General features: G+C 59.4%; 47 protein-coding genes and 1 tRNA gene (1 of these 48 running past the window's edge). 18 read left to right on the top strand and 30 right to left on the bottom strand.

The features are described from left to right. The first annotated feature begins 46 nt into the window (after positions 1–46). The 10 genes from bioF (at position 47) to PMI37_RS22100 (ending at position 13,638) form a co-directional block, all read left to right on the top strand. Positions 47–1,225, top strand: coding sequence for an 8-amino-7-oxononanoate synthase (gene bioF, locus PMI37_RS22055; RefSeq protein WP_008085141.1), 1,179 nt, complete (start codon positions 47–49; stop codon positions 1,223–1,225). Next, the gene (locus PMI37_RS22060) at positions 1,218–1,949 is read left to right on the top strand and encodes an alpha/beta fold hydrolase (protein WP_008085143.1); all 732 of its coding nucleotides are present in this window, start codon (positions 1,218–1,220) and stop codon (positions 1,947–1,949) included. The genes bioF and PMI37_RS22060 overlap by 8 nt, the downstream gene beginning before the upstream one ends. After that, positions 1,942–2,751: a malonyl-ACP O-methyltransferase BioC gene (gene bioC, locus PMI37_RS22065; RefSeq protein WP_045123237.1), complete on the top strand. Its 810-nt coding sequence runs from the start codon at positions 1,942–1,944 to the stop codon at positions 2,749–2,751. The genes PMI37_RS22060 and bioC overlap by 8 nt, the downstream gene beginning before the upstream one ends. Beyond that, positions 2,748–3,428: a dethiobiotin synthase gene (gene bioD / locus PMI37_RS22070; protein ID WP_008085147.1), complete on the top strand. Its 681-nt coding sequence runs from the start codon at positions 2,748–2,750 to the stop codon at positions 3,426–3,428. Before bioC ends, bioD begins: the two co-directional genes overlap by 4 nt. A gap of 108 nt (positions 3,429–3,536) precedes the next feature. Next, the gene (locus PMI37_RS22075) at positions 3,537–3,833 is read left to right on the top strand and encodes a hypothetical protein (RefSeq protein WP_008085149.1); all 297 of its coding nucleotides are present in this window, start codon (positions 3,537–3,539) and stop codon (positions 3,831–3,833) included. Positions 3,834–4,108: 275 nt separating this feature from the next. Next, positions 4,109–5,914 carry a phenylacyl-CoA dehydrogenase gene (locus PMI37_RS22080; RefSeq protein WP_008085151.1) on the top strand — a complete coding sequence of 602 codons (1,806 nt, stop codon included), beginning with the start codon at positions 4,109–4,111 and terminating at the stop codon, positions 5,912–5,914. Between the two features lie 272 nt (positions 5,915–6,186). Continuing rightward, complete coding sequence (locus tag PMI37_RS22085) at positions 6,187–8,289, top strand: cytochrome-c peroxidase (protein WP_008085154.1); 2,103 nt, start codon at positions 6,187–6,189, stop codon at positions 8,287–8,289. Between the two features lie 197 nt (positions 8,290–8,486). Beyond that, a complete protein-coding gene (locus PMI37_RS22090; protein ID WP_008085156.1) occupies positions 8,487–9,776 on the top strand; it encodes a GGDEF domain-containing protein in 1,290 nt (429 codons plus the stop codon). A gap of 89 nt (positions 9,777–9,865) precedes the next feature. Next, on the top strand, positions 9,866–11,662 hold the full coding sequence (locus tag PMI37_RS22095; RefSeq protein WP_008085158.1) for an acyl-CoA dehydrogenase C-terminal domain-containing protein: 1,797 nt from the start codon (positions 9,866–9,868) through the stop codon (positions 11,660–11,662). A 197-nt stretch (positions 11,663–11,859) separates the two neighbouring features. Beyond that, on the top strand, positions 11,860–13,638 hold the full coding sequence (locus tag PMI37_RS22100) for an acyl-CoA dehydrogenase C-terminal domain-containing protein (protein WP_008085160.1): 1,779 nt from the start codon (positions 11,860–11,862) through the stop codon (positions 13,636–13,638). Positions 13,639–13,865: 227 nt separating this feature from the next. Here PMI37_RS22100 and PMI37_RS22105 read toward each other — a convergent pair whose 3' ends face one another. Then, positions 13,866–14,780 carry a LysR family transcriptional regulator gene (locus PMI37_RS22105; protein WP_008085162.1) on the bottom strand — a complete coding sequence of 305 codons (915 nt, stop codon included), beginning with the start codon at positions 14,778–14,780 and terminating at the stop codon, positions 13,866–13,868. A gap of 169 nt (positions 14,781–14,949) precedes the next feature. Between PMI37_RS22105 and PMI37_RS22110 the strand changes: the two genes are divergently transcribed. Both PMI37_RS22110 and PMI37_RS31450 read left to right on the top strand, forming a co-directional pair. Further along, complete coding sequence (locus PMI37_RS22110) at positions 14,950–16,233, top strand: aspartate aminotransferase family protein (protein WP_008085164.1); 1,284 nt, start codon at positions 14,950–14,952, stop codon at positions 16,231–16,233. Positions 16,234–16,428: 195 nt separating this feature from the next. After that, the gene (locus PMI37_RS31450) at positions 16,429–16,587 is read left to right on the top strand and encodes a YqaE/Pmp3 family membrane protein (protein ID WP_003228885.1); all 159 of its coding nucleotides are present in this window, start codon (positions 16,429–16,431) and stop codon (positions 16,585–16,587) included. 111 nt (positions 16,588–16,698) lie between these two features. Here PMI37_RS31450 and PMI37_RS22120 read toward each other — a convergent pair whose 3' ends face one another. The 16 genes from PMI37_RS22120 to rpsU form a co-directional block, all read right to left on the bottom strand. Beyond that, positions 16,699–18,510: a S9 family peptidase gene (locus PMI37_RS22120; RefSeq protein WP_045123238.1), complete on the bottom strand. Its 1,812-nt coding sequence runs from the start codon at positions 18,508–18,510 to the stop codon at positions 16,699–16,701. Continuing rightward, positions 18,476–19,615 carry a pyrroloquinoline quinone biosynthesis protein PqqE gene (gene pqqE, locus PMI37_RS22125; protein WP_238552722.1) on the bottom strand — a complete coding sequence of 380 codons (1,140 nt, stop codon included), beginning with the start codon at positions 19,613–19,615 and terminating at the stop codon, positions 18,476–18,478. The genes PMI37_RS22120 and pqqE overlap by 35 nt, the downstream gene beginning before the upstream one ends. Continuing rightward, positions 19,608–19,883 (bottom strand): pyrroloquinoline quinone biosynthesis peptide chaperone PqqD, encoded by a 276-nt coding sequence (gene pqqD, locus PMI37_RS22130; protein WP_008085169.1) that lies wholly within the window; start codon positions 19,881–19,883, stop codon positions 19,608–19,610. Before pqqD ends, pqqE begins: the two co-directional genes overlap by 8 nt. Then, entirely contained in the window at positions 19,880–20,632 is a 753-nt protein-coding gene (gene pqqC, locus PMI37_RS22135) for a pyrroloquinoline-quinone synthase PqqC (protein ID WP_008085171.1), read from the bottom strand. Before pqqC ends, pqqD begins: the two co-directional genes overlap by 4 nt. 134 nt (positions 20,633–20,766) lie before the next feature. Next, positions 20,767–21,678: a pyrroloquinoline quinone biosynthesis protein PqqB gene (gene pqqB / locus PMI37_RS22140; RefSeq protein WP_008085173.1), complete on the bottom strand. Its 912-nt coding sequence runs from the start codon at positions 21,676–21,678 to the stop codon at positions 20,767–20,769. 81 nt (positions 21,679–21,759) lie between these two features. Next, the gene (gene pqqA / locus PMI37_RS31455) at positions 21,760–21,834 is read right to left on the bottom strand and encodes a pyrroloquinoline quinone precursor peptide PqqA (RefSeq protein ID WP_003422658.1); all 75 of its coding nucleotides are present in this window, start codon (positions 21,832–21,834) and stop codon (positions 21,760–21,762) included. 156 nt (positions 21,835–21,990) lie between these two features. Then, positions 21,991–24,405 (bottom strand): pyrroloquinoline quinone biosynthesis protein PqqF, encoded by a 2,415-nt coding sequence (pqqF, locus tag PMI37_RS22145; protein WP_008085175.1) that lies wholly within the window; start codon positions 24,403–24,405, stop codon positions 21,991–21,993. A 38-nt stretch (positions 24,406–24,443) separates the two neighbouring features. Beyond that, a complete protein-coding gene (locus PMI37_RS22150; protein ID WP_008085176.1) occupies positions 24,444–25,238 on the bottom strand; it encodes a carbon-nitrogen hydrolase family protein in 795 nt (264 codons plus the stop codon). 12 nt (positions 25,239–25,250) lie between these two features. Continuing rightward, positions 25,251–26,933: a flavin monoamine oxidase family protein gene (locus PMI37_RS22155; protein WP_008085177.1), complete on the bottom strand. Its 1,683-nt coding sequence runs from the start codon at positions 26,931–26,933 to the stop codon at positions 25,251–25,253. A 221-nt stretch (positions 26,934–27,154) separates the two neighbouring features. Next, complete coding sequence (locus PMI37_RS22160) at positions 27,155–27,616, bottom strand: Lrp/AsnC family transcriptional regulator (protein ID WP_008085178.1); 462 nt, start codon at positions 27,614–27,616, stop codon at positions 27,155–27,157. Positions 27,617–27,912: 296 nt separating this feature from the next. Then, positions 27,913–28,479 carry a PBECR2 nuclease fold domain-containing protein gene (locus tag PMI37_RS22165; protein WP_008085179.1) on the bottom strand — a complete coding sequence of 189 codons (567 nt, stop codon included), beginning with the start codon at positions 28,477–28,479 and terminating at the stop codon, positions 27,913–27,915. Between the two features lie 462 nt (positions 28,480–28,941). Continuing rightward, a tRNA-Ile gene (locus PMI37_RS22170) sits at positions 28,942–29,018 on the bottom strand. A 15-nt stretch (positions 29,019–29,033) separates the two neighbouring features. After that, positions 29,034–32,780: a bifunctional diguanylate cyclase/phosphodiesterase gene (locus PMI37_RS22175; protein ID WP_008085180.1), complete on the bottom strand. Its 3,747-nt coding sequence runs from the start codon at positions 32,778–32,780 to the stop codon at positions 29,034–29,036. A gap of 126 nt (positions 32,781–32,906) precedes the next feature. Then, positions 32,907–34,751, bottom strand: coding sequence for an RNA polymerase sigma factor RpoD (rpoD, locus tag PMI37_RS22180; RefSeq protein ID WP_008085181.1), 1,845 nt, complete (start codon positions 34,749–34,751; stop codon positions 32,907–32,909). 67 nt (positions 34,752–34,818) lie between these two features. After that, positions 34,819–36,783, bottom strand: coding sequence for a DNA primase (gene dnaG, locus PMI37_RS22185; protein ID WP_008085182.1), 1,965 nt, complete (start codon positions 36,781–36,783; stop codon positions 34,819–34,821). A gap of 486 nt (positions 36,784–37,269) precedes the next feature. Beyond that, a complete protein-coding gene (gene rpsU / locus PMI37_RS22190; protein ID WP_002551877.1) occupies positions 37,270–37,485 on the bottom strand; it encodes a 30S ribosomal protein S21 in 216 nt (71 codons plus the stop codon). A 199-nt stretch (positions 37,486–37,684) separates the two neighbouring features. Between rpsU and tsaD the strand changes: the two genes are divergently transcribed. Next, positions 37,685–38,710, top strand: a complete 1,026-nt coding sequence (gene tsaD / locus PMI37_RS22195) for a tRNA (adenosine(37)-N6)-threonylcarbamoyltransferase complex transferase subunit TsaD (RefSeq protein ID WP_008085183.1) — start codon at positions 37,685–37,687, stop codon at positions 38,708–38,710. Between the two features lie 23 nt (positions 38,711–38,733). Here the strand turns inward: tsaD and plsY are convergent, their stop codons facing one another. Continuing rightward, positions 38,734–39,303, bottom strand: a complete 570-nt coding sequence (plsY, locus tag PMI37_RS22200; protein WP_008085184.1) for a glycerol-3-phosphate 1-O-acyltransferase PlsY — start codon at positions 39,301–39,303, stop codon at positions 38,734–38,736. A 74-nt stretch (positions 39,304–39,377) separates the two neighbouring features. Between plsY and folB the strand changes: the two genes are divergently transcribed. Beyond that, positions 39,378–39,734, top strand: a complete 357-nt coding sequence (folB, locus tag PMI37_RS22205) for a dihydroneopterin aldolase (protein ID WP_008085185.1) — start codon at positions 39,378–39,380, stop codon at positions 39,732–39,734. Then, a complete protein-coding gene (gene folK, locus PMI37_RS22210; RefSeq protein ID WP_008085186.1) occupies positions 39,725–40,240 on the top strand; it encodes a 2-amino-4-hydroxy-6-hydroxymethyldihydropteridine diphosphokinase in 516 nt (171 codons plus the stop codon). Before folB ends, folK begins: the two co-directional genes overlap by 10 nt. A 105-nt stretch (positions 40,241–40,345) precedes the next feature. On the opposite strand, the gene PMI37_RS22215 is transcribed toward folK, so the two are convergent. From PMI37_RS22215 to PMI37_RS22265, 11 genes are all read right to left on the bottom strand, one after another. Beyond that, positions 40,346–41,569 carry a multifunctional CCA addition/repair protein gene (locus PMI37_RS22215; RefSeq protein ID WP_008085188.1) on the bottom strand — a complete coding sequence of 408 codons (1,224 nt, stop codon included), beginning with the start codon at positions 41,567–41,569 and terminating at the stop codon, positions 40,346–40,348. Positions 41,570–41,632: 63 nt separating this feature from the next. Further along, a complete protein-coding gene (locus tag PMI37_RS22220; RefSeq protein ID WP_008085190.1) occupies positions 41,633–43,195 on the bottom strand; it encodes a SpoVR family protein in 1,563 nt (520 codons plus the stop codon). Further along, a complete protein-coding gene (locus tag PMI37_RS22225) occupies positions 43,192–44,463 on the bottom strand; it encodes a YeaH/YhbH family protein (protein WP_008085192.1) in 1,272 nt (423 codons plus the stop codon). Before PMI37_RS22225 ends, PMI37_RS22220 begins: the two co-directional genes overlap by 4 nt. A 121-nt stretch (positions 44,464–44,584) precedes the next feature. Further along, complete coding sequence (locus PMI37_RS22230; protein WP_007910115.1) at positions 44,585–46,507, bottom strand: PrkA family serine protein kinase; 1,923 nt, start codon at positions 46,505–46,507, stop codon at positions 44,585–44,587. Between the two features lie 297 nt (positions 46,508–46,804). After that, entirely contained in the window at positions 46,805–47,134 is a 330-nt protein-coding gene (glpE, locus tag PMI37_RS22235; RefSeq protein WP_008085194.1) for a thiosulfate sulfurtransferase GlpE, read from the bottom strand. A 33-nt stretch (positions 47,135–47,167) separates the two neighbouring features. After that, positions 47,168–48,049 (bottom strand): symmetrical bis(5'-nucleosyl)-tetraphosphatase, encoded by an 882-nt coding sequence (locus PMI37_RS22240; protein WP_008085196.1) that lies wholly within the window; start codon positions 48,047–48,049, stop codon positions 47,168–47,170. Continuing rightward, complete coding sequence (apaG, locus tag PMI37_RS22245) at positions 48,049–48,429, bottom strand: Co2+/Mg2+ efflux protein ApaG (protein ID WP_008085199.1); 381 nt, start codon at positions 48,427–48,429, stop codon at positions 48,049–48,051. Before apaG ends, PMI37_RS22240 begins: the two co-directional genes overlap by 1 nt. Positions 48,430–48,542: 113 nt before the next feature. Further along, positions 48,543–49,361, bottom strand: coding sequence for a 16S rRNA (adenine(1518)-N(6)/adenine(1519)-N(6))-dimethyltransferase RsmA (gene rsmA / locus PMI37_RS22250; RefSeq protein WP_008085201.1), 819 nt, complete (start codon positions 49,359–49,361; stop codon positions 48,543–48,545). Beyond that, entirely contained in the window at positions 49,358–50,347 is a 990-nt protein-coding gene (gene pdxA, locus PMI37_RS22255; protein WP_008085203.1) for a 4-hydroxythreonine-4-phosphate dehydrogenase PdxA, read from the bottom strand. The genes rsmA and pdxA overlap by 4 nt, the downstream gene beginning before the upstream one ends. Beyond that, positions 50,344–51,660 carry a peptidylprolyl isomerase SurA gene (surA, locus tag PMI37_RS22260; protein ID WP_008085205.1) on the bottom strand — a complete coding sequence of 439 codons (1,317 nt, stop codon included), beginning with the start codon at positions 51,658–51,660 and terminating at the stop codon, positions 50,344–50,346. Before surA ends, pdxA begins: the two co-directional genes overlap by 4 nt. Then, a complete protein-coding gene (locus tag PMI37_RS22265; protein ID WP_008085207.1) occupies positions 51,641–54,439 on the bottom strand; it encodes an LPS-assembly protein LptD in 2,799 nt (932 codons plus the stop codon). Before PMI37_RS22265 ends, surA begins: the two co-directional genes overlap by 20 nt. A gap of 130 nt (positions 54,440–54,569) precedes the next feature. Between PMI37_RS22265 and PMI37_RS22270 the strand changes: the two genes are divergently transcribed. Genes PMI37_RS22270 through PMI37_RS22280 form a run of 3 tightly spaced genes read left to right on the top strand, consistent with a single transcriptional unit; the run spans position 54,570 to position 57,026 of the window. After that, positions 54,570–55,589 carry an aminoglycoside phosphotransferase family protein gene (locus PMI37_RS22270; RefSeq protein WP_008085210.1) on the top strand — a complete coding sequence of 340 codons (1,020 nt, stop codon included), beginning with the start codon at positions 54,570–54,572 and terminating at the stop codon, positions 55,587–55,589. Beyond that, positions 55,586–56,257, top strand: coding sequence for an N-acetylmuramate alpha-1-phosphate uridylyltransferase MurU (murU, locus tag PMI37_RS22275; protein WP_008085211.1), 672 nt, complete (start codon positions 55,586–55,588; stop codon positions 56,255–56,257). Before PMI37_RS22270 ends, murU begins: the two co-directional genes overlap by 4 nt. Position 56,258: 1 nt before the next feature. Beyond that, entirely contained in the window at positions 56,259–57,026 is a 768-nt protein-coding gene (locus PMI37_RS22280) for a DnaJ domain-containing protein (protein ID WP_008085213.1), read from the top strand. 100 nt (positions 57,027–57,126) lie between these two features. Here the strand turns inward: PMI37_RS22280 and PMI37_RS22285 are convergent, their stop codons facing one another. Then, positions 57,127–57,671 carry the 3' portion of an alpha/beta hydrolase family protein gene (locus PMI37_RS22285; protein WP_008085214.1) on the bottom strand. It continues 445 nt past the right edge of the window, so 545 of the gene's 990 nt are visible here — the last part of the coding sequence; its start codon lies beyond the right edge, outside the window; it ends in the stop codon at positions 57,127–57,129.

Genomic DNA, 57,671 nt, shown 5'->3' on the forward strand with positions numbered 1-57,671 from the left:
GCCTTCGGCAGCTCCTACAGAGTTGTTTTTTACTGTCGAGGCCTGCATGTCTTTCGATCTCGCCGCACGCCTTGCTGCCCGTCGTGCCGAAAATCTCTATCGCCAGCGCCCGCTGCTTGAATCCCCGCAGGGGCCTGAAGTGGTGGTCGACGGCAAACCGTTGCTCGCCTTCTGCAACAACGATTACCTCGGCCTGGCCAATCACCCTCAAGTGATCGAAGCCTGGCGCGCCGGCGCTGAGCGTTGGGGTGTCGGTGGCGGCGCTTCGCACTTGGTCATCGGCCACAGCGGCCCGCACCATGCACTCGAAGAAGCCTTGGCCGACCTCACCGGTCGCCCGCGTGCGCTGCTGTTTACCACCGGTTACATGGCCAACCTCGGTGCGGTCACCGCGCTGGTCGGGCAGGGCGATACGGTGCTGGAAGACCGCCTCAATCATGCTTCGCTGCTGGATGCCGGTTTGTTGTCCGGTGCGCGTTTCAATCGCTATTTGCACAACGATGCGCAAAGTCTGGCCAAGCGCCTGGAGAAAGCCAGCGGCAACACGCTGGTGGTCACCGACGGCGTGTTCAGCATGGACGGCGACCTGGCCGACTTGCCGGCACTCGCCCGCGCAGCCAAGGCCAAAGGCGCGTGGCTGATGGTCGATGACGCGCACGGTTTCGGCCCGCTCGGCGCGAATGGCGGCGGCATCGTCGAGCATTTCGGACTGAGTCAGGAGGACGTGCCGGTGTTGGTCGGCACCCTCGGCAAAGCCTTCGGCACGGCTGGCGCTTTCGTCGCGGGCAGCGAGGAGCTGATCGAAAGCCTGATCCAGTTCGCCCGCCCATACATTTACACCACCAGCCAGCCCCCCGCGTTGGCCTGCGCGACGCTGAAAAGTCTGGAGCTACTGTGCACCGAGCATTGGCGCCGGGCGCATCTGCAAACGCTGATCCGTCAGTTCCGCCAAGGCGCCGAGCAGATCGGCCTGGAGTTGATGGACAGCTTCACGCCGATTCAGCCGATCATGATTGGCGACGCCGGGCGTGCGATGCGCTTGTCGCAGATGTTGCGCGAGCGCGGGCTGATGGTTACTGCGATTCGTCCGCCCACCGTGCCCGCCGGCAGTGCGCGTTTGCGCGTGACCCTGACCGCTGCCCACAGTGAAGCGCAGGTGCAGCTATTGTTAGCAGGACTGGCCGATTGCTTTGCCCAACTTTCGTCGGAGCCAAGCCATGCGTGATCGCCTGATTCTGCTGCCCGGTTGGGGCCTCGGCGTGTCGCCGATGGAGCCTCTGGCCGCTGCGTTGCAAGGCCTCGATGAACATCTGAAAGTCGACATCGAGCCGTTACCCGAGCTGGATTCCCGCGATCTGCAAGACTGGCTCGACGAACTTGATGAGCGCATTCCTCAGGACGTGTGGCTCGGTGGCTGGTCGTTGGGTGGGATGCTCGCCTGCGAATTGGCGGCGCGGCGTGGCGAGCGTTGCTGCGGATTGCTGACGCTGGCGAGCAATCCTTGTTTTGTTGCCCATGAGCAATGGCCGAGTGCAATGGCGGGCGAGACGTTCGACGCGTTTCTCGCCGGTTGCCAGGTCGATCCGCGCGCGACCCTCAAACGTTTCTCTTTGCTCTGTGTACAAGGCGCGCAAGACCCGCGCGGCTTGTCGCGTTTGCTGCTCGGCGGCGCGCCGAATACAGCGCCAACGGCATTGATGGCCGGGCTGGAATTGCTTGCGCAAATGGATACTCGCGATGCGCTGCAGGCGTTTCGCGGGCCGCAGTTGCATCTGTTCGCCGGGCAGGACGGTTTGGTGCCGGCGGAAGCAGCGGGGGCGTTGTTCGCCTTGTTGCCGGATATCGAAATTGGTCTGATCGAACAGGCCAGTCATGCGTTTCTTCTGGAAGACCCCCACGGACTGGCGGGTGCAATCCAGGCTTTTTTACATGAGTGCGGTGATGACTGATTTGTCTCTTGTGCTGCCTGGCGGCTTGCCTGACAAGCGTCAGGTCGCGGCCTCTTTTTCTCGCGCGGCGGCCAGTTACGACAGCGTCGCCGAGTTGCAACGTGATGTCGGTACACAGTTGATTCAGCGCTTGCCGACGGAGTTTGTACCGGCGCGCTGGCTGGATCTCGGTTGTGGCACGGGATACTTCACCCGCGCGTTGGCTTCGCGGTTTGCCGAGAGCCACGGTGTGGCGCTGGATATTGCCGAGGGCATGCTTGAGCACGCACGTCCGTTGGGTGGTGCGCAGCATTTTATTGCTGGCGATGCCGAGCGGCTGCCGTTGCAGGATTCGACCTGCGACCTGATCTTCTCCAGCCTCGCGGTGCAGTGGTGTGCGGATTTCGAAGCAGTGCTCAGCGAGGCCTTTCGCGTACTGAAACCGGGCGGAATTTTTGCGTTTGCTAGTCTTTGTGTAGGGACGCTGTTTGAGTTGCGCGACAGCTGGCGGCAGGTCGACGGGCTGGTGCACGTCAACCGCTTCCGCGAGTTCGCTCGCTATGAGCAAATGTCCGCGGCCAGCGGTTTACGCACGTTGAGTCTGGAGAAACAGGCGCACGTGCTGCATTACCCGGATGTGCGCAGCCTGACCCATGAATTGAAAGCCCTGGGCGCGCACAATCTGAATCCGGGACGGCCGGGCGGTTTGACCGGGCGCGCGCGGATTCTCGGCTTGGTTGAAGCTTACGAGCAGTTCCGTGAGGCGTCGGGGTTGCCGGCGACTTATCAGGTGGTCTACGCCGTGTTGGAGAAACCCGTATGAGCGCAGCCTATTTCATCACCGGAACCGACACCGATGTCGGCAAGACCACGGTTGCCGCGGGGTTGCTGCACGCGGCGCGGTCGGCAGGCTTGAGCACGGCGGCAGGCAAACCGGTGGCGTCCGGGTGCGATGTCACGCCCAAGGGTTTGCGTAATTCGGATGCGCTAGCGCTGCTGGCCGAGTGTTCGGTGCCGCTGACTTATCAACAGGTCAATCCGGTGGCGTTCGAGCCGGCCATCGCGCCGCATCTGGCGGCGCGTGAAGCGGGTGTGGCGCTGACCGTGCAATCGTTGTTGGCGCCGATGCGCGAGATTCTGGCGATGAACGCCGATTTCACCTTGATTGAAGGCGCGGGTGGCTGGCGCGTGCCGTTGGCGGATCAGGATAATTTGTCGGATTTGGCGATTGCGTTGAAGCTGCCGGTGATTCTGGTCGTCGGTGTGCGACTGGGTTGCATCAGTCATGCGCTGCTGACAGCTGAGGCAATCGCCCGTGATGGCCTGCAGTTAGCGGGGTGGGTGGCGAATATCATTGATCCAAAGACCTCGCGGCTAGAGGAAAATCTGGCGACATTGGCTGAGCGCATCCCCGCGCCGTGTTTGGGACGCGTGCCTAAACTCAAGGCCTTGAGTGCCGAGGCCGTGGCGGATCATTTGCAACTGGATCTGCTCGACTAAGTTTTTCTCTATGGGCAGGCACTGTGCCATTAGTGTTTTTGACGGGTGTTTTTCTGACACCTCTGCTTCAATGGCAGCCATTGATCCTTCCCAAGGATGAGAACCGTTATGGAAATCTCCGGTAACACAGCTTTTTATGCCGGTCTGAGCTCGATTCAGAGTGGACAGAACCGCGTCGATCAGGCTGCCAGCCAGATTGCCAATAATACGATTGAACGCTCGGTGACCAGCCAGTCGTCCGAAGTACAGGTCGATCGTCTGCGTGGCGTGGATCGTGCTCAGCAATCTGATCTGGCCAGCAATATGGTCGAGATGTCTCAGGGCAAGCTCCAGGCGGAGCTGGGCGTGAAAGTCGCCAAGGCATCCGATGAAATGCTCGGGACGATCATCGATACATTTGCCTGATTTTTTTGCCTTCAGTTTCCTGAGCGCCGCGCCTTGTCGCGGCGTTTTTCGTTGTAAGTCCTTCTCCCTCAACTAATCTTTTTTCAGCGCCGATGACTCGCTTGAGCCAATGGCGGTTTGCTGTGCCCAGCGTTTGCCGGACGTGATGACGAACGGCAAAAGATCGATGCTTGACAAGATTTCGGCGTAAACGTATGTTTCAAACAACTGTTTGACCGTCACAACAAATCAACGCGGTCGTTCATTCCCGGTTACATCAGCAGAGGTTTATCGCTATGCCTGACTACAAGGCCCCCTTGCGTGATATTCGCTTCGTTCGTGACGAGCTGCTCGGCTACGAAGCGCACTATCAGAGCCTTCCGGCTTGCGCAGACGCAACTCCGGACATGGTTGACGCCATTCTCGAAGAAGGCGCCAAGTTTTGTGAGCAGGTACTGGCACCGCTGAACCGCGTGGGCGACCTCGAAGGTTGCACCTGGAGCGAGTCCGGCGTGAAAACCCCGACGGGCTTCAAAGAGGCTTACAAGCAATTCGTTGAAGGCGGCTGGCCAAGCCTGGCGCACGACGTCGAGCACGGCGGCCAAGGCCTGCCGGAGTCGCTGGGTCTGGCCGTAAGCGAAATGGTTGGCGAAGCCAACTGGTCGTGGGGCATGTACCCAGGCCTGTCGCACGGCGCGATGAACACCATCTCCGAGCACGGCACGCCAGAGCAGCAAGAAGCCTATCTGACCAAACTGGTCTCCGGCGAATGGACCGGCACCATGTGCCTGACCGAACCGCACTGCGGCACCGACCTGGGCATGTTGCGCACCAAGGCCGAACCTCAGGCCGACGGTTCCTATAAGGTTTCCGGCACCAAGATCTTCATCTCGGCCGGTGAACACGACATGGCCGATAACATCGTCCACATCGTGCTGGCCCGCCTGCCGGACGCACCGGCTGGCACCAAAGGCATCTCGCTGTTTATCGTTCCAAAGTTCATGCCGAACGCTGATGGCACCGTCGGTGAGCGCAACGCAGTGACCTGCGGTTCGCTGGAACACAAGATGGGCATCCACGGCAACGCCACTTGCGTGATGAACTTCGACGGCGCTACCGGTTACCTGATCGGCCCGGCGAACAAAGGCCTGAACTGCATGTTCACCTTTATGAACACCGCACGTCTGGGTACCGCGCTGCAAGGTCTGGCCCACGCCGAAATCGGTTTCCAGGGCGGCCTGAAATACGCTCGCGATCGTCTGCAAATGCGTTCGCTGACTGGCCCGAAAGCGCCGGAAAAAGCCGCTGACCCGATCATCGTTCACCCTGACGTACGCCGCATGCTGTTGACCATGAAGGCGTTCGCCGAAGGCAACCGTGCGATGGTGTACTTCACCGCCAAACAGGTCGACATCGTCAAATACGGCGTCGATGAAGAAGAAAAGAAGAAAGCCGACGCACTGCTGGCTTTCATGACCCCGATCGCTAAAGCGTTCATGACCGAAGTCGGTTTCGAATCCGCCAACCACGGCGTTCAGATCTACGGCGGCCACGGCTTCATCGCCGAGTGGGGCATGGAGCAGAACGTTCGCGACAGCCGCATTTCGATGCTGTACGAAGGCACCACCGGTATCCAGGCACTCGACCTGCTCGGCCGTAAAGTGCTGATGACGCAAGGCGAAGCTCTGAAAGGCTTCACCAAGATCGTCCACAAGTTCTGCCAGAACAACGAAGGCAACGAAGCCGTTGCAGAATTCGTCGCACCGCTGGCGGCAATCAACAAGGAATGGGGCGAGCTGACCATGAAGGTCGGTATGGCCGCCATGAAAGATCGCGAAGAAGTCGGCGCGGCTTCCGTGGACTACCTGATGTACTCCGGTTATGCCTGCCTGGCTTACTTCTGGGCCGACATGGCGCGTCTGGCCGCTGAAAAGCTGGCAGAAGGCACCGGCGACGCAGCGTTCTACACCGCCAAGCTGCAAACTGCGCGCTTCTACTTCCAGCGCATCCTGCCGCGTACCCGTACCCACGTGGCGACCATGCTGTCGGGTGCCAACAACCTGATGGACATGAAAGAAGAAGACTTCGCACTGGGCTACTAAGCCTTAACGCAGTCTCTTGAAAAACCGCTGCTCCTACGGGGGCAGCGGTTTTTTTTTGCGCTGGATTTGCCCCCAACACTGGGGACATTCCCCAGCAGAAACGGTGGCTGCCAGCGCGCTGTCCCCGCGTTTATTGATTCAAAATGTTTCCAAGCAGGATGGCCAATTAATTGCACTGCCCGGATTAACCGGCGCTCACGAGAAATCCTGTGCTGTTCCACGACACCTCTCGCCCGGCAAAACGCATAACAACAACCGTCAGGGTGAAGCACATGAACATCAGTCGACTTGTCTGGCTACCCCTCGCACTCGCAGCCTCCGGCGCAATGGCCGCAACGCCCGCCGAAGTGGATCCGCCAGTACCGGAAGTGCCGAGCCTGCAATCGCTGCGTGGCATGCTGCCGCCCGATCCGTCGGGGACAGAAGGCGGGCGCAAGGTCGACTTGATGACTGACTACGTGCTCAACCGCTCCGCCGCGATTCTGCTCGGCAAAGCGCTGTTCTGGGACATGGAAGTCGGCAGCGATGGCGCCACCGCGTGCGCCTCCTGCCACTATCACGCCGGCGTCGACCACCGCATCACCAACCAGCTCAACCCCGGCCAGGCACACACCAACGCTAACGTCGCCTCGATCTTCAACAAGCCCTTCGTGGCCTCCGACATACCCGGTGACGTGGCGTCCTACGCGACCTTGTCCGGCGGCAAGGGCGGGCCGAACTACACGCTGAAGAAAACGGACTTCCCGACCCATGTGCTGAGCAATCCACTGGAGCGCAACTCGCCGATCGTCTATTCGAGCGACGACGTGGTCGGCTCCCAGGGCGTGTTCGACGCTAATTTCGTCAAACCCAACCAGCCGCGCTTCGACAAATGCACCCAGCAGCCCGACGGTATTTTCCAGGTCGGCGGTATCAACGTGCGTCGCAGCACCGGGCGTAACGCGCCGTCGGTGATCAACGCGGCGTTCAACGTGCGCAATTTCTGGGATGGCCGCGCGAATAACGTGTTCAACGGCTTCTCGCCGTTCGGCAACCGCGATCCCGATGCAGGGATTTACGTAACCGCCGAGCGCAGCACCGTGGCCAGCAAAGTCCGACTGGCGCTTAACGACGCTTCCGCCGCATCGCAAGCAGTAGGCCCGCCCGGTAGCGCGGTGGAGATGTCCTGCGGCGGCCGTACTTTCGCCGACATCGGCCGGCGCATGCTCGATCAGTTGATGCTCAAGCAACAACGGATTTCCTCCAACGATTCCGTGCTCGCCTCAGTGTCCGGCGCGCGGCGCCCGACCTATCGCGAACTGATCAAGAACGCCTTCCAGCCACGCCTGTGGAACGCCACGCAAAACGTGCTGGTGGGTGGTGCGCCGTATACGCAGATGGAAGCCAATTTTCCGTTGTTCTTCGGTCTGGCGATTCAGATGTACGAATCCACGTTGATCTCCGATCAGGCGCCCATCGATGCTTACCTGCAAGGCGATTCAACCGCCATGAACGCGCAGCAGGTCCAAGGCATGAACCTGTTTCTCGGCAAGGGTAAATGTGTGAACTGCCATGGCGGCGCGGAGCTGACCAATGCCGCCAGCCGCTTGTTGATGCACCCGCGTGAGCGTATCGAGCGCATGGTCATGGCCGACAACCTCACCACGCTCTACGACAACGGTTTCTACAACACCGGCGTGCGCCCGACTTCCGAAGACCTCGCGCTTGGCGGGTCAGATGCCTGGGGCAATCCGTGGTCGTTCAGCCGTCAATACAACAAGCTGTTGCAGGGCGCCAGCATTGCCGATCCGCTGGATGTCGATGTCTGCACCTTCGAAGCACCGCTGAGCGCAGCGATTCCGTGCGACGCCACGCTCAAACCCAACGTCAACTTCCGCGATTCGGTCGATGGCGCCTTCAAGACGCCGACCCTGCGCAACATCGCGCTGACCGGGCCGTACTTTCACAACGGCAGCCGCGCGACGCTCAAGCAAGTCATGGAGTTTTATAACCGCGGCGGTGATCGCCGTGGCGAGGACGCCAACAACACCAGCGGTTTCGAGCATCCTTCGGCGAATCAGCACAACACCTCGAACCTCGATCCGGACATGACCAACCTCAACCTGACCCCGGACGAGATCGATGCACTGGTGAAATTCATGGAAGTCGGCCTGACCGATCCGCGAGTGGCCTGGGAACGGGCGCCGTTCGATCATCCGTCACTGGTGATTCCGCAGGGCCATGTCGGCGATGAAAATGCCGTGACTCAGCGTCCGGCCAGTCCGAAGGTGACGACGCGGCAAGCGGCGGATGCTTCGCTCAATCTCAAACCCTACGGTGCCGAGGGACGGAGCCCGGCGGAGGGGCCATTACTGCCGTTCTATAACGATCTGTAAGGATTTTTTCCAAGGCTGGCCATCAGCCATGGTGGCCAGCAGACCGCGCAGGGCAAAAAACTTGGCAAAACGCTCAGATAGTCGGGTTTTCTGCCGTTAAAGAGACTGCCTGTGATCTGGATCACATTGTGTGCTTAACTGGCCACATTGCAGGCACAATGCCATCTTTTTTGCCATGACGGGTCGGAGCTTTACCCTTGCCGCGTTCTTCCGCTGTACGTTTCAGTCATTTTTTACCTTCGCTGCTGTTGTTACTCGCGGGGTTGGCGGCTGCGTACGTCAAAGACCTCAACGTGTTCTTCACTTCGCTGTTCAACGTGTTGCCGACTTTGGTGCTGTTGCTGGGCGGAGCTTACTGCGCGGTATACCGACGTCAGCGCGAACTGTTTCTGATGCTCACGGTGTACATCGCCTACTTTCTGCTCGATACCCAGACCGACTATTACCGCGACAACGGCAAAGTGCGCGAAGACGCCGCCGTGGTCTTCCATCTGGTCTGTCTGCTCTTGCCGCTGCTGTTTGGCCTGTTTGCCGCGTGGCAGGAGCGCACGCACCTGTTTCAGGACATGGTCGCGCGCTTCGCCGTTTTACTCGCGTTTGGCAGCGTGGCGTTGGGGCTTGAGCAAAGTTATCCCCAGGCGCTGTTGATGTGGCTCTCGGAAATCCGCTGGCCGGCGCTGCACGGCGCTTGGATGAGCCTGATCCAGCTGTCCTATCCGGTATTTATCTCGGCGTTCCTGCTCTTGGCCTGGCAGTACTGGCGCAACCCGCGCCCGCTGCACGCGGCGCAACTGGTCGGCCTGCTCGGCGTGTTCTGGATGCTGCCGAAAACCTTCATCCTGCCGTTTACCCTGAACATCATGTGCAGCCAGGTGATGTTGATGATCGCCGCCGCCGTTGCGCACGAGGCTTATCAAATGGCCTTCCGCGACGAGCTCACCGGTCTGCCGGGGCGTCGCGCACTCAACGAACGCATGCAGCGCCTCGGCCGCAACTATGTGCTGGCGATGAGCGACGTCGACCACTTCAAGAAATTCAACGACACCCACGGCCACGATGTTGGTGACCAAGTGCTGCGTCTGGTCGCCAGCAAGCTGTCGAAAATCAGCGGTGGCGGTAGGGCATATCGCTATGGCGGTGAGGAATTCGCCCTGGTGTTTGCAGGTAAAACCCTTGAAGAGTGCATGCCGCACCTGGAAGTGATCCGCGAGTCGATTGCGTCCTACAACATTCAACTGCGCAATCAGGAAAACCGCCCGAACGACGACCAACAAGGACGTCAGCGTCGCGCCGGCTCGGGTGCTTCGAGCGTGTCGGTGACGGTGAGTATCGGCGTCGCCGAGCGCGTTGAGCAGCGCAACCCCGAGCAAGTCCTGAAATCAGCCGACGAGGCGCTCTACAGCGCCAAAGGCGCAGGGCGAAACTGCGTCGTCGCGTTCGGCCAGAACCGCCGTGGCGCGGTGCGCATGGGCACGGCCGCAGGTTGAGTGATGACGGCGCATTCAGCGTCTGCACAATGATTGTCGGGCGTGGTGGCCGGCAGTAGGTTGAGGAATCTGCTGACGGAGAAGCCACCATGCCTGAGTACAAAGCCCCGCTGCGCGACATGCGCTTTCTGATCGATCACGTCTTCGACTTCCACGCCAACTACGCCGCCCTCGGCGCGGATGACGCGAGCCCGGACATGATCAACGCGATCCTCGAAGAGGGCGCGAAGTTCTGCGAGAACGTTCTGGCGCCGCTCAATCGCAGCGGTGACGAGGAGGGCTGCCAGTTCGACAACGGTGTGGTGACAACGCCTACAGGCTTCAAGCAGGCTTTCGCACAATATGTCGAAGGTGGCTGGCATGGTCTGGCGGCAGATCCGACCTACGGCGGCCAGGGTCTGCCGAGTTCGCTGGGGTTGGTGATCAGCGAAATGGTCGGCTCCAGCAACACCTCGTGGGGCATGTACCCGGGCCTGACCCACGGCGCGATGTCGGCGATCCACGCCCACGGCAGCGCCGAGCAGAAAGAAACCTATCTGAGCAAACTCACCGCCGGGCAATGGACCGGCACCATGTGCCTGACCGAAGCCCACTGCGGCACCGATCTGGGCATCATCAAGACCCGCGCCGTGCCTCAGGCTGACGGCAGTTATGCGGTCACCGGCAGCAAGATTTTCATCTCCGCCGGCGAGCACGACATGAGCGACAACATCATCCATCTGGTGTTGGCGAAACTGCCGGACGCGCCAGCCGGGACCAAGGGCATCTCGCTGTTTATCGTGCCGAAGTTCTTGCCGGACACGGCGGGCGAAGCGGGCGAACGCAACGGTGTTTCCTGTGGTTCGATCGAACACAAGATGGGCATCAAGGCTTCGGCCACCTGCGTGCTCAATTTCGATGGCGCCAAGGGCTACCTGATCGGCGAGCCGAACAAGGGCCTCAACTGCATGTTCACCATGATGAACCACGCGCGGCTCGGCACCGGCATGCAGGGCTTGTGTCTGGGCGAGGCAAGCTTTCAGGGCGCGATCAAATATGCCAACGACCGCTTGCAGATGCGCTCACTGACCGGCGCCAAAGCCCCGGACAAAGTCGCCGACCCAATCATCGTCCACCCCGACGTGCGGCGCATGTTGCTGACCATGAAAGCCTTCAACGAAGGCAACCGCGCACTGACCTACTTCACCGCGCAGTTGCTCGATACCGCACATCTGAACAGCGACGCCGACGCGCGCCAGGAGGCTGAAGACCTGCTGGCGTTCCTCACGCCGATCTGCAAAGCGTTCATGACCGACAGCGGGCTGGAAGTGACCAACCTCGGCATGCAGATATTTGGCGGTCACGGTTTTATTCGCGAGTGGGGCATGGAGCAACTGGTGCGCGATTGCCGGATTGCACCGATTTACGAAGGCACTAACGGCATTCAGGCGCTGGATCTGCTCGGGCGCAAGGTGCTGGGCAGTCAGGGCAAATTGCTGCGTGGGTTTACCAAAATCGTCCACAAGTTCTGCGCGACCAATGTTGACCATCCGCAGTTGGGCAGTTTTGTTGCGCAGCTCAACGAGCTGAATCAGCAGTGGGGCGACCTGACCATGAAGGTCGGCATGGCGGCCATGAAGAACCCTGATGAAGTGGGCGCGGCGTCGGTGGATTATCTGATGTACAGCGGTTACATCATTCTCGGTTATCTGTGGTTGCGCATGGCGTGGGTGGCGCAGGCGCAATTGGAGGCGGGCGAGGGCGAGGCGGATTATCTGCGCGGGAAATTGGCGACGTGCGAGTTTTACTTCAAGCGCTTGTTGCCACGTACGGCGGCGCATCGGGCGGCGATTGAGGCGGGGAGTGATTGTTTGATGAAGTTGCCGGCGGAGTTGTTTGCGCTTTAAAGAAGATCAAAAGATCGCAGCCTTCGGCAGCTCCTACAGGGAATTTGGGGTTGGCGGGGCTGCGATTTTTTGTGGTGACTAAAAATAACAAATCAGTCACCGGTTGACCCTATGTGTCGCAAAAGTTGTTGAGGTACACTCGGGCTCAACGAAAACATCATTCCACGAATCACCGTTTAGATCTTGCGAGGTTTGCCATGGCTGACTACAAAGCGCCGCTGCGCGATATGCGCTTCGTCCTCAATGAAGTGTTCGAGGTCGCCAAACTCTGGGCCGAACTGCCGGCACTGGCCGAGACCGTCGACGCCGAAACCGTTGAAGCCATTCTCGAAGAGGCCGGCAAGGTCACCAGCAAAAGCATCGCGCCTTTGAGCCGTGCCGCTGACGAAGAAGGCTGCCATTGGGCCGACGGCGCCGTCACCACCCCGGCCGGTTTCCCACAGGCTTATCAGACTTACGCCGAAGGCGGTTGGGTCGGCGTGGGCGGTGATCCCGAGTACGGCGGCATGGGCATGCCCAAAGCCGTGTCGGCGCAAGTTGAAGAAATGGTCAACTCCGCCAGCCTGTCCTTCGGTCTGTACCCGATGTTGACCGCCGGTGCCTGCCTGTCGATCAATGCCCACGCCAGCGAAGAGCTGAAGGCCGCGTACCTGCCGAACATGTACGCCGGCGTCTGGGCCGGTTCGATGTGCCTGACCGAGCCGCACGCCGGCACCGACCTGGGGATTATTCGTACCAAGGCTGAGCCTCAGGCCGACGGTTCCTACAAGGTCAGCGGTACCAAGATCTTCATCACCGGTGGCGAACACGACCTCACCGAAAACATCATTCACCTGGTGCTGGCGAAACTGCCGGACGCCCCGGCGGGCCCGAAAGGCATCTCGCTGTTCCTCGTGCCGAAGTTCATGGTCAACGCCGACGGCAGCCTCGGCGCGCGCAACCCGGCGAACTGCGGTTCGATCGAACACAAAATGGGCATCCAGGCCTCCGCGACCTGCGTGATGAACTTCGACGAAGCCGTGGGTTATCTGGTCGGCGAGCCGAACAAAGGCCTCAACGCGATGTTCACCATGATGAACTACGAGCGTCTGGGCGTCGGCATCCAAGGCCTGGCGACCGGCGAGCGCTCTTATCAGAACGCCGTTGAATACGCGCGCGACCGTCTGCAAAGCCGTTCACCGACGGGCGCGCAAAACAAAGACAAAGTCGCTGACCCGATCATCGTCCACCCGGACGTGCGGCGCATGCTGCTGACCATGAAAGCCTCGAACGAAGGCGGCCGTGCGTTCTCCACTTACGTGGCGATGCAACTCGACACCGCCAAGTTCAGCGAAGACGCCGCGACCCGCAAGCGTGCCGAAGATCTGGTCGCGTTGCTGACGCCGGTGGCCAAAGCGTTCCTCACCGATCTCGGTCTGGAAACCACCGTGCACGGCCAACAGATTTTCGGCGGTCACGGCTACATCCGTGAGTGGGGCCAGGAACAACTGGTGCGTGATGTGCGCATCACCCAGATCTACGAAGGCACCAACGGCATTCAGGCGCTGGATCTGGTCGGTCGCAAGATCGTCGGCAGCGGCGGCGCGTTCTACAAGCTGTTCGCTGACGAGATCCGCCACTTCACCGCGACTGCCAGCGCCGATCTGGGCGAATTCACCAAGCCGCTGAACGATGCCGTCGACACCCTCGACGAACTGACCTCGTGGGTACTGGATCGGGCGAAAAACAACCCGAACGAAATCGGCGCGGCCTCGGTCGAATATCTGCAAGCGTTCGGCTACGTTTCCTACGCTTACATGTGGGCACTGATGGCTAAAGCTGCGCTGGGCAAAGAAGCGCAGGACGATTTCTACGCCAGCAAGCTCGGCACCGCACGTTTCTACTTCGCCCGTCTGTTGCCGCGCATTCACTCGTTGAGCGCGTCGGTGAAGGCTGGCAGCGAGTCGCTGTTCCTGCTGGATGCGGCGCAATTCTGATGATGTAACGTCATGTAAGCATTCTCTTACATGACGTGCTGCTGTTCTCCCATAGTCGGAAATTGGATCCAGAGCTAATCTACATTTCATGGACGTCGCGCAGGAAGCGCAAAGCAACAACACGGACACGTAGGATTCTGCCAGGGTGGCGGAGTGAAATGGATGTCAGGGAAACAGTCTGCAAAGCCCCGCTTCGGCGGGGTTTTCTTTTGCCTGCAGAAAAGTAGTCAGGCCAGCGGATCAAGCGTTGGCTTCATCTCGCGTTCCATCACTTCTTCCAGCAATGTCCGCAAAAGAGCCAAAGAGGCCTGCTGGCGTTGCACATCGCGACACACCAGACCCACCTTCAGCGGCACCCGTGGCTCGCTCAGCGGTTTCCATAGCAGATCCTGATCGTCGTATTCCTTCTGCGAACGCCCAGGCAGCACCGTCGCCAATTTGGTGTGCGGCAGACTGTCGAGAATCCCCACCATATTGTTCAGCTCGGCCTGTACTTGCGGGCGCCGTCCCAAGGCTGTGAGTTGCGCCTGCCAGATCTGGCGGATCTGGAACTCCTCGCCCAACAGCAGCATGGGCAATTCGGCGGCCTGGCGCATCGAGACTTTCTTGAATTCGCGCAACGGATGATCCGCCGGGATCACCAGCGTCAGTTCGTCTTCATAGAGCATCACGCCATGCAGGCCCGGTTGGCGCGGCGGCAGATAACTGATGCCAATGTCCAGCGACCCGTTGAGCAGGCGCCGCTCGATCTCAAGTCCAGTCAATTCATAAATCTGCACTACCAGATGCGGTTGCGCCTTGCGCACCCGCTCAAGCATTTGCGGCACCAGACTGGTGTGAACCGTTTGCAGTACGCCGATGGCCAGCGTGCGCAAGGCCTGTCCCTTGAAGTTGCCCAACGCCTCGCGTGCCCGTTGCAAACCATCGAGCAGCGGCAAGGCATGGTTGTACAAAGTGTGTGCGGCGAGGGTCGGCAGCAGACGTTTGCTGCTGCGCTCGAACAGGGTGACGTCGAGGTTCTGCTCAAGTTGGCGGATCTGCTGCGACAACGCTGGCTGCGAGATCGACAGACGTTCCGCTGCCCGGCCGACATGGCCTTCTTCGTAGACCGCGACGAAATAACGCAGTTGTTTGAAATCCATAAGTAATGCTTATCGAAAATGCTGGAAAAACGAAATGGCCCGAAGCCGTCAGTGAGCCTAGTCTAACCGCATTCACAAGGCTTACAGGGCCAGAAAGCGCGATGAATAGCGTTCGCTTCCACAGTGTTTACATAGGCAGTTCAAAACACCTCAATCGAGGTGTTTTCCAATGAATCTGTTCAGTTTGCGGCGCCAGACGCCGAGTCTTGATGACCTCTCGTTCGAGGCCAATTTCTCTGAAAACACTGAAAGTCTTAGCGCCGAGCGGCTGATGCCCAGTGTCGAACGGCCGCAGCAGGTATTCGTTCGTGGTCAGGGTTCGTGGCTATGGGACAGTAACGACCGCGCGTATCTCGACTTTTCTCAGGCCGGCGGCGCCAACAGCCTCGGCCACAGCCCGTCGGCGCTGGTCAAAGCCATCAGCAGTCAGGCGCAGGCGCTGATCAATCCCGGTTTCAACCTGCACAATCGCGGCATGCTCAGCCTCGCCGAGCGGCTGTGCGCCGCTACCGCCAGCGATCAGGCTTACCTGCTCAACAGCGGCAGCGAAGCCTGTGAAGCGGCGATCAAACTGGCACGCAAGTGGGGCCAACTGCATCGCGGCGGCGCCTCGCGGATTATTGTTGCGAAGCAAGGCTGCCATGGCCGCAGCCTGGCAACGATTTCTGCTTCGGACAGCTGCAATCTGCACAATCGTTTCGCGCCGTTGCTGCCGGGGTTCGATCCGGTGCCGTTCAACGACTTGCCAGCGCTGCACGCGGCGGTCGATGCGCAAACCGTGGCGATCATGCTTGAACCGACCCAGAGCGATGCCGGCGTTGTTCCGGCCACCGAGCATTACCTCAAAGGTGTCGAACGACTGTGCCGTGAGTTGGGCATTCTGCTGATCCTCGACGAAGTGCAAACCGGCATTGGTCGCTGTGGCACCTTGCTCGCGGAACAGTCCTGCGGCGTGCGCGCCGATATCGTCGTGCTCGGCAAAGGGCTTGGCGGCGGTGTGCCGTTGGCGGCGCTGCTGGCACGGGGCAAGGCCTGCTGTTTCGAGGCGGGCGAACTCGGCGGCACGCATCACGGCAACGCGCTGATGACAGCGGCCGGGCTGGTGGTGCTCGACAGTGTGCACGATCGCAGCTTTCTCCAGCAGGTCAACGACAACGGCCAGCACCTGCGCGAAGGCCTGGCCCGCTTGGCGCACCGCTACGACCACGGCGAACTGCGCGGCCAAGGCCTGTTCTACGGACTGACCCTGTCGGACGATTGCGCCGACGCCGTAGTCCACGCCGCCTTGCACGAAGGCCTGCTGCTCAACGCCCCGCAAGCCAACTGCCTGCGCTTCACCCCGGCGCTCACCGTGAGCAAAACCAACATCGACGAAATGCTCCTGCGCCTGGGTCGCGCGTTCGCCCGCGTGCGCACCGCACAACTGCAATGCCGCAAAGGGATTGCCGTCTGAGCTGAAGTTTCCTACCCGAATTAAAGAACCGTCTCGCGGTATAACGCACGCCCCACGCCTGATTCTTTTGGCGTGGGGCGTTTTTTTTGTGAGGTGGTGGCGATCAAATGGCAGTTGCACTGAACCCTGACGAACGGCGCGGGTCGATTAGCTTGTATGGCTCAAGTGAGCCAACCCCCATACAGGAGCTGCCCCATGGACTTTATTCGGATCATCATCGCTATTCTGTTGCCACCACTGGGCGTGTTTCTGCAGGTCGGGTTTGGCGGGGCGTTCTGGTTGAACATTCTGCTGACGTTGTGCGGGTATATTCCGGGGATCGTGCATGCGGTGTACATCATCGCCAAGCGCTGAGTCAGCGGCATAAACCTGTAGGAGCTGCGGCACGCTGCGATCTTTTGATCCTGATCCTCGAATTAAAATCAAAAGATCGCAGCGTGCCGCAGCTCCTACAGGGAGAGGGTTTCAGTCTGTAAATCCCATCACCCGTCGATAGAATTTCCACTCCTGTTCCAGCGCATGTGCCTGATTGGTGGCGCGGCGGAAGCCGTGGCGTTCGTCGGGGTAGTAATGGGCTTCGACCGGGATGCCGTTCTGCTCCAGTGCCGTGACCATGTCGCGGGTCTGTTGCGGGACAACCACTGCGTCGAGTTCACCCTGAAAGAAAATCACCGGCACGCGGATGTTGTCGGCATGCAGTAATGGCGTGCGGGCGGCGTAGCGTTCGGCGTCTCGCTCGGGATCGCCGATCAGCCAGTCCAGATAATCGCCTTCGAATTTGTGTGTCGCTCGTGCCAGCGCTACCGGATCGCTGACCCCGTAAAGACTGGCGCCAGCGCGGAATACCTGCTTGAACGCCAATGCGCACAACGTGGTGTAACCGCCTGCGCTGCCACCCCGAATGAATGCCCGTTCCCCGTCGATCAAGCCTTGTTCGGCAAGATACGCAACGACGGCACAAGCATCCTCGACATCCACCTCACCCCAGCTCAGATGCAACGCCTGACGATACTCCCGGCCATAACCGCTGCTGCCGCGATAGTTGAGATCGGCGACGGCGAAGCCGCGTTGCGTCCAGTACTGAATGCGCGGGTCGAGTATCGGATAGCAGGCCGACGTCGGGCCGCCATGGATGAACACCACCAGCGGCGGTTTCGTCTCGCCGCTCATAGCCGGATAGAAAAACCCATGCGCTTCGCCCGATCCGCTTGGATAACGCAACGTTTGCGGACGACTGATGCGCTCGGCGGGCAGGGGCGCCACGCCACCGGCCAGCACTTTCACTTCACGCGTTGCTCGATCAATGGCAATAACCGCCGAAGGGCTGATCGGCGAGGCCGCGATGCAGTAGATAAATTGCGCATCCAGAGCCAGATGACGGAAGCGGCTGTAGTCACCGGTGAAATCTTCATCGCCCAATGTCAGACGGCCAAAACCACCTTCACTCCGACTGGCTAAAACTGAATCTTCAACAGGCAACCAGGTGCAGCCGCCGAGTTGCCAAGGCGCCGGTGCATGATCGGCCTGAGCAGCGGGCAATGGCTTCAAACCATCAGAAGTCTCAGCCCATGGCTGCCAGAAACCACCGCGATCAGTCAGGCAATACAGCCGACCTTCATCATCAAATCGCGGTTGTTGAATGGACTCTTCAATCTCGGCGCCAGCCACGCAGCGCGGCGAACTGAATGCACCATCCGCCAGGCGCTCAGCCACCATCAGTCGAGTCGATGTCCACGGCTGGTGCGGTCGACTCCACTCGATCCACACTAAACGCTGGCCATCCGGGCTGAGTGTTGGCGCCGCATAAAAATCCGCGCCCTCAACCAACAAATGTCGCGTCCCATCCGCCAGATCAATCGCCACCAGCCGATGCTGATCACGCTGTTCTTCCACAGCCAGCACCTGGCCGAAAGCAAAATGCACATCGCCATGACGGCATTCGCCCGATGTCAGCGCCGCAGGCTCGCCATCCAGCTTCTGCCGATACAACTGCTGATCCGCCTCAGCGACGAAAACCACCCCATCCGGCGTCAGACAAAACGCGCCACCGCCATATTCGTACACCCGACTGCGCACGCTGAAACCATCCGGCGTCAGACATTTCGCCACACCATCGCGCCAATGCCAGATCCGGCACGCGGCATCTTCGGGGCGATATTCATTCCAGAACAGCCCATTGGCACCGAGTTGCAACTCGGCGAAATCCATGCCGGCTGCGACGGCTTGCGAAGCGCTGAAAGGCTCAGCCCTTGGCGATGAGGCGTGAGTTTCGTTCATTGCGGAAGGCCAGTTGTTCGATGGTTTGGGTGGCGGTCTCGGCTTCTTCGCGGGCCTTGAGGATCACGCCGTGATGTTCGGATTTGCTGCACACAGGGTCAGCGTTGCTCGCATCACCGGTGAGCATGAATGCCTGGCAGCGGCAGCCGCCGAAGTCTTTTTCTTTCTCGTCGCAGGAGCGGCACGGCTCGGGCATCCAGTCGTAACCGCGAAAGCGGTTGAAGCCGAACGAGTCGTACCAGATGTGCTGCATGCTGTGATCGCGCACATTGGGAAATTTCACCGGCATTTGTCGGGCGCCATGGCAGGGCAGGGCGGTGCCGTCCGGGGTGACCGTCAGAAAGATGCTGCCCCAACCGTTCATGCAGGCTTTCGGGCGCTCTTCGTAGTAATCCGGGGTGACGAAAATCAGCTTGCACGGATGCCCTTCGGCTTCCAGCTTCGCCCGATATTCGTTGGTGATGCGTTCGGCGCGCACCAGTTGTTCTTTGGTCGGCAACAGGCCGACACGATTGAGCTGCGCCCAACCATAGAACTGGCAGGTGGCGAGCTCGACGAAGTCGGCTTCAAGCGCAATGCACAGCTCAATAATGCGGTCGATCTTGTCGATATTGTGCCGATGGGTGACGAAATTCAGCACCATCGGATAGCCGTGGGCTTTCACCGCGCGGGCCATTTCCAGCTTCTGCGCGAAGGCTTTTTTCGAGCCGGCGAGCAGGTTGTTCACTTGCTCGTCGCTGGCCTGGAAACTGATCTGGATGTGATCGAGGCCGGCCTTCTTGAAGTCGCTGATTTTCTGCTCGGTCAGGCCGATGCCGGAGGTGATCAGGTTGGTGTAGAAACCCAACTGCCGCGCTTCATGAATCAGCTCGGCGAGATCCTGACGCACCAGCGGCTCGCCACCGGAAAAGCCCAGTTGCGCCGCGCCCATCTCCCGCGCCTCGCGGAAGACCTTGATCCATTGTTCTGTGCTCAGCTCTTTGCCCTGCTCGGCAAAATCCAGTGGATTGGAGCAGTACGGGCATTGCAGCGGGCAGCGGTAGGTCAGCTCGGCGAGCAGCCACAGCGGCAGGCCGATATCAGGCTTGGGCGGCAGATCAGGCAAGTTCGATCCAGTGCTGAGCACGGGCAACCTCCATGAATTGCTCGATGTCATCACCGAGCTCGGGCACGCCGGGGAACTGCTCATCGAGTTTGGCAATGATCGCCGCGACATCGCGCTCGCCGTCAATCAAACCACCAATCAGCGCAGCCGTTTCGTTGAGCTTGATCATGCCTTCCGGATACAGCAGCACATGGCCTTTTTGCGCCGGTTCGTACTGGAAGCGGTAGCCGGGACGCCAGCTCGGTACTTTGCTGCGGTCGAAACTCATAAGGTGATTCCTTTATGCCAGACCCGTTGTTCGGTCACGCTGTGATACGGCGGGCGGTTCAGTTCGTAGGCCATGCTCATGGCATCGAGCATGCTCCAAAGAATGTCCAGTTTGAACTGGAGAATTTCCAGCATGCGCTCCTGGCCTTCGCGCGTCTTGTAGTGCTCGAGCGTGATCGCCAGACCATGCTCGACATCACGCCGTGCCTGACCGAGGCGGGTGCGGAAGTATTCATAACCGGCCGGGTCGATCCACGGGTAATGCTGCGGCCAGCTGTCGAGGCGCGACTGGTGGATCTGCGGCGCGAACAGTTCGGTCAGCGAGCTGCTGGCGGCTTCCTGCCAACTGGCGCGACGGGCGAAGTTGACGTAGGCGTCGACGGCAAAACGCACGCCGGGCAGCACCAGTTCCTGCGAGCGCAGTTGATCCGGGTCGAGACCGACCGCTTGACCGAGGCGCAGCCAGGCTTCGATGCCGCCGTCTTCACCGGGGGCGCCGTCGTGATCGAGCAGACGCTGAATCCATTCGCGGCGGATTTCGCGGTCCGGGCAATTGGCAAGGATCGCCGCGTCTTTCAGGGGGATGTTCACCTGATAGTAGAAGCGGTTGGCGACCCAGCCCTGAATCTGCTCGCGGGTGGCGCGGCCTTCATACATCGCCACGTGATACGGGTGGTAGATGTGGTAGTAGGCGCCTTTGGCGCGCAGGGCGGCTTCGAATTCGGTGGGGGACATTGGCGTGTCAGTCATGTCTGTTCTCCGGGAACAACCGTTGGATTCTGTGGTGTCTGTCAGGACGTCATCGCTGGCAAGCCAGCTCCCACAGGTTTTGTGTACGCCACAGAACCTTGTGGGAGCTGGCTTGCCAGCGATGGGGCCATCCGCTACAGCACAATACTCATGCCATCAAACGCCACTTCAACGTCACGCCGCGCCAATTCCGCACGCTCCGGCGAATCTTCGTCGAGAATCGGGTTGGTGTTGTTGATGTGGATAAGTACCTTGCGCTGCTCAGGCAGTTGCTCCAGCACTTCGAGCATGCCGCCAGGCCCGTTCTGCGCCAGATGGCCCATCTCACGGCCAGTACGTGTGCCAACGCCGCGACGTTGCATTTCATCGTCGTCCCACATTGTGCCGTCGACCAACAGGCAATCGCTGCTCGCCATGATTTCCAGCAGTGGCGCATCGACCTTGCCCAGTCCCGGCGCGTAGAACAATTTGCCGCCGGTGTTCAGGTCTTCAACGATCAAGCCGATGTTGTCGCCCGGGTGCGGATCGAAGCGGTGCGGCGAGTACGGCGGCGCGGCGCTGCGCAACGGCAGCGGGGTGAAACGCAGGTTCGGGCACGCGGCCACGGTGAAGCTCTGGTCGAGTTCGATGCGGTTCCAGTCCAGCCCACCATTCCAGTGCGTGAGCATCTTGAACAGCGGGAAACCGGTGCTGAGGTCTTCGTGAACCATGTCCGTGCACCAGACCTGATGCGGGCAGCCTTCGCGCAGGCTGAGCAGACCGGTGGTGTGGTCGATCTGGCTGTCCATCAGGATGATTGCGCTGATGCCGGTGTCACGCAGGGCACGGCCCGGTTGCATCGGGGCGAAGCTTTGCAACTGCGCGCGGATGTCCGGCGAGGCGTTGCACAGCACCCAGTTCACGCCGTCATCGGAAATCGCGATGGACGATTGGGTGCGGGCCTTGGCATTCAGGCTGCCGTCGCGAAAGCCTGCGCAATTGACGCAGTTGCAGTTCCACTGCGGAAAACCGCCGCCAGCGGCCGAACCCAGAATCTGGACGAACATGAACACTCCATCATTTCAACGCGGAAAATAAAACGCCCCGGCGAGCCGAGGCGTTGCACTGCAGTTCTATGTAAGCAGAACTCAGCGGCTGGCGAAGTACATGGTGACTTCGAAGCCGATACGCAGGTCGGTGTAAGCCGGTTTTGTCCAGGACATGGTGTGTCTCCTCAGGGTGGGTGGGATAGCGCTGTCCATAGTTATAGTCCACGGCAGCGCAGAGATGTTCCAAATAGTTAGGCTGCTATGTTACTCAAAATTTCCGGGTAAATGCCCGTGAATCTTTGAGAAAGCTCCTTGCAGCCTCGGTAATGATCAATTTGTCGCTTGCCACGGGGTTTCGCACGCTGGATCGCTGGCGAGGCAGAGCCAGCCGCCGTCTGCGTTGATCAAGCGTTGAGCAGCCGCGAGCAATGTCTGGCGATCCAGTTGATGGATGGCGGCGGTCAACTGTTCAAGATAATCCGACGAGTGGCCCGCGAGTTTTGCCTGCCAGAGCAATTCAGCCGCCTCTTTGCTGGCCAGTGTGGCGTCGTCGAATTGATTGCCGAGGTTTTGCCGGTGGCGGCTGAGGCTGGCCTCATCGAGCTGTTCGATCAGCGCGGGCATGCCGTTGAGAAACTGTTGGATATGCCCAAGCAACGCCGCAGGTTTGGCATTTGGCGATTGCACGCCGAAGAGGAGGCCGGTCTGGCCTTGCATCTGGCGCAACGCACTGAACACCGCGTAGCCCAAGTGCAATTCGACTCGCAGACGTTGGTAGAAGGGCGTCTGACCAAGTTGCGCGAGCATTCGCCAGGCGGCTTCGTCGGCGATGTCGCGGTTGGCGGTCGGGCAATACAGCAGCAAGGCGTGTTCGCTGGCGCCGGTATTGATGTAGCTCCAGTGTTTTTGCTCTTTAATCGTCGTCGGCGTTGGCAGCTGATTGTCCGGGATCCCGGGAATACGGCTCAGCGCCAGGCCCATGGCAGATTGCGTTTGTGGGTTGAGCCCCAGAGCGAGGCCGTCCCAACGCGAAGTTGTCCACAGGTTATTCGCGTCATCGCCGGTTTTGGCTGATAGCAGAACATGTTCCGGCAGCACTTCAAGCAGTTGGCGAATGGCGATCAGCGGCGGTTTCGGCTCAGCAAGCGATGAATCGGCGTCAACCTGTGTCAGACATTTCAGCGCGTGCTCGAGGACGCCGGGCATTGGCTCCTGCAATCCGGTGAGTTTCAGTAGCCACTGATTGCCAGTGGCGCTGAAAATCAGCTCGACGCCGGCCTCACGCGCATCTTGCTGCGTTTGCCGAAGACTGCGCTGCAACCGCGATTGCAGATCAGTGCTGGCGGCGGCCTCCATCTGCCAACGTAGATAAATCGCGCCTGCATCAGTGCTGTCCGGCAACGCTTGGCTGAACTGCATTGGCGAGCGTTCACGACGGCCGCGCGAACGATCCTGAGCGAACGTGCGCAGGCCTCGGTGGGCGCTGGTCTGGCCGCGAATCAGTCCGGCATTGGCCAACGGTTCATTGGCTCGCAGGAAAGGATTGGCGGCAGGCAGGTGCCAATGATCGCTGAAGTTATCCACAGTGCCGATTTCGCCGAGGATCTGTGGGAGGGCTGTTACGCCTGTCTCGGACAGGCCATTTTCCAATTGCTCACTGTCCAGCCGCGCCAGTTGCAGGGCGCCGCTGACTTGCTGCTGACGTTCAAGCAGGGCCGCGTATTCCTTGCGCAATGGCGTCCAATCTTGCTGAGCAAAGAAACTCAGCCAATCGAGCAGTTGTTCGCGAATAGCGTTTAACGATTCCGCTGGAGCGGTGAATTCCAGATGCAACAACGCTTGCCCGTCGAAGTGATAAACCGGCGCGGCGTTCAATCCATCTGCCAGTTTTTGCTCCTGCAAATGCGCGAGCAGCCCGCCGGGTTTTGAGCTGTTCAGCCAATGACAAAGAAAAGCCAAAGCCTCGACGGATGACTCAGGCAAGGCATCAAACGCAAACAGCAGATTGCCGCGTCGCTCACTGACCTGTTGATAACTTTTCACCGCCAGCGGCACGGTTGCCGCCTGCGCAACGTTATCCCCAACCGGCAAAGCCGCCGCGAATTGCTCAGCGAGCGCTTTCAGCTCTTCAAGGCTCTGCGGCCCGACCAAGCTCAGTGTCATCTGCCCCGTCTGATAAAACTGCTGATGGAAATCGTTGAGCGCCTGTTGAAATGCCGGCTGCTCAATGTGCAGGCTGTCCCGATTCCCTGCATGAAACCCGCGTAACGGATGTTCAGCCGGCAACCCTTCAAACAAGGAAAACTGCTGCTGCGCTGCAGGATCCTGCGACCAAGCGAAAAATTCTGCCTGCAACACTTCCCGTTCCCGCAACTGATCGTCCAGATTCATACGCGGCTTGGCGAGCATGTCTGACAGACGCTCCAGCCCCGCGCCGAACGCTTGTGTCGGCAACTCAAAGAAAAAATCAGTGGTTCGTTCTCGCGTGCTGGCATTGACCTGGCCACCGTGACCTTGCACGTAGGCCATCAGCCCTTCGCTCGTAGGAAAACGCTCGGTGCCGAGAAACAGCAAATGCTCGAGAAAATGCGCCAGCCCCGGCCACTCCAGCGGCACGTCATGGCTACCGGCAGCCACGCGCAACGCGGCGGCGCTGCGCTTCAGGCCGGGTACATGACGTAGGGTCACACGCAAGCCGTTGGCCAGGGTTTCAGTGTGGGGGCGGGGGTGAGTCGGCGCAGGCATGGGCACTTCCAGAACAGTGAAGTGCCAATGCTAGCGGATTAGCGCCGGTTCAGCGCGCCGTAAAGCTCTGGGCGGCGGTCGCTGAGGTAGCGGTTGGCGGCGCGGGAGTCGAGCATCAACTGTCGATCGAGCTCGCCGATGATCAGCGCTTCGTCGAGTCCGGCCTGAGCGATGCGGCTGCCATCCGGTGCGGCGAGGCTGCTTTGCCCGCAATAGTGGATCTCGCCTTCGCTGCCGCAATAGTTGGCGTAGGCCACGTAGCACTGGTTTTCGAAGGCGCGCGAACGCACGGTGACGTCAGCAACGAAGTCGAACGGAATCATGTTCGCCGTCGGCACCACAATCAGCTCGGCGCCGGCGAGCGCCAAACGGCGGGTGTTCTCAGGAAACTCCAGGTCGTAGCAGATCAGGAAACCGAGCTTCCAGCCGTTGAGTTCGACGATGGGGAAATCATCGTCGCCGGGGCTGAACATCGAGCGATCCAGATCACCGAACAGATGCGTTTTGCGGTAATTGCACAAGCGCTCGCCGTGCGAATCGATCAGTTGCACGGCGTTGTAAATCTGCCCGTCGGCGGTACGTTCCGGATAGCCATAAACAATCGCCAGACCCGCAGCCTTGGCGATCCGCCCGATCTGCTGCGCCCATTCACCGTTGTAGACCTCGGCCAAGGTGCTGACCGCTTCGGCGCCAATGTTGTAGCCGGTCATGAACATCTCCGGCAGCACCAGCAGGTCGGCGCCCTTGGCCTCCATCGCCACTTGATGCAGGCGTTGCAGGTTGGCGGCGGGTTCCAGTGGCAGCGGTGGACATTGGTAAAGGGCTACACGCATCAGGGATTCCTCTTACTCGGGCAGGGCGATAGGGCCGATGTCTTTGAACACGTCACCGGGGCCCGGGTTCGCTTTATGTGTCGACCCGCCGAAATGTTTCATGATCCCCCACACCGCGTTGAGCGAGGTTTGCACCGCACCTTCGACCCAGGCCGGCGTCCAGGAAACGTCGTCGCCGGCGATGAAAATCCCGCGCTGCTCGGCCGGCATCTCGTCCTGCATGAAGTGCGCGTACATGCGCTGGTTGTAGCGATAGTGGCCGGGCAGGGCGCCTTTGAACGCGCCGAGGAAGTACGGGTCGGCTTCCCACGATACGGTGATCGGATCACCAATGATTCGCGCGGCGATATCGACTTTTGGGTAGATTTTTTTCAGTGCGTTCAGCGCCAGTTCTACGCGTTTCTCCACCGGGTGCGGGAGCATTTTCAATGCGTCACTCATCCACGAATACGACAGGCAGATCACGCCCGGTTTGTCATCGCCGTTGTCGAACAGATAGGTGCCACGGGTCAGGCGATCGGTGAGGGTCATGCTCATCAAGTCGCGGCCGGTTTCTGGATCTTTATCCTTCCAGAACGGACGGTCGACCATCACGAACGTCTTCGACGACTGCATGTAGCGGGTGCGGTCGAGGGCCATCCACATCTTTTGCGAGAACAGTGTTTCGTCGCATTCGATCTGCGTGGTCAGCAGCCAGCTCTGGCACGTGGTCAGCACGGCGGCATATTCGCGGGTGTCGCCATTGTTGTCGGTGACCGCGAAACGGCCATCCGGCGCATGAGCGATTTTCTTCACGCCGGAACGCGGCGCGCCACGGTGCAGGGATTTCAGGCTGGTGCCTTCAGGCCAATGCACGCAGCGCTCCGGCACATGCCGCCAGATGCCTTGCGGCACTTGCTCGACGCCGCCGACCACCAGGTGTTGGTGATCGTCGCAGTTGGTCATCACCACGCGGAAGATTTCCAGCATCGAATTCGGGAAGTCCGAGTCCCAGCCGCCAGTGCCAAACCCAACCTGACCGAACACTTCGCGGTGATGGAACGACAGTTTGGCGAAGGCCTCGGAAGTGGCGACGAAGTCATAGAACGTGCGGTCGTCCCACAGCGGCACCAAGGTATTCCACAGCTCTTTCAGGCGCGGCACGTCACGGTCGCGAATGGCTTGCTGGATGTCGGCGAACTGCGAGCCGGCCTCCAGCGCATCCGCCCAGGCGTCAGCCACTTCCTGAAACAGCGCAGGAAGATCCGCCAGTTTCTGTGCGTAATGGGTTTTGCCTTCCAGATCGATCACCGTGCTGCCGGAGGCTGGCGTCAGCGGGTTCGGGAACGGTTTGGTCTCAAGGCCGAGCTTGTCGACGTAGTGATAGAACGCGGTGGACGACACCGGGAAGCGCATGCCGCCCAATTCGGCGACGATGCCGTCAGTGCCGTTGAACGCTTGCGAACGCAAACGCCCGCCCAGCTTCGACGCCTCATACACCACCGGTTTCAAGCCGAGTTTCATCAACTCGTAAGCCGCCACCAAACCAGCGATGCCCGCACCGACGATCGCCACTTCTGCGCCATGATTGTGTTCAGGGATAGTGCCGAGACCGGCCGGGTGTTCGATCCAGTCGTCAAACGCGAACGGAAAGTCCGGGCCGAAAATGGTGACTGGTTTCTTACCGTCTGCAGGATGGCGATTGTTCTTGTTCATGGCTGACCTTGCTGGCGACCCGACGCGGAATGCGCGTCTGAGTATAGGAAAAGATGCCAGCCATTCTAGGGAGCGTGGAACACGTTAATAAGACGCAAAGTGTCGTCGTTTTGCCAATAACCTGATCAGTATGACGATCATTCGCTACACACTGTCCCTTGTAGGAGCAAGGCTTGCCCGCGAAGAGGTCCATCCACCAACCGAAAAATCATGATCAACACTCAAACCGGCTGCCCCCGATCAACCTTGCTACTCAAAATAATCGAAGTCGTGGTCTTCTCGACCCCATCCACGCCGCCAATCTGATCGAGCAACTGATCCAGCTGCTCCGGCGAATCGCTGCGCAACCACGCCACATAATCAAACTCGCCACTCACCGCACACAACTGCTGCACCTGCGCCATCGCACTCAACCGGCGCACCACCTCCTTGCCGGAACGCGGCTGCACCTTGATCCCGACGTAGGCCTGCAAGCCGCCATCGACCACCCGCTGTCCCAGACGCACGCCGTAACCGGTGATCACTTTGGCCTTTTCCAGCCGCGCCAATCGAGAGGTCACAGTGGTGCGTGCAATGCCTAATTGCCGGGCAAGCATGGCCACGCTTTCGCGGGCGTTGATTTGCAGGGCGGCGATCAGCTGACGATCGATTTCATCGAGCGCGGGTGGGCGGGTGTCGGGCAAGGGGGCGGTTCCATGGGGGTGGGGGCGGTGAGTACGCATGTTACAGACACTGTCAGCAACACGCTTGCAGGCGATGTTTGAATTGTTCACCCAAGAATCGATGGCATCGTTGCGCTGAAACAATACATCGGATATTTGATTTGACTTGGTTGGCCTATTTATCAAGAATGCCAGCAAGAGCGCGAAATCCGCTGCCTTGCAGGGCATTAGTGGACGTAGGTACCTCAGCGATGCTGCAACATCGGTGTAAGGTGAGACCTCTTCATCCCATTTCCTGAGGATGCAAATATCAGGATTCAAATATTAAGGGCAGCCAAATGGCTGCCCTTTTCTTTGTCTTCAAGAATGTACCGCTTGTACAAAAGCTCGCCTTGGCGATGTTTGTTCATCGCTCGGGCGGGCGCGTGCATGAAGTTCCAGAGGACATGCCCGTTTCGCACATCGACCACGACAAGCATGTCGTTTTTTGCCTCGTAGGCGTTAATGAATGCCATTCGGTATCCGCCGTTATCGTAGAGTACTTTCCATACTTCAAAAGGTCCCGTCAGCGTATCTATGGCATGTCGAACATAACGTTCTCGGGAATCTGGACGTTTCTCGACGATGTGGGCCAGTTTGTCTCTCAGGATCGCGACGTTCCCGACGGGCGTGAGGATGGTAACGGCCAATAATGACTCGTCGACAAACCCAAAGTGATCCGAGAGGATTTTGAGCGCGCCTTCTGCGTCCTCGGCCCTTTTTACCTCTTCTATTGCGGCTGACCGAAGTTCTCTCGATAAGGTTCTGAGATCGGGTAAGGCAAGGTCGATCCAGGTTTGCTGGTCGGCTGCTTCCTTTATCAGTGGCGCAGCATTCACGAGCATGAAATCGATCCTGGGCGGGCGGAGGCGTCCGGAGATTACTGTCGGAATAAATCCTCAACAAGGTAGAAACGGTGCAGAAAACCTAGGTTAGGAATACTCCTACAGACCTTGCAGTTGTATTCCTAACAGTGCGCTGGTGGGTGGAAAGATACCCGGCTAAAAGGCCCGCGCAATTTGTGCATGATCGCGATGGCGATCCTAGGCATGGCGGGCATGTTCTTGATTGGTATTAAGCCTGTGGCTTCCGATTTCGACGGGTTTCCAAGCCCGACCGCTGATAAGCAGCGACGTCTCAAGAGTATCCCGTCAAACCAACGCCAAACAGGCGCAACACTTCTCAAAACCACAGCTTCGTAACTTGCCTACAGCCTTTGGGGAAGTCTTCCGAACATTGCGCTCGCCAACACTGACCCCCAACCACTCGCCCAAGAAAAAGCCGCGCATTTAGCGCGGCTTTCAATTTGGTGGGCCCACACGGACTTGAACCGTGGACCAAAGGATTATGAGTCCTCTGCTCTAACCAACTGAGCTATAGGCCCTCAGTAGGTCGCGGATTATAGCGACGGTTTCTCGGCTGTGCTATCCGAATAATCCGATACGGTTACACGAAGAAACGTAGCGGCGAATTCTTCCGGGGGCAGCGGCAGGCTGACGATGTAGCCCTGGATCTGTTCACAGCCCTCGGCGGCGAGGAATTGCTGTTGCGCCTGGGTTTCCACACCCTCGGCGATGACGGTGAATTGCATGCTGCGGCCCAGTGCGATGATGGCGCGGACAATCGCCGCGTCGTGGGGGTCGTCAGGCAGTCCACGGACGAAAGACTGGTCGATCTTGAGGATGTCCAGTGGCAGGCGTTTGAGGTAGCTGAGTGAGGAATAGCCGGTGCCAAAGTCGTCGATCGCCAGTTGCACGCCGAGGTGTTTGAGTTGGTGCAGCACGGCCAGTGCCTCTTCGGCCTGACTCATGATGAAGTTCTCGGTAATTTCCAGTTGCAGTAAATCCGGCATCAGGCCGTTGTCGTTGAGCAGTTGCTCGATGCGTCCGAGCAGGTTGGGCTGGCGCAATTGCGCACCGGCAAGATTCACCGAGAGAGGGCCGGGACTGTCGTAGACCTGATTCCATTCGTACATCTGCCGGCACGCGGTCTCCAGCACCCAATCGCCGATTTGCAGAATCATGCCGTTCTCTTCGGCCAACGGAATGAAGTGCTCCGGCGGTACATCGCCGAACGTCGGGTGGCGCCAGCGAATCAGCGCCTCGGCACCGACCAGGCTGTGATCTTCCAGGCTGATTTTCGGCTGGTAGTAGAGAAACAACTCATCACGCTCGATGGCCCGGCGCAGTTCGTGCTCCAGCGCCACGCGTTCGCTGGCCTGGGCGGTGAGGTCGCGGGTGTAGCTTTCGACGCGGTTGCGGCCCTTGGCCTTGGAACGGTACATCGCCGCGTCAGCGTTTTTCACCAGCGTGGCGACGTCGCAACCATCGCGCGGATAAAGACTGGTGCCGATGCTGGCGCTGATGAAAAACTCGTGTTCACCGGCCTGGAACGGCGCACCGAAGCAGTTGAGCAGCTTGGTGGCGATGTTGTCGGCGTCGCTGGGCTGTTGCAGGCCGGGCAGCAGGATGATGAATTCATCGCCACCCAGGCGCGCAACGGTGTCGATGTCGCGCAACTGTTCTTTCAAGCGCACGGCAATGCCCTTGAGCAGCAGGTCGCCGACCGGGTGACCGAGACTGTCGTTGATGTGTTTGAAGCGGTCGAGGTCGAGAAACAGCACGGCGCCCTGACCGCCGTTTTCCTGCTGACTGTTAAGCGCCATGAGCAAGCGACTTTCAAACAGCGTGCGGTTTGGCAGGCCGGTCAGTGGGTCATGGTGAGCCTGGTAATCGAGCTTGGCCTGCGCGTGCTTGAGGCTGGAAATGTCGGCAAACACTGCGACAAAGTGAGTGATGAATTTATCGCGGTTGCGCACGGCACTGATGGTCAGCCAGCTCGGGTAGAGCTCGCCGTTCTTGCGCCGGTTGGAAATCTCGCCTTGCCAGTGACCCTCGTCGGTCAACTGATGCCACATCGCCGCATAAAACGCGCTGTCGTGCAGGCCGGAGGCGAGCAGGCGTGGCGTATGACCAAGCGCTTCGCTTTCGCTGTAGCCGGTGATTTCGGTGAAGGCTCGATTGACCGCGCTGATGTGCTGCTGGGTGTCGGTGATCAATACGCCTTCGGCGGTGCTCTCGAATACGGTCGCGGCTTGTTGCAGTTTTTCCTGCATCAGATGGCGTTCAGTGATATCGCGGGCGATGGTCAGCATGCAGTCTTCATCGCCGATCGGCAGTGGTCGGCTGGAGACCTCGCAGAGGCGAATCTGACCGTCGCTGCGGCGGATATGGCAGGTGAAGTCGCGGACGAAACCGTCGCGATGCAACAGGTCGAGCATCTGTTTACGCTCGTTGAGATTGACCCAGATGCCCAGATCCAGTGCCGAGCGATCCACTGACATGGCGCTGTTGAAACCGGTGATGCGGCTGAAGCCTTCGTTGACCTCCAGCAGCAGACCATCGCTCTGGCGCGACAGCAACAAACCGTCCGGCGAGGCGTGGAAGGCCTTGGCGAATTTCTCTTCGGAGGTTTGCAGTTGCTGTTGGGTTTCCTTGAGTTGGGTAATGTCGCGCACCACGACCACCAGCGCAGGCGTGGTGTCGAGGTCGAATGGCTCGGCAGAAATCAGGCCGGTGAATACCTGGCCGTTGTTGCGGCGAAAGGGCATTTCCAGATTGCGAATGCTGCCCGCCTGCAAGCGCTGCAAAAGGCCTGGGCCGACCCCGGGAATGCCCCAGATATTCAGGTCGGTGGCGGTCTGGCCGATGACTTCTTCGGCCTTCAATCCAATCTGTTCCTCAAAGGCTTCGTTGACCTCCAGCAGGCAGCCGTCGGACAACCGTGCAATCACCAGAATGTCCGGGCATTGCTGAAACACCGAGGCGAATTTTTGCTCCGACAGGCGCAGTGCTTCTTCGGTGCGCTTGGTTTCGCTGATGTCGATCATCAGACCGCGCATCACCGGTTCGTGGCCGTGCTCGATCAGGCTGACGATGTCGCGCACCCACAGGCAGCGACCGTCGGCAGTGATCACCCGGTAATCGAGACTGTGATCGCGCCCGGCCAGCACTTCGTGGTCACAGAAGCTCTGGGCGCGGGTCAGGTCTGCCGGGTGGATGATGTTGCGCCAGAACCCCGGAATCAGCCAATGCGACAGCGGATATCCAAGCAAGTCTTCGGCGTGCGGTGAGACATAGCTGTAGGTGAAGTCGCTCATCCGGGCTTCCCAGGCGATCGCCGACAGGCTCTCCACCAGACCGCGATAGTGATACTCGCTGCTGCGCAGTTCCTGTTCGAGGTCGATGCGCCGGGCAATTTCCGAACTCAGACGCCGGTTGATGCGGATCACCACGGCCAACACGCCCACCAAGAGCAGCAGGCCTGGCAGCCCGTAAATCAGCAGATCTGACCAGAACGTCCGATGATCGAGGACGTTGCCAACCCAGTGTTCTTGAATGCTGCTGATCTCGGCCGGACTCATATCAGCCAGGACTTTGTCGATAATCCCCACCAGTATCTTGTTGTCGCGCGGTACGCCCATCGCCAGCTGGTAGCGATAGGGGGTTTCGCCGCTGACATAGAGGCCATCCAGTTTCAGTTGGCGCAGGCTCCATACGCTGGAGGCCAAATCGCCGACCACCGCGTCGACTTCATCTGTAGCCAGCGCCTGCAGCGCGGAACTGACGTTGGGCATGGCCACCAGGTTCAGGTCCGGATGGTGGGTGCGCAGCAGTTCGTGCGGCGCGTAGTTTTCCACCACGGCGATTTTCAGGCCGTACAAATCTTCAAGTTTGCGCGGCTGGGCACCGCCGACGTGGGCGAGGATGACAATCGGGAAGTCCAGATAGGGGCGGGTGAACGACAGATAGGACTGGCGCTCGGGGGTGGACATGATGCCCGGCAGCAGGTCGATCTTGCCCTGTTTGACCTGTTCCAGCACCTCCGTCCAGCTCACCGGTTCGATTGGCGTCAGTTTGATCGCCAGACGCTGGCGAATCACGTCGATATAGTCGGCCGCCAGGCCCTGATAACGCGCCTGATCATCGCGAAACTCAAAGGGCGGCCACGACGCATCGACACCCAGGTGCAAGTCCGGGTGAGCCGCCAGCCAGCTACGTTCTTCATCGGTCAGAGTCAGCGCGTCAGCCGTTGCGGTCCAGATCATCAGTGACAGCAAAAAAAGCACGGACGCCAATCTGGGCATAACGCTCTCGTTATGGCTCGGGGATGATTGTTTCGAGTGTAGACGGGGTATGCGGGGGAGGGGGGATGCGCGGGATTTAATCTGCCACATAAACAAAACCCCCGGCCTGGGCCGGGGGTTCTGGTATCACTCGTCGAGGAAGGAGCGCAGATGCTCGCTTCGCGTCGGGTGGCGCAGCTTGCGCAGCGCCTTGGCTTCGATCTGACGGATCCGCTCACGCGTTACGTCAAACTGTTTGCCCACTTCTTCGAGTGTGTGGTCGGTGTTCATGTCGATACCGAAACGCATGCGCAGTACTTTGGCTTCACGGGCAGTGAGGCCGGACAGCACTTCGCGAGTCGCTTCTTTCAGGCTCTCAACAGTGGCGACATCGATTGGCGACTGCATGGTCGAGTCTTCGATGAAGTCACCCAGATGGGAGTCTTCGTCATCACCGATCGGGGTTTCCATGGAGATCGGCTCTTTAGCGATCTTCAATACCTTGCGGATTTTATCCTCAGGCATTTCCATGCGTTCGCCCAGCTCTTCCGGGGTCGGTTCGCGACCCATTTCCTGCAACATCTGCCGGGAAATACGGTTGAGCTTGTTGATCGTCTCGATCATGTGCACCGGAATACGGATGGTGCGGGCCTGGTCGGCGATCGAGCGAGTGATCGCCTGACGGATCCACCAGGTGGCATAAGTCGAGAACTTGTAACCACGACGGTATTCGAACTTGTCTACCGCTTTCATCAAGCCGATGTTGCCTTCCTGGATCAGATCGAGGAATTGCAGACCACGGTTGGTGTACTTCTTGGCGATCGAGATCACCAGACGCAAGTTGGCTTCAACCATCTCTTTCTTCGCGCGGCGGGCCTTGGCCTCACCGATCGACATGCGACGGTTGATGTCCTTGATTTCAGCGATGGTCAGACCGGTCTCGGTTTCCAGCGCGATCAGTTTCTGCTGGCAACGGATGATGTCCGGCTGTACGCGGCCGATGGCTTCGGCGTACTTGCTCTTGCCTTTGGCCAGGGCGTCGGACCAGCTTTCGTCGACTTCGTTGCCAGGGAACTGACGCAGGAAATCGGCGCGTGGCATACGTGCATCACGTACGCACAGCTGCATGATCGCGCGCTCTTGCTGACGCAGACGGTCCAGGGCACCGCGAACACGTTCAACCAAACCTTCGAATTGCTTCGGTACCAGTTTGATCGGCATGAACAGCTCGGCCAGAGCCAGCAATTCGGCAATTGTTGCCTTGTTGCTGCGACCGTGCTTTTTCAGGGCCTTGCGGGTGATTTCCATCTGGTCGGCGACCGCGCCAAAACGCTGGGCGGCGATAACCGGATCCGGACCGCTTTCGGCTTCTTCTTCGTCATCGGAAGATTCGGCTTCATCGTCGTCGGTTTCGTCGTCGGCTTTCGCGACTTTCGCTTCGACAGGCGGCGGCACTTCGGCAGGCGGCGCAATGCCGTCGTCCGGGTCGATATAACCGCTCAGGACGTCGGACAGGCGGCCACCTTCGGTGGTCACACGAGTGTACTCGGAGAGAATATGGTCAACCGTGCCAGGGAAGTGCGCGATTGCGCTCATCACTTCACGGATGCCTTCTTCGATTCGTTTGGCGATTTCAATTTCGCCTTCACGAGTCAGAAGCTCGACCGTACCCATTTCACGCATGTACATGCGCACCGGGTCAGTGGTGCGACCGATATCGGTCTCCACCGCTGCCAACGCGGCGGCTGCTTCTTCCGCAGCGGCCTCGTCGGTATCGGCGTCGGCCAACATAAGGGCGTCCGCATCCGGAGCACTCTCGTGTACGGGGATCCCCATGTCGTTAATCATGCGGATGATGTCTTCCACCTGCTCTGGATCTGAAATATCCTCGGGCAGGTGGTCGTTGACCTCGGCGTAAGTCAGATACTTCTGCTCACGACCCAGTTTGATCAACTCAATAATACGAGACTGCTGTTGCGCTTTTCCGGACATAACACCCTATCCACTGAAGGTCTTGGCGGGCAAAAAACAAGCCGAGGATTATACCTGAGCTATGACCTCACGCGCCAGTTGAGGTCGGGTTTGATGCGGAAACATTGCGACTAAGAAGGTCGCGCAGTTGATTTTTCTCTTCAATACTCAGTTCGCTTTGACGGGCTTTCCTGAGTAACTGTTCAAGATTTCGCTCGCGTTGGCGGGCTGACAAGCTAGTAATGGTGTCGAAAAACTGTTGTTCAAGGTTATCTCCATCAATCAGCCACTCCTTTTCTGCCAGCGCCTTGAGCAGGCGACCCTGTTCAGTGCCGTGCCATCGCGCGATCAACTGAAATGAGTTTAGCTTGGGATTCTTCTGTACGGCTTCGAGCAGCGCCACAAGCAACTGGGCGTTGGTCTGATTTTCGTCCGCAATGTGCCCGGCGTCCTCGACGCGCTCAGCCAATTGCGGGTGATGTAGCAGTGTTCGCAGGGCGGTCAGGGTTGGCGATTCCACGCCAATCGGCGTGCGCGGGCGTTGTTGGTCGCGATCGCCGCCACGCTTGCCGTTCTTGTCCCAGGGCTTCTTGTCCCACTTCTTGCCGCCAGCGCCGGGTTTCTTCGGCGTCCACTCCTGCTGCGGCACATACATGTCCTGTGCCTGCGGCTGATGGTAGTCGCTGTAGTCCGGCATTGCGTCGTAATCGATACCCGGATCGTAGGCGGGCGGCGCTTCCTGCGGCGCGCTTTGCACCAGCTGACTGACGGTCTCGCTGCTCAGGCCGGTGATTTCGCTCAGGCGCTGACGCATCAGGATGCGCAGGTTGGCGCCTGGCACTTTGTCGATCAACGGTGCGGCGAGGGTGGCCATATGGGCCTTGCCTTCGAGCGAGCGCGGGTCGGCTTCTTCGGTCAGTTGCTGGAAGAAATAATCCGCCAGCGGCTGAGCGTGCTGATTGATGCGCGCCTTGAACGCATCGGTGCCTTCAGCGCGTACCAGGGTATCCGGGTCTTCGCCTTCGGGCAGGAACAGAAAGCGTGCTCGACGGCCGTCCTGCAGGCTCGACAGCGTTGCTTCGAGTGCGCGCCACGCGGCGTTGCGGCCAGCCTGGTCGCCGTCGAAACAGAACAACACGTTCGGCACGACGCGAAACAGGCGCTTCAAGTGTTCTTCGCTGGTCGCGGTGCCCAGCGTTGCGACGGCATTTTTCAGGCCTTGTTGGGCGAGAGCGATGACGTCCATATAACCCTCGACGACGATGATTTCATCGAGGTTGCGGTTGTTCTTGCGTGCTTCATAAAGGCCGTAGAGTTCCTGGCCTTTATGGAACACCGGGGTTTCCGGTGAGTTCAAGTACTTGGGCTTGTCGTCGCCGAGGACGCGGCCACCGAAGGCGATGATGCGCCCGCGGGTGTCGCGGATCGGGAACATCACGCGATCGCGGAAGCGGTCATAGCGTTTGCCGGTTTCGGCGTTCTCGATCAGCAGGCCGGCGTCGATCATGGCTTTTTGCTGGAGCGTGTCGCTGCTCAGGTGCTTGAACAGATTGTCCCAGCCAGGCGGCGCAAACCCTAGGCCGAAATCCCGGGCGATCTCGCCGGTCAGGCCGCGACCCTTGAGGTAATCCACGGCAGCTTTGCGTGCGGGATGGCTCTTGAGGGCCTGCTTGTAAAAATCGGCAGCGGCGGTGAGCAGCGGGTAGAGCGGCGAATCAGTCGGTTGCCGTGGCTTGCGCTCGCGGCCGCTTTCTTCGCGGGGGATTTCCATGCCGGCGGCTTTCGCCAGATCTTCGACAGCCTGGGGGAAATCCAGGTTGTCGTGATCCATGAGAAAGCCGAGGGCATTACCGCCGGCGCCGCAGCCGAAGCAGTAATAGAACTGCTTGTCGGGGCTGACGCTGAACGACGGGGTTTTCTCTTTGTGAAACGGGCAGCAGGCGGTGTAATTCTTGCCGGCCTTCTTCAATTGCACGCGCGAGCTGACCACGTCGACGATGTCGGTGCGGTTCAGCAGGTCGTCAATGAAGCTCTGGGGTATCAGCCCGGCCATGGCATTCTCGTCGTCTGCGCTGCAATAAGTCCGATGCGTAAGGCTGCCGGACGCGGGTCGTTGTTTGAAGCACGCAAAAGGTGCGGCTCGACCGGTGTCGTCTGCGTAATCGCTGTCGGGAAGTGTATCTGCCGAAAATCCACTGACGTTAGTACCTATCAGTCTTCGACTATTTGAAAGTGTTGCGCTGAATCCGCTGACGGCCGGTTAAGGGCCTCGGATAGCTCAATAAAGCGGGCACGCATGCAGGTGCCTTGGGCTGATCGTCGTGAGAGGAATCAGTGGGTGTGCTCGTCAGTAGCCTTGAAAGGCTCGTCAGAAAAGACGTGCACCGCTGGCAAAAGAGCCAGGTCTGACGTGTGAAGCAGATTCGTCTTGGTCGCGTGTGCGACTTCGACGTTGAAGCATCAAGCGTTTTACGCAAATGCCATTAGCCCGGCTGAGAGCCGGGCTTAGGCAAAGAAGCTTGCAACGAACGTCTGTGTATTAGTACAGACGAACGGCGCGGCGCTGTTCGCGCTGAACTTTCTTGGCGTGACGCTTAACAGCGGCTGCTGCTTTGCGCTTACGCTCAGAAGTTGGCTTCTCGTAAAATTCGCGGCTACGAACTTCAGCCAGTACACCGGCTTTTTCGCAGGAGCGCTTGAAACGACGCAGAGCTACGTCGAAGGGTTCGTTCTCTTTAACTTTGACGGCTGGCATCCAGAGCTACCTTCATTCATTACCGGGGTCAACATCCTCGCGGCAAAAGAGCACTTGAAGACGTCGGTTTTTAAGGGTTGCGGATGTTAACCCCTCATCGCTCGGAATGCAAAGCCTCTGATCGAAAACCGCTGGTCGGGGCATCCCGCGGCGACTATTATGCGCGCCTTCGAAGTCAGCCTAAACAAGGCGCAAACCCATGCTAGTACTGGGATTAGAAACCTCCTGCGACGAAACCGGCGTCGCATTATATGACAGTGAGCGCGGTCTGCTGGCCGACGCACTGTTCAGTCAGATCGACCTGCACCGCGCCTATGGCGGTGTGGTGCCGGAGCTCGCCTCGCGTGACCACGTCAAACGCATGCTGCCCTTGATTCGTCAGGTGTTGGCCGAAGCGGACTGTGTACCCACCGAGATCGACGCGATCGCCTATACCGCGGGTCCTGGCCTGGTTGGCGCGTTGCTGGTCGGCGCTTCCTGCGCTCAGGCGCTGGCGTTTGCCTGGGGCATTCCGGCGCTCGGCGTGCACCACATGGAAGGGCATTTGCTCGCACCGATGCTGGAGCCAAAACCGCCGGAATTCCCGTTCGTCGCTTTGTTGGTCTCGGGCGGTCATACGCAGCTGGTTCAGGTCGATGGCATCGGTCAATACACCTTGCTCGGCGAGACGCTCGACGATGCTGCCGGCGAAGCGTTCGACAAAACCGCGAAGATGATGGGCCTCAATTATCCGGGCGGGCCGGAAATCGCCAAGTTGGCGGAGAAGGGCGTTGCAGGACGTTTTACCTTTCCGCGTCCGATGTGCGATCGCCCGGGCCTGCAATTCAGCTTCAGCGGTCTGAAAACCTCTGCGCTCAACGCCTGGCAGCAGTGCGTCAGCGCCGGGGACGACAACGAGCAAGCCCGTTGCGACATCGCGCTGGCGTTCCAGCAGGCCGTGGTGGAGACTTTGACCATCAAGTGCAAGCGTGCCCTGAAACAGGCAGGCATGAAGCGTCTGGTGATCGCTGGCGGCGTCAGCGCCAACAAAGCCTTACGCGTTTCGCTGGAGAAAATGCTCGGCGACATGAAGGGCGATGTGTTTTATGCACGTCCGGAGTTCTGCACCGACAACGGCGCGATGATCGCGTTTGCCGGTTGCCAGCGTTTGCAGGCCGGTCAGCAGGAAAGTCTGGCGATCAGCGTGCAGGCGCGCTGGCCGATGGAGCAATTGTCGGCGTTGTGATGAGCGGCGCTCATGAGCGGTATTTAAAAATGCCGTTCGCGCCCAGCAAACAGGTCGCGTAGATTGCCGCGGTGGCGCCAGACGATCAGCAGTGTCAGCGCGCTCATCGGCAGCAGCGCCTCCGGTTCCTGCCAGGCCAGCAACGGCAGGGTCAGCGGCGTGGCGATCAGCGCCGCCAGTGAGCTGGTGCGGGTCAGGTAGAACGTCAGCAGCCAGGCGCATACGGCCAGCAGCGCGGCGGGCGGATACAGGCCCAGCAGCATGCCGGCGGCGGTGGCAACGCCTTTGCCACCACGAAAGCGAAAATACAGCGGGAACAGGTGACCGATCACGGCGCACACGCCGATCCAGGCCTGCTCCTGCAGCGAAAGGCCGACAGCCGAGGCAATCAGCACCGGCACCAGGCCTTTGCACAGATCACCCAGCAGGGTCAGGATCGCCAGTTTGCGACCTACCAGGCGCAGCATGTTGGTGGCGCCGGCATTACCCGAGCCACTCATTCGCGGATCCGGATTTCCGGTCAGGCGGCTGAGCAAAATGGCGAAGGACAGCGAGCCGAGCAGGTAGGCGAAAGTCGCCAGTAACCAAAACATGCTAACTATTCCGGGCGAGGACGCCCTGATTCTAACGGCGCATTGCGCCCTTGTCGTGCAACGGAGAAAAGTGCTTGGACAGAGTGTTTATCGAGGGCCTGGAAGTCGACACCGTGATCGGTGCCTACGACTGGGAGCGCGGCATCCGACAGTGCCTGCGTCTTGATCTGAGCTTCGCCTGGGACAATCGCCCGGCCGCGGCCGGTGACGACCTGACCCTGGCGCTCGACTATGCCAGCGTTTCCACACGGATTCAGGCCTTTGCCGAGCAGGCACAGTTTCAACTGGTCGAGACGTTCGCCGAGCGTCTGGTCGAAGTGCTGATGAATGAGTTCAACATCACTTGGGTACGCCTGAAACTGACCAAGCCTGGCGCGGTGCCAGCGGCCAAGGGCGGTGTGGGTGTGGAGATCGAGCGCGGATGTCGCTGACTCAGGTCTATCTCGGGCTCGGTAGCAATATCGAGCGTGAAACCCACTTGCGCGCCGGTCTTGATGCTTTGGCGACGTTTCTGGTGGATATCCGCTGTTCGGCGGTGTTCGAGAGTCAGCCAGTGGGGATCAAGAGCGGGCCGTTCTTCAACTTTGTGGTGTCGGCCTATACCGACCTGCCGTTGATGGAACTGGATCGGCGCTTGAAATTCATCGAGGCGGATAACGGTCGTTATGCGCCGGATCGCAAGGGCTTGCCGCTGGATATCGATGTGCTGTTGTACGGCGATCTGGCAGGCAACTTTGATGGTTTGATCTTGCCACGTGCTGAAATTCTGAAAAACGCCTTTGTGCTGTGGCCGTTGTCGCTGATTGCGCCGGATCGTGTGCATCCGGGTGTGGGAAAAAGCTTCGCGACGTTGTGGGCCGAGGCGCAGATTGATCAGGTGCTGGCGCCGGTCCGGTTTGAGTGGCGCGGCAAGCAGCTCACGTCTGAGGACCTTTAAAAGCAAAAGATCGCAGCCTGTGGCAGCTCCTACATGGAAATCCAAATCTCTCTGTAGGAGCTGCCGAAGGCTCGGGCCGCGATCGGACGATCTTTTGATCTTGCTTCAAGCGTTGTCTTTGTAAGCCTTCAAGGCCTTGAGCCGTTCACGCTTCAGCGCCTCACCCAGCTCCGGCCCCTTGAATCCCTTCTCCAGCAACGGCTGCACTGCGACTTCACGCGCTGCCTTTGCCGCACCGCGCAAATAATCCGCCTGTGGGTAACTTCTCTGCTCCAGCCCTTTGCGGCCCCGCGCATCCATCTCGCACGCAACGATAAACTCTTCAAACCGTTGCGGCCGGCGATACACGTCAAAGCTCTGCAACAGCTCCAGTAGCGTCGAAGCCTTCAGCTCCAGCGCCCGGTGTCCGTGGGTGTGGTACTTGCCAACGAGCAAGGCCAATTCCTGGCAATCCTTCGGCGCCTTGAAGCGTTCGTTTACGGCTTTTATCAGCGCCAATCCGGTGTGCTCGTGGGCGATATGCCGTGGCCACTCTTCCTTCGGCGTCAGGCCTTTGCCGAGGTCATGCAGCAGGCAGGCCCAGCGCACCGTCAGCGGTTGTTTATGCAGCGCCGATTGCTCCAGCACGCTGAGTGTGTGGACGCCAGTGTCGATTTCCGGGTGATGTGCTTCCGGTTGCGGCACGCCAAACAGTGCGTCGACTTCCGGCATCAACACCTTGAGCGCGCCACAGTCGCGGAGCACTTGGATGAATACCTGTGGCTGATCTTCCATCAGCGCGCGGGAGATTTCTTTCCAGCTGCGCTCAGCGGTCAGCGCCTCCAGTTCACCGGATTCACTGAGTTGACGCATCAGTTCGAGCGTCTCCGGTGCAACGCTGAAACCAAGCTCGGCATAGCGGGCGGCGAAGCGGGCAACGCGCAGCACTCGGAGCGGATCTTCGGCGAACGCCGGAGAAACGTGGCGCAGGATTCGATCTTCAAGATCGCGCTGGCCATGGTACGGATCGGTGATGTTCTGTTGGTCGTCTTCGGCCATGGCGTTGATGGTCAGGTCGCGACGGATCAGATCTTCTTCAAGCGTGACTTCGGGACTGGCGTGAAACGTAAAGCCGCCATAACCACGGCCGCTTTTGCGCTCGGTGCGGGCGAGGGCGTATTCCTCGCCGCTTTTCGGGTGAAGAAACACCGGGAAATCCGCGCCGACCGGGCGATAGCCCTTGGCGAGCATTTCTTCCGTGCTGGCTCCGACCACGACCCAATCGATGTCAGTAACCGGTTTGCCCAGCAGGCGATCACGAACCGCACCGCCAACCTTGAAAATCTGCATAAAAAACCTCCGTTAGCCCGACAGGATAACCCTTGCGCCGGATTTACGGAGGTCAGAACCGTTTCAAAGATGAATGACGGCCAAGTCGAGTCGACCGTAATCCCCTTCGCTGTGCTCACTGCGCGGCGGTACATGATGGGTTTTCATGATCTGGTCGCCCTGCAGCGTCTCAAGATGAATATCGAAGCCCCACAAACGGTGCAGGTGTTTGAGTACCTCTTCAGTGGAATCGCCCAGCGGTTTGCGGTCGTGCTGCTGGTGACGCAGGGTGAGTGAGCGGTCACCGCGTCGATCAATGCTGTAAATCTGCACGTTCGGTTCGCGATTGCCGAGGTTGTACTGCGCAGCCAGGGTTTCGCGGATGATCCGGTAACCGGTTTCGTCATGGATCGCCGGCACCAGCAAGTCATCCTTCTGATCGTCATCGAGAATACTGAACAGCTTCAGATCACGGATCACCTTGGGAGACAGGTATTGCAGGATGAAGCTCTCATCCTTGAAGCTGCTCATGGCGAACTTGATGGTCGACAGCCAGTCGGTCCCGGCGATTTCCGGGAACCAGTGACGGTCTTCCTCGGTAGGTTCTTCACACATGCGCCGAATGTCACGGTACATGGCGAACCCCAGTGCGTACGGGTTGATGCCGCTGTAGTAGGGGCTGTCGAATCCCGGCTGAAACACTACGCTGGTATGCGAGGTGAGGAACTCCATCATGAAGCCGTCGGTGACCAACCCTTCGTCATACAGGTCGTTCATCAGCGTGTAGTGCCAGAACGTCGCCCATCCCTCGTTCATGACCTGGGTCTGACGCTGTGGATAAAAGTACTGGGCGATCTTGCGCACAATGCGCACGATTTCGCGCTGCCAAGGCTCAAGCAACGGCGCATGTTTCTCGATGAAGTAGAGAATGTTTTCCTGCGGCTCGGCCGGGAAACGTGCGTTGTCCTTGTCGCTGTATTTGTCCGCGCCTTTGGGGATGGTGCGCCACAGATCGTTGATCTGCTTCTGCAGGTGTTCCTCGCGATCCTTCTGCCGCCGGCGTTCTTCTTCGGCGGAAATCGGGTAGGGGCGTTTATAGCGGTCGACGCCGTAGTTCATCAGCGCGTGGCAGGAGTCGAGCAGATCCTCCACCGCGTCGATGCCGTGGCGCTCCTCGCACTGCATGATGTACTGCTTGGCGAACACCAGGTAATCGATGATCGAACTGGCGTCAGTCCAGGTGCGGAACAGGTAATTGCCCTTGAAGAAACTGTTGTGGCCATAGCACGCGTGGGCCACCACCAGCGCCTGCATGCAGATGGTGTTTTCTTCCATCAGATAGGCGATGCACGGATCCGAGTTGATCACGATCTCGTACGCCAGGCCCATCTGCCCGCGACTGTAGGATTTTTCTGTGCTGAGGAAGTGTTTGCCGTAGGACCAGTGGTGGTAACCCAGCGGCATGCCCACCGAGGCATAGGCGTCCATCATCTGCTCGGCGGTGATCACTTCGATCTGGTTGGGATAGGTGTCCAGCGCATAGCCGGCCGCGATACGGGCGATTTCGCGGTCGTAGGTCTGGATCAGCTCGAACGTCCATTCGGAGCCGGTGGAAATGGGTTGGCGCTTCTGCTCTTTGGCGGTCATGTCACTAACCTGCGCTGGAAGAGTTCACGGAAGACCGGATAGATATCCCCGGCCGAGACCAGTTGCTGCTGGGCAAAAGTGTCAGAAAAGGCGTCGGCGATGCGTTCGTACTCGTACCACAAGGCCTGATGTTCGCGCGGGGTGATCTCCACGTAAGTGTAGTACTGCACAAACGGCATGATCTGGTTGATCAGAATGTCACGGCAGATCGGCGAGTCGTCGTTCCAGTTGTCACCGTCGGAAGCCTGGGCTGCATAGATGTTCCATTCGTTGCTCGGATAACGCTCGGCCATGATTTCCTGCATCAGCTTCAATGCACTGGAAACGATGGTGCCGCCGGTTTCCCTTGAATAGAAAAACTCCTCTTCATCGACTTCCCGCGCACTGGTGTGGTGGCGGATGAACACCACGTCGATCTTGTCGTAGTTCCGCTTAAGGAACAGGTACAGCAGGATAAAAAAGCGTTTGGCGATGTCCTTGGTCGCCTGAGTCATCGAGCCGGAAACGTCCATCAGGCAGAACATTACGGCTTTCGAACTGGGATTCGGTTGCTTGATCAGCAGGTTGTATTTCAGGTCGAAGGTGTCGAGGAACGGCACGCGATGAATTCGCGCGCTGAGTTTCTCGATTTCCGCTTCAAGTTCCTGAATATCGCCGAAGTTGTCCGGCTCTTCGCGTTTCAGTCGTTCAAGTTCTTCTTTCGCCTCGCGCAGTTTTGCCCGGCTGCTGCCAGATAAAGCGATGCGCCGCGCGTGCGCCGAACGCAGGGTGCGGATGATATTGATGCGTGACGGATTACCTTCGTTGCTGATCCCGGCACGTACGGTTTTGAAGGTGTCGGTGCCGCTGAGGTTGCGTTTGACCAGGTTCGGCAGTTCGAGGTCTTCGAACATGAATTCGAGAAACTCTTCCTGAGTGATCTGGAAGACGAACTCGTCCATGCCCTCGCCGGAATTGCCGGCCTTGCCCGGACCACGTCCGCCGCCACCGCCCGGTGGCCGAGCGATGTGCTCGCCGGCAGTGAACTCCTTGTTGCCAGGATGAACCACGGTCTGCTTGCCGCCGCGGCCATGGTGAAGCACCGGTTCGTCGATGTCGCGACCGGGAATACTGATCTGTTCGCCGTGTTCCATATCGGTAATGGAACGCCGGCTGACCGCCTCTTCGACAGCCTTTTTGATGTGATCACGGTATCGCCGCAGGAAGCGCTGGCGGTTTACCGTGCTCTTGTTCTTGCCATTCAGACGTCGGTCGATCACATAACTCATAGGAAGCCCTCCGGGCAGCTTCAAGTTGTGAGCTTCAAGCTGCAAGTAAAAGCAGGTTCCCGGGCATCTCTGGGTTACGCGCTTTGTTCTTGCAGCTTGTAGCTAGAAGCTTGCAGCTGCTTCACTGCGACTTCCGTACCCGCAGGTACCATTCGGAAAGAAGCCGTACCTGTTTGTCGGTGTAGCCGCGCTCGACCATTCGAGTGACGAAGTCGTTGTGCTTTTGCTGATCCTCCTTGCTGGCCTTGGCGTTGAAGCTGATGACCGGCAGCAGATCCTCGGTGTTCGAGAACATTTTCTTCTCGATGACTACGCGCAGTTTTTCGTAGCTGAGCCAGGTCGGGTTCTTGCCATTGTTGTTGGCCCGGGCGCGCAGGACGAAGTTGACGATTTCGTTGCGGAAATCCTTCGGATTGCTGATGCCGGCCGGTTTTTCGATTTTCTCCAGTTCTTCGTTCAGGGCGACGCGGTTGAGGATCTCGCCGGTTTCCGGATCGCGGTATTCCTGATCCTGAATCCAGAAGTCCGCATACAGCACGTAGCGGTCGAAGATGTTCTGGCCATACTCGCTGTAAGACTCGAGGTAGGCGGTCTGGATTTCCTTGCCGATGAATTCGATATAACGCGGTGCCAGGTATTCTTTCAGGTAGCGCAGATAGCGTTCGCGGGTTTCGGCCTGGAATTGTTCCTGTTCGATCTGCTGTTCCAGCACGTAAAGCAGGTGCACCGGGTTGGCAGCGATTTCATGCGGATCGAAGTTGAAGACCTTGGACAGGATCTTGAACGCAAAGCGAGTCGACAGACCGTTCATGCCCTCATCAACGCCTGCCGAGTCGCGGTATTCCTGAATCGACTTGGCTTTCGGATCGGTGTCTTTGAGGTTTTCGCCGTCGTAGACGCGCATCTTCGAATAGATGTTGGAGTTTTCCGGCTCCTTGAGGCGTGACAGCACTGTGAACTGCGCCAGCATTTTCAGGGTGTCGGGTGCGCAATGCGCCTTGGCCAGCGAACTGTTGAACAGCAGTTTGTCGTAGATCTTCACTTCGTCGCTGACGCGCAGGCAATACGGCACTTTGACGATGTAGATCCGGTCGATGAACGCTTCGTTGTTCTTGTTGTTGCGGAAGGTGTGCCACTCCGATTCGTTGGAGTGGGCGAGCAGGATCCCGGTAAACGGAATCGCGCCGAGGCCTTCGGTACTGTTGTAGTTGCCTTCTTGAGTCGCAGTCAGCAGTGGGTGCAGCACCTTGATCGGTGCCTTGAACATTTCGACGAATTCCATCAGGCCCTGGTTGGCCCGGCAAAGCGCACCGGAGTAGCTGTAGGCGTCGGCGTCGTTCTGTGGGTATTCCTCGAGTTTGCGGATGTCGACTTTACCGACCAGTGCGGAAATGTCCTGGTTGTTCTCGTCCCCCGGTTCGGTCTTGGCCACGGCGATCTGATTGAGGATCGACGGGTACAGTTTGACCACGCGGAACTGGCTGATGTCGCCGCCGAATTCGGCCAGGCGTTTGGTCGCCCAGGGCGACATGATGGTGTTCAGGTAGCGCCGTGGAATACCGAAGTCTTCTTCGAGGATCGCGCCATCTTCGGTGGCGTTGAACAGACCCAAAGGTGATTCGAATACCGGCGAGCCCTTGATCGCGTAGAAGGGCACTTTCTCGATCAGCTGTTTCAGCTTCTCCGCCAGCGACGATTTACCGCCGCCGACAGGGCCGAGCAGATAAAGGATTTGTTTCTTCTCTTCCAGGCCTTGGGCGGCGTGGCGGAAATACGAAACGATCTGGTCGATGCATTCTTCCATCCCGTGGAAGTCTTCAAAGGCCGGATAGCGACGAATCACCTTGTTGGAGAAGATGCGTGACAGCCTCGAGTTGGTCGAGGTGTCGAGCAGTTCCGGCTCACCGATGGCCAGCAATAGACGCTCGGCGGCGGAAACGTAAGCGCTACGGTCTTTCTTGCACAGCTCCAGGTACTCTTGCAGCGAGAGTTCTTCCTGGCGTGTGGACTCGAAGCGTTGTTGGAAGTGGCTAAAGATACTCATGACGTCACCTCGCTCGATACGTGGAGCCGACGCCGGATCACTCAGTCGATGCTGGCAAACAACCGTTTTGGCGGCTGTTTGTTTACCCCCCAGAACACTTCCACGATCGACAATCGCGAAAGTCACTCCCGATGACCCGTGCGCCGGTGTACCGGCTCTCCCCTGTTTTGGATGGCCTGGGCTTAAGGATAGTTGGGAATTCAGGAGGTAAAGGCGAGATACGTAATTAGTTGTGGCAAGACCGTTCGTCTGCCCGCGCAGGCCCACGGCAGCCGGGGCCTGCGCGTGACAAAAAAATTATTCGGCGATGCCTTGCGCGGTTTCCGCAGGATAAGTCGTACGCCACAACTCGAAGCCGCCGTCCATGCTGTAGACGTCGGAAAAGCCTTGGCTGATCAGGTACGCCGCAGCGCCCTGGCTGGAATTGCCGTGATAGCAGACGACCACGGTCGGTGCATCGAGGTCAGCGCCTTGAATGAAGGCGTGCAGGGAATGATTGTCCAGATGCTTCGAGCCGCTGATGTGCAGGGCAGCGAAAGTCGCCGGGTCGCGAACGTCGACGACGACAGCACCTTGCTCACGCAGGGCCTGGGCCTGCTCCGGGGGGATTCGTTTGAATTCGCTCATGGCGGGTTCCTGTTGCTCGGCTGAATGCGCAGTCTAACGCGGTGCGTTGACTGGCGACGTTTCGGGGATAAGTGGTGCGACCGTGGGGGCGAGGCCGCCATGTTCATCGCATTTGCACGACAGGCGTTCGCCGCTGTCGACGTTCATCAGGGTCAGGCTGCCGCCCCAGACACAACCGGTATCCAGTGCCGAGATGCCTGGCTCGTGGATATTGCCTTCAAGGGCCGCCCAGTGGCCGAAGATGATCCTCAGGCCCTTGGTCTTGCGCTCCTTGTGCTGAAACCACGGTTTGTAACCTGCTGGCGCGCTGTCGAGACCTTCCTTGCTCTTGAGGTCGAGTTTGCCTTCGGCGGTGCAGAAACGCATGCGCGTGAAATAGTTGGTGATCACGCGCAGGCGCGTAACACCTTTGAGGTCGTTGTCCCATTTCGCCGGCTCGTTGCCGTACATGCCGTCGAGAAAGGCAGGCAACAGATTGTCGTCACGCAGGGCGGTTTCGACTTCGTCAGCGCACTTCAAGGCACGACGCAGCGACCATTGCGGCGGAATGCCGGCGTGGACCATGGCGACATCACGCTGTTCGTCGTAGTGCATCAGCTTCTGCTGGCGTACCCATTCAAGCAGTTCGGCGCAGTCTGGCGCTTCAAGAATCTCGCGCAGGGTGTCGGACTTCTTCAGTCGCTCGATGTTTTTCGCCGCGGCCAGCAGATGCAGATCATGGTTGCCCAGCACGCAGACCAGCGATTCACGCATGCCGTAGAGAAAGCGCAGGGTTTCCAGCGACTGCGGCCCACGGTTGACCAGATCACCCACCAGCCACAGCCGGTCAAGCATCGGATCGAATGCGACTTGCTTGAGCAGGCACTTGAGCGGCTCGAGGCAGCCTTGCAGGTCGCCAACGGCATACGTCGCCATCAGTGCAGGGCTCCGGGCACCGCCAGGCGGAAAGGTTTGATGATGGCGTCGAAATGTTTGCCGTCAGTGGCGACCATTTCATAGGTGCCCTGCATGGTGCCGACCTTGGTGGTCATTACCGTGCCGCTGCTGTAGGTGTGGCTCTGGCCGGCATCGATCAACGGTTGCTGACCCACTACGCCTGCACCGCGCACTTCTTCGACATGGCCATCACCATCGGTGATCACCCAGTGCCGCGACATCAGACGTGCAGGTTGCTCGCCATTGTTCTGCACGGTGATGGTGTAGGCGAAGGCGAAGCGGTCGTGCTCGGGTTGCGATTGGTCTGCCAGATAGTGGGTGACGACGCTGACATCGACCTGGTAACGGGAATCGGACATGCAAGAGGCCTTAAACGAAGCGGAACGCGGGGCGTAGCTGATGGGGAATCAGTCTAGGCAAGTATCGGGCAGTAAACCAGAGTGGCGTCCTGCCCGATAGCGTTCATCGTTTGTCAGTCGGCGGCGGGGGAGGCCGGGACCTGGATCGCGAGCTGGTCAGCCAGGCGTACGAACGCGGCCAGGTCCAGTTGCTCCGGACGCAGGCTGCCATCGACGCCGGCGGCTTCGATCTCGGCATTGCTGAGCAATTGCTTGAGGGTGTTGCGCAGGGTCTTGCGACGCTGGTTGAAGGCTTCGCGCACAACGCGCTCGAGCAACTTGTGATCCTTGGCCGGGTGCGGCAGCACGGCGTGCGGCACCAGACGAACGATCGCCGAATCTACTTTTGGCGGCGGGTTGAACGCGCCCGGGCCAACGTTGAACAGATGTTCGACGCGGCAGTGGTACTGAACCATGATCGACAGCCGGCCCCAGTCACCACCACCAGGGCCTGCGGCCAGACGCTCGACCACTTCTTTCTGCAGCATGAAGTGCATGTCGCGAATGATGCCGGCGTTGTTCAACAGGTGAAAAATCAGCGGCGTCGAAATGTTGTACGGCAGGTTGCCGACCACACGCAGGCTGTTCGGCGCGGCATTGAGCGTGTTGAAGTCGAACTTCAGCGCATCGCCCTGGTGCAGGTTGAAGTTGCTCTTGCCGGCAAACTGCTGGTTGAGGATCGGGATCAGATCCTTGTCCAGTTCCACTACGTCGAGTTGCCCGCCGGAGTTGAGCAGGCCGGCGGTCAGCGCGCCTTGGCCCGGGCCGATTTCCAGCAGACGATCGTCAGGCTTGGCGCTGATGGAGCGCAGGATGCGGTCGATAACGCCGGCATCGTGCAGGAAGTTCTGGCCAAAGCGTTTGCGCGCCTTGTGTTGGTATTGCTCGGTCATAAACGGGTCTCGGCCATCTGGTAGGCGGTTTCCAGGGCGACTTGCAGGCTGCCGGTGTCGATCTTGCCGCTGCCGGCCAGATCCAGGGCAGTGCCGTGGTCGACCGATGTGCGGATGATCGGCAGGCCCAGGGTCACGTTGACCGCAGCGCCAAAGCCTTTGTACTTAAGCACAGGCAAGCCCTGGTCGTGGTACATCGCCAGCACTGCATCGCAGTGCTCCAGATATTTGGGGGTAAACAGAGTGTCGGCAGGCAGCGGGCCACGAAGGTCCATGCCCTCGCCGCGCAGGCGCTCTAATGTCGGTTCAATGATGTCGATTTCTTCATGGCCCAGGTGTCCGCCTTCGCCAGCGTGCGGGTTGAGTCCGCAGACCAGAATGCGTGGCTGGGCGATGCCGAATTTGTTTTGCAGATCGCTGTGCAGAATTCGCGTGACCCGTTCCAGCCGTTCCGGCGTGATCGCATCGGCAATCTCGCGCAGGGGCAGGTGAGTGGTGACCAGTGCCACGCGCAAACCGCGTGTCGCCAGCATCATCACAACCTGTGCGGTATGGGTCAGGTCAGCCAGAAATTCCGTATGCCCGGAGAACGCGATGCCCGATTCGTTGATCACGCCTTTGTGCACAGGCGCCGTGATCATCCCGGCGAAATCGCCGTTGAGGCAGCCGTTACCGGCACGGGTCAGGGTTTCGAGGACGAACGCGGCGTTGGCCTTGTCCAGTTGCCCGGCAACCACGGGGGCGCTGAGCGGTGTATCCCAGACATACAGGCTATTGGCGGGTGCCGGAGCGTCCGGCCAGTGATTCGGGCCGACATCCAGCAAGTTGATGGCCAGCCCCAGCTGCGCGGCCCGCTCGATGAGCAGGTCGCGGCTGGTGATGGCAATCAGGGGATGTGGCTGGGCTTGCGAGGCGAGCAGCAGGCACAGGTCGGGACCGATGCCGGCTGGTTCGCCGGGTGTCAGCGCGAAACGCTTGGGTTTCACTGCGCTGCCTGGTCTGCACCAGGGAGTTTGATCTCTACGTATGCTTCGTCACGGATCTGACGCAGCCAGGTTTGCAGCTCTTCGTCGTATTTGCGGTTACGCAGTACGGTCATTGCTTGCTGCTCGCGGGCCTGTTCAGTGCTGTCAGTGGCGCGACGGCCAAGGACTTCCAGAACGTGCCAGCCGTATTGGGTCTGGAATGGCTTGGACAGCTGACCCTGCGGGGTATTGGCCATCACTTCGCGGAACTCCGGAACCAGTGCGTTCGGGTCGATCCAGTTCAGGTCACCGCCATTGAGCGCAGAACCCGGGTCTTCGGAGTAGCTCTTCGCCAGGGTGGCGAAATCTTCACCGGCGACGATGCGTTCATACAGCGATTGCACCAGGGCCTTGGTCTTGGCTTCGTCGCGAATCGGGCTTGGCTTGACCAGGATGTGGCGCACATGCACTTCATCACGGGTCTGGGTCTCGCCGCCGCGCTTGGCCAGCAGCTTGAGGATGATGAAACCACCCGGTGTGCGCGCTGGCTGAGTCACGTCGCCGACAGCCATGCTGCTCAGCTCGCGATCGAAGGGAGGTGGTAGTTGCGCGGCTTTACGCCAGCCCATGTCGCCGCCTTCGAGTGCGTTGTCGCTGCCGGATTTGGCAACGGCCATCTGGCCGAAGTCAGCACCCTGCTTGAGCTGCTGGTAAACCTCCATCGCCTGGCGTGCGGCGTTCTGAATCGCTTCAGAGCTGGCGCTTTCCGGGGTAGGAATCAGGATGTTGGCCAGGTGCAGTTCTTCGGATAGCTGCATCTTGCCCAGGTCGGAGGCGAGGAAGTTTTTCACTTCCTGCTCGGACACCTGGATGCGCTCTGCCACACGGCGCTGACGTACACGGCTGATGACCATTTCGCGACGGATCTGGTCACGGGCGTCGTCGTAAGACAGACCGTCATGAGCCAGAGCGGCGCGGAATTGATCCACAGTCATGTTGTTGCGCTGGGCAATGGTACCGACAGCCTGGTTCAGTTCTTCATCGGTGATGCGGATGCCGGAGCGTTCGCCGATCTGCAGTTGCAGGTTTTCGACGATCAGGCGCTCAAGCACCTGTTGATCCAGCACGCCTGGCGGCGGCAAACCGCCGCCACGCTTGGCGATGGTCTGCTGAACTTCGTGGACACGCTGGTCCAGTTGGCTTTGCATGACCACGTCGTTGTCGACGATCGCTACCACTTTATCGATGGACTGTACTGCGGCGTTGGCCGCAGTACCCAGGAACAGCGCGCCCAGCATCAGCGGGCGCAGACAATCAGAAAGCTTGGTCTTCACGTTGACGATAACCTTGGATGCCTTTGTCGAGGAAGCTCTCTACCTTGGCGCCAGTGAGGCCGCCGAGTCCCTTCAGAACAATTTGGAGGAAGACGCCGTGGTCGCCTTTTTCGTTTTCCGGGGCGTTCTGACTGAATTCGTCATAGCTGACCCAGTAACGGTTGATCAGGCGCAGTTTCCAGCAGCAGTTGTCGTATTCGAAACCACCGAAGGCTTCCAGCGTACGGTTGCGGTTGTAGTCGTACTGCCAGCGGCTGATCGCGCTCCACTGTGGAACGATCGGCCAGATGACCGAGAAGTCATGCTGCTGGATCTTGTAGTAGTCCTTCACATAGCCAGGCTGGCCCGGGGTGCCGTAATCGCCACCGCCCACAGCCCACTTACCGGTGTTCTGGTCGTAGCGGACCTGATCGTTGCGATAGCGATAACCGGCGTTGATAACCTTGTTCGGGTTGTCTTCAGGCTGGTAGTGGAACATCGCACTGCCGGAACGCGGGCTGCGGCTGTCCGGGTCCCAGTTGTAGTCGGCAGTGGTGCGCCAATCGCGGTTCCAGCGGTATTCGTATTCCAGCGCATACGGCGAAACGTTGGCATGCGCATCGTCACGGGTCTTGGCATCGATACCTGGCAGTTGGACTTCACGATCCTTGAAGTACAGGGCCTGGCCGACGCTGATACGTTGACGCTCGAAACCGTTGTCTTCGATCCAGCGGCTGGTTACACCCAGCGACAGTTTGTTCTCGTCACCGACACGGTCGGCACCAGAGAAACGGTTGTCACGGAACAGCGAGGCGTAGTTGAAGGTGTATTCGCTGGTGTCGAACACCGGAATGTCTTCTTGATCCACCTCAGGAACATAGAGGTAGAACAGGCGTGGTTCCAGGGTCTGACGGTAGTTCTTGCCGAAGAACGACGTGTTGCGGTCGAAGTACAGGCCGCTGTCGATGCTGGCGATCGGTACGCCACGGTTCTGGTTGCTGTCGAACTTGCCGTTGAGCTTCTGCTGCTCGGCGGTCATCGCATCAATCTGCGATTTGCCTTTGCCGTCCAGATCCAGTTGGTACTGGGTGTACTGATACTTGAGCGACGGCTTGAGGAAGCCATAAGTCCAGTTCATCGGCAGGCTGACGCCCGGCTTCAGGTTCAGACGATCGCCGTTGGCACGGGCCAGGCCTTGGACGTTGTTGTCCAGGCGCGACTCGACAGTGCCGTCTTCATTGGTGAAGTTGCCGTTCTCCAGATCGCGATCAAAGCGAACCAGTTCGGTCTCGTAATCGAAATTCAGACCTTCCGGATGATACGGCAGCTGACCATTGAAGGTGATCTGCGGCAGACGATCGTACGGTGTAATGTTCGACACGGTGGCCAGTTGATACGCCTGGGCGTTCAAGCGAGCGGTGTAGCTGTCGCCACGATAGGTGACCGAGCCTTGCTGGTTCACGAAGTCGGCGCTCTTCACCCCGATCTGATCAGTGGTCAGATCCTGGAAGTAGTACGGATCGCTGATCTTGGTGTAGTCAACCTGGGTCATCACACGGGAGTCGAGACCGCCCTTGTGCTGCCAGTTGTACATGTAGCGATTTTTTTCGTAGTCGGTCTGCTTGCTGCGATCGGTATTGTCGTCGTTCAGGTACGCGGCGCCGAACTGACCTTCGCTCGATTTGGTCAGGTAACGGAACTCGCCTTCTACCATCATGCCGCGCTTGCTCATGTAACGCGGGTACAACGTGGCGTCGTAGTTCGGCGCCAGGTTGAAGTAGTACGGCGTAACCAGCATGAAGCCGGTATCGCTGCCGCTGCCGATGGTCGGCGGCAGGAAGCCCGACTGGCGACGATCATCGATCGGGAAGTAGATGTAAGGCGTGTACAGAATCGGGATGTCTTTTACGCGCAGCGTCACGTTGGTCGCGGTACCGAAGCCGGTGGCCGGGTTCAAGGTGATGTTGTTGCCCTTGAGCTGCCAGGCGTTGCTGTTCGGTTCGCACGTGGTGTACGTGCCGTCCTTCAAGCGGATGATCGCGTTTTCGGCACGCTTGGCGTACAGCGCGTTACCGCGGATGCGTGATTTGTGCATCACGTATTCGGCGTTGTCGACCTTGGCTTCACCGGTGTCGAGCTGAACGTCAGCGTGGTCGCCGACGATCAGTGCGCCGTTGTCACGGATGCGCACGTCGCCATTGAGTTCGGCGCGGCTCTCGGCCTGATACAGGCTCGCCTCGTCGGACTCGACCTGCATGCTGCCCTGACGCAGGACAACATCACCGGCCAGCGTACCGACTTGATCATCGGTGTTATAGCGCGAGGCTTTTGCGCCGATAAAGGTCGGAGCATCGCTTTTGTTCGTCTTGTCATTCATGCCAGGACGAATCGGTTCGATATAGGCACCAGAGCAGTACGGACCGGTCTCGGCCAGTTGAGCGGCGGTGAGCTTCTCGCGCGGAACCCAGTCGAGGTGACTGAAGTCTTCGCTACGGGATTTCAGGCCGCGGCCTTTGGCTTCGGTGACCAGTGCCGTTTTAGGGGCTGTGTCGGCAGTCGAACCGTTCTCGCTCGCCGCTTCGCCGGTGGCACTGACGGCACTGCCGTCATGCACTGGACGTGGCGGCAACGCAGCAGCGGTTGATTTGGGCGCACAGGCCCAACCACCCGTTGCCGAGACGGAGCAGTCATACTGCTCGGCGGCAACAACGAATTGACTGGCCAGAGGTTGCATAGCCAGCAGACTGCCGGTTACCAACAACGGAAATTTTTTACGAAACGCGGGGGATTTCAATGCCATCTTATTAGTCCGGGCTTCCTGCGTGCCATCTGCCCGCGGTGTGGGCCGCACGCCTCTCGATGGTCTGAAAAAGATGCTGGATAATAAAGCATGACCCGCTTGACGGCTAGCGCCGTCGGAGACCCTTGCAATGCCTGACCAAGATGTACGCTTGCAACACCTGAAAGTTTGGCTCGATGAGCAGTTGGCAAACCTGTTTGCAGATCAGGGCTGGGGCGCTGTGCCCCCGGCCACGTTGACCGCGGCTAGCAGCGACGCGAGTTTCCGCCGCTACTTCCGGTGGGAAGGCGCTGGTCGCAGCTTCGTCGTGATGGATGCGCCGCCGCCCCAGGAAAACTGCAAACCGTTCGTGGATATCGCGTTTTTGCTGGCGAAATCCGGAATTAATGTGCCGAAAATTTATGCCGAAGACCTCGAACGCGGTTTTCTTTTGCTCAATGACCTGGGCAACAAGACCTATCTCGACGTGATCGATGGCGAAAATGCCGATGCGTTATTCGACGATGCCATGAAAGCATTGCTGGCTTTTCAGCAGTTGCCGATGGTTGCGCCGCTGCCGAGTTACGACGTTGCACTGCTGCGTCGTGAGCTGGAACTGTTCCCTGAGTGGTACGTGAAGCGTGAACTGGGCGTCGAATTCAATTCGACTCAGCAACAACAGTGGCAGCAGATCAGCGACCTGTTGATCGACAGCGCCCTGGCCCAGCCCAAAGTGCTGGTGCACCGCGACTACATGCCGCGCAACCTGATGCTCAGCGAGCCGAACCCTGGTGTGCTGGATTTCCAGGATGCGGTCTACGGCCCGGTGACCTACGACGTTACCTGCCTGTTCAAGGACGCCTTCCTCAGTTGGCCGGAAGAGCGTGTGCGTGGCTGGCTGGAAAACTATTGGCAGCAAGCTTCGGCGCTGAACATTCCGGTGCAGCCGGACTTTGAGGACTTCCTGCGTGCCAGCGACCTGATGGGCGTGCAGCGCCACTTGAAAGTCATCGGCATTTTCGCGCGCATCTGCCATCGCGACGGCAAGCCGCGCTATCTGGCCGACGTGCCGCGCTTCTTCTCTTATATAGAAGCAGTGATCGCGCGTCGTCCTGAGCTGGCGGAGCTGCAAGCGTTGTTCACCAGCCTGCGGGGTGGAGCAACAGCATGAAGGCAATGATTCTGGCGGCAGGCAAAGGCGAGCGCATGCGCCCGTTGACCCTGACCACCCCGAAACCGCTGGTGCGCGCCGGCGGCGTGCCCTTGATCGAATATCACCTGCGCGCCCTCGCGGCCGCAGGGTTTGACGAGATCGTGATCAACCATGCCTGGCTCGGCCAGCAGATCGAGGATTATCTGGGCGACGGTTCGCAGTTTGGCGTGAGCATTCAGTACTCGCCGGAAGGCGAGCCGCTGGAAACCGGCGGCGGGATTTTCCGTGCGCTGCCGTTGCTTGGCGACGACGCATTCCTGGTGGTCAACGGGGATATCTGGACCGATTACGACTTCAGCGTGCTGCACCAGCCGATCAACGGCCTGGCGCATCTGGTGCTGGCGGACAACCCGGGGCATCACCCGACTGGCGACTTTTCCCTGGTCGACGGTCAGGTGATTGATGGCCAGGCAGATGCTGCGACCCTGACCTACAGCGGCATCGCCGTGCTTCATCCGCAATTGTTCGACGGCTGCAGCGACGGTGCTTTCAAACTGGCACCGCTGCTACGCCAAGCCATGGCGCAAGGCGAGGTCAGCGGCGAACGCTTGAAAGGTCACTGGGTCGATGTCGGCACCCACGAGCGTCTGGCCGAAGCCGAAACCTTGATAGAAGCGAGTCGCTGAGATGTTGTGGCCAGGGACTCTGATTGGAGCCGGTGCGGGTTTTGCGATTGCCAGCATTCCGGGGGCCATGCTTGGTGCTTTGTTGGGACAGGCGCTGGATCGGCGTCTGCACTTGCAGAGCTGGGGGCATTTGCGCGAGAAGCTCGGCGGTCGGCCGATGCTGCGCAACGACGAATTGTTGTTTGTGTTGCTTGGGCGTCTGGCCAAGAGCGATGGCCGTGTCACCGACGGGCATATTCACCAGGCGCGCAACGAAATGCGCGCGCTGGAGATGAGTGAGCCGGCGACGCGTCGGGCGATTGCCGCGTTCAACCGTGGCAAGTCTGGTAGCGATAATCTGCGTGGTTATCTGAAACGCCTGAGTGCTCAGCCGCACGCGTCCGAAGGGGTTTTGCGTGCTTGCTGGCGGATGGTCTGGGCCGATGGCCGCGCGGGCGTCAGTGAGCGTGAATTGTTGGCGCAATGGGGCAAGTGGCTGGGCTGGACGACGCATCAGGTGCAGGCGTTGGCCAGTGATTACGAGCCCGGCAAGCGACCGATTGTCAGCGCGGCGGTGAGTTATCAGGAAGCGATGCGTTTGCTCGGTGTTTCAGCCAATAGCGAACCGGCGCAGATCAAACGCGCATACCGGCGGCTGCTGAGTCGGCATCATCCGGACAAGATTGCCGGCACTGGGGCGACGGCGGCGCAGGTGCGTGAAGCGACCGAGCGAACGCGTGAATTGCACAATGCGTATACGTTGATTCGCGAGCGACGCGATTTTCGCTGACCGTTGAAGATCAAAAGATCGCAGCCTTCGGCAGCTCCTACCTTGGAATACATTTCCTGTAGGAGCTGCCGAAGGCTGCGATCTTTTGCTTTTGCTGTTATCAGTCGCTGTTCTGTGGATTCAACCAGCCGCGCACCCGACGGTACAACTGTTCCTGCTCAGCCTTCTTGTCCGGCAACACCTGCAACGCCACCTGGCTGAACGCCGAGGTCTTCAAACGCTTGCTCGCCTGCATGCGCTCCAGTGCGGCATTGCGATCCAGAACCTTGTCCATGTAGAAAATATCCGCCGTCGGCAATTTCAGCGTCGGCGTCAATTCGGCCAGTGCCGGTTTGGCCTTGGCCGGTGTCTGCGCATCGACCATCACAAACTTCGCCACCTGCGCGGTCTGTTTCTCGCTCAAATAACGCGCCGCCCAATAAGCACCGGTGCCATGACCGAGCACGACAATGCTGCGCGCGCCCTGTTGTTCGGCGTAGGCAATGGCCGCGTCGATGCGCGTGAAGATGCGCTCGCCGTCTGCCTTTTCCTGTTCTTCCACGGTCTCGGCGACGACCTGATCGGCGACCTCGGCTTCACCGCCTGCGGCCTGCTCGATCGGTTGTGCGGTGGTGGCATCCTTGCTGCCGGTTTCCGGCGCTTTCG

Origin of the sequence: Pseudomonas sp. GM80 (assembly GCF_000282515.1) — a bacterium.
Lineage (GTDB): Bacteria > Pseudomonadota > Gammaproteobacteria > Pseudomonadales > Pseudomonadaceae > Aquipseudomonas.

What these genes read in the sequence shown, in the direction of transcription:
- pqqC (WP_008085171.1), bottom strand. Translation starts at nt 20,632, where the DNA reads ATGACTGACACGCCAATGTCCCCCACCGAATTCGAAGCCGCCCTGCGC.
- PMI37_RS22120 (WP_045123238.1), bottom strand. Translation starts at nt 18,510, where the DNA reads ATGAACGAAACTCACGCCTCATCGCCAAGGGCTGAGCCTTTCAGCGCT.
- PMI37_RS22175 (WP_008085180.1), bottom strand. Translation starts at nt 32,780, where the DNA reads ATGCCCAGATTGGCGTCCGTGCTTTTTTTGCTGTCACTGATGATCTGG.
- plsY (WP_008085184.1), bottom strand. Translation starts at nt 39,303, where the DNA reads ATGTTTTGGTTACTGGCGACTTTCGCCTACCTGCTCGGCTCGCTGTCC.
- PMI37_RS22240 (WP_008085196.1), bottom strand. Translation starts at nt 48,049, where the DNA reads ATGGCGACGTATGCCGTTGGCGACCTGCAAGGCTGCCTCGAGCCGCTC.
- dnaG (WP_008085182.1), bottom strand. Translation starts at nt 36,783, where the DNA reads ATGGCCGGGCTGATACCCCAGAGCTTCATTGACGACCTGCTGAACCGC.
- rpoD (WP_008085181.1), bottom strand. Translation starts at nt 34,751, where the DNA reads ATGTCCGGAAAAGCGCAACAGCAGTCTCGTATTATTGAGTTGATCAAA.
- PMI37_RS22105 (WP_008085162.1), bottom strand. Translation starts at nt 14,780, where the DNA reads ATGGATTTCAAACAACTGCGTTATTTCGTCGCGGTCTACGAAGAAGGC.
- pqqD (WP_008085169.1), bottom strand. Translation starts at nt 19,883, where the DNA reads ATGAGTTTCGACCGCAGCAAAGTACCGAGCTGGCGTCCCGGCTACCGC.
- PMI37_RS31450 (WP_003228885.1), top strand. Translation starts at nt 16,429, where the DNA reads ATGGACTTTATTCGGATCATCATCGCTATTCTGTTGCCACCACTGGGC.
- pqqF (WP_008085175.1), bottom strand. Translation starts at nt 24,405, where the DNA reads ATGCCTGCGCCGACTCACCCCCGCCCCCACACTGAAACCCTGGCCAAC.
- bioD (WP_008085147.1), top strand. Translation starts at nt 2,748, where the DNA reads ATGAGCGCAGCCTATTTCATCACCGGAACCGACACCGATGTCGGCAAG.
- glpE (WP_008085194.1), bottom strand. Translation starts at nt 47,134, where the DNA reads ATGAGCGAATTCAAACGAATCCCCCCGGAGCAGGCCCAGGCCCTGCGT.
- PMI37_RS22095 (WP_008085158.1), top strand. Translation starts at nt 9,866, where the DNA reads ATGCCTGAGTACAAAGCCCCGCTGCGCGACATGCGCTTTCTGATCGAT.
- PMI37_RS22085 (WP_008085154.1), top strand. Translation starts at nt 6,187, where the DNA reads ATGAACATCAGTCGACTTGTCTGGCTACCCCTCGCACTCGCAGCCTCC.
- PMI37_RS22265 (WP_008085207.1), bottom strand. Translation starts at nt 54,439, where the DNA reads ATGGCATTGAAATCCCCCGCGTTTCGTAAAAAATTTCCGTTGTTGGTA.
- PMI37_RS22100 (WP_008085160.1), top strand. Translation starts at nt 11,860, where the DNA reads ATGGCTGACTACAAAGCGCCGCTGCGCGATATGCGCTTCGTCCTCAAT.
- PMI37_RS22075 (WP_008085149.1), top strand. Translation starts at nt 3,537, where the DNA reads ATGGAAATCTCCGGTAACACAGCTTTTTATGCCGGTCTGAGCTCGATT.
- PMI37_RS22270 (WP_008085210.1), top strand. Translation starts at nt 54,570, where the DNA reads ATGCCTGACCAAGATGTACGCTTGCAACACCTGAAAGTTTGGCTCGAT.
- PMI37_RS22165 (WP_008085179.1), bottom strand. Translation starts at nt 28,479, where the DNA reads ATGCTCGTGAATGCTGCGCCACTGATAAAGGAAGCAGCCGACCAGCAA.
- rsmA (WP_008085201.1), bottom strand. Translation starts at nt 49,361, where the DNA reads ATGACCGAGCAATACCAACACAAGGCGCGCAAACGCTTTGGCCAGAAC.
- PMI37_RS22155 (WP_008085177.1), bottom strand. Translation starts at nt 26,933, where the DNA reads ATGAACAAGAACAATCGCCATCCTGCAGACGGTAAGAAACCAGTCACC.
- rpsU (WP_002551877.1), bottom strand. Translation starts at nt 37,485, where the DNA reads ATGCCAGCCGTCAAAGTTAAAGAGAACGAACCCTTCGACGTAGCTCTG.
- PMI37_RS22280 (WP_008085213.1), top strand. Translation starts at nt 56,259, where the DNA reads ATGTTGTGGCCAGGGACTCTGATTGGAGCCGGTGCGGGTTTTGCGATT.
- PMI37_RS22225 (WP_008085192.1), bottom strand. Translation starts at nt 44,463, where the DNA reads ATGAGTTATGTGATCGACCGACGTCTGAATGGCAAGAACAAGAGCACG.
- PMI37_RS22215 (WP_008085188.1), bottom strand. Translation starts at nt 41,569, where the DNA reads ATGCAGATTTTCAAGGTTGGCGGTGCGGTTCGTGATCGCCTGCTGGGC.
- bioC (WP_045123237.1), top strand. Translation starts at nt 1,942, where the DNA reads ATGACTGATTTGTCTCTTGTGCTGCCTGGCGGCTTGCCTGACAAGCGT.
- folK (WP_008085186.1), top strand. Translation starts at nt 39,725, where the DNA reads ATGTCGCTGACTCAGGTCTATCTCGGGCTCGGTAGCAATATCGAGCGT.
- bioF (WP_008085141.1), top strand. Translation starts at nt 47, where the DNA reads ATGTCTTTCGATCTCGCCGCACGCCTTGCTGCCCGTCGTGCCGAAAAT.
- PMI37_RS22220 (WP_008085190.1), bottom strand. Translation starts at nt 43,195, where the DNA reads ATGACCGCCAAAGAGCAGAAGCGCCAACCCATTTCCACCGGCTCCGAA.
- murU (WP_008085211.1), top strand. Translation starts at nt 55,586, where the DNA reads ATGAAGGCAATGATTCTGGCGGCAGGCAAAGGCGAGCGCATGCGCCCG.
- PMI37_RS22110 (WP_008085164.1), top strand. Translation starts at nt 14,950, where the DNA reads ATGAATCTGTTCAGTTTGCGGCGCCAGACGCCGAGTCTTGATGACCTC.
- pqqB (WP_008085173.1), bottom strand. Translation starts at nt 21,678, where the DNA reads ATGTTCGTCCAGATTCTGGGTTCGGCCGCTGGCGGCGGTTTTCCGCAG.
- PMI37_RS22080 (WP_008085151.1), top strand. Translation starts at nt 4,109, where the DNA reads ATGCCTGACTACAAGGCCCCCTTGCGTGATATTCGCTTCGTTCGTGAC.
- PMI37_RS22060 (WP_008085143.1), top strand. Translation starts at nt 1,218, where the DNA reads ATGCGTGATCGCCTGATTCTGCTGCCCGGTTGGGGCCTCGGCGTGTCG.
- apaG (WP_008085199.1), bottom strand. Translation starts at nt 48,429, where the DNA reads ATGTCCGATTCCCGTTACCAGGTCGATGTCAGCGTCGTCACCCACTAT.
- PMI37_RS22150 (WP_008085176.1), bottom strand. Translation starts at nt 25,238, where the DNA reads ATGCGTGTAGCCCTTTACCAATGTCCACCGCTGCCACTGGAACCCGCC.
- tsaD (WP_008085183.1), top strand. Translation starts at nt 37,685, where the DNA reads ATGCTAGTACTGGGATTAGAAACCTCCTGCGACGAAACCGGCGTCGCA.
- PMI37_RS22230 (WP_007910115.1), bottom strand. Translation starts at nt 46,507, where the DNA reads ATGAGTATCTTTAGCCACTTCCAACAACGCTTCGAGTCCACACGCCAG.